Consider the following 57,671-nt stretch of genomic DNA (forward strand, 5'->3'; position numbering starts at 1 on the left):
TAAACCTAACGCCAACAGCCGTCCGACGGGTGACACCACCGGCTATCTGGCAAACCCGAAGGAGGTGTGAGATGGGAAGTGGATGGCATGAATGGCCGCTGATGATCTTCACGGTCTTCGGGCAGTGCGTGGCGGGTGGGTTTATCGTGCTCGCCCTGGCGCTGTTAAAAGGGAACCTGAACGCAGAGCAGCAGCAGCGTCTGGTGCTGAGCATGTTTGGCCTGTGGGTGCTGATGGGGATCGGTTTCATCGCCTCTACGCTACACCTGGGTTCACCGATGCGCGCGTTCAACTCGCTGAACCGCGTGGGGGCATCCTCGCTGAGTAACGAAATCGCCAGCGGGGCGATCTTCTTTGCCGTTGGCGGGATTGGCTGGCTGCTGGCAGCGCTGAAAAAGCTGCCTTCAGGGCTGCGTACCCTGTGGCTGATCGTCACTATGGTGCTGGGCGTGGTATTCGTTTGGATGATGGTTCGCGTGTACAACACCATCGACACCGTGCCGACCTGGTACAGCGTCTGGACGCCAATGAGCTTCTTCCTCACCATGTTCATCGGCGGGCCGCTGCTGGGCTTCCTGCTGCTGCGCGTGGCGGGCGTCGACGGCTGGGCGATGCGCCTGCTGCCAGCGGTTTCCCTGCTGGCGCTGGTGGTCAGTGCCGTTGTTGCCCTGATGCAGGGTGCTGAGCTGGCGACTATCCACAGCTCCATTCAGCAGGCGTCTGCGCTGGTGCCGGATTACGGCTCGCTGATGGCCTGGCGCGTCGTGCTGTTGGCCGCGGCGCTGGTGTGCTGGATTGCGCCTCAGCTCAAAGGGTATCAGCCCGCACTGCCGCTGCTGTCGCTGGCTTTTGTGCTGGTGCTGGCAGGTGAACTGATTGGCCGCGGCGTGTTCTACGGTCTGCATATGACGGTAGGTATGGCCATCGCCAGCTAAGGTTATTTTTAGTTATATAAAGCCGGGACTTAGCGCCCGGCTTTTCTTTTTCTCATCATGAAATTTTTCAACTGTCGTCTGGCTTTAATTTTCCCCTTAAATAAACAAAAACAAACAGATAATTATTATCGATAGCAGGCGTTGCATTAGCAGGATTAGTTTTTTAAATCGACAGGAGACATATCGTGCGCGCCCTCTGAATGGGTGGATTGACTTTGTTTTTGCCAGTGGCATGATGCGCACGAAATCTGAACTTCCTCACGGTTTTTAATCCATGACCACCTATACCCGGCCAGTGCTTCTGTTGCTCTGTGGCCTGCTTTTGTTGACCCTGGCGATCGCAGTGTTAAATACGCTGGTTCCCCTGTGGCTCGCCCATGAAAACTTACCTACCTGGCAGGTGGGTATGGTCAGCTCGTCCTTTTTTACCGGCAACCTGCTGGGGACGCTGGTGACGGGGAGTTTGATTAAGCGCTTTGGCTTTAACCGCAGCTATTATCTGGCATCGCTGATTTTTGCTGCCGGCTGCGCCGGGCTTGGCCTGATGGTGGGCTTCTGGAGCTGGATGCTGTGGCGCTTCATCGCGGGCGTGGGGTGCGCGATGATCTGGGTGGTGGTGGAAAGCGCGCTGATGTGCAGCGGCACATCCCGCAACCGCGGTCGCCTGCTGGCGGCCTATATGATGGTTTACTACGTGGGCACCGTGCTCGGCCAGCTGATGGTCAGTAAACTGCCAACCGATTTGATGAGCGTCCTGCCGTGGGTGACGGGAATGGTGCTGGCCGCGATTTTGCCGCTGCTGTTTACCCGTATCGTCAACCAGCAGAGCGAACATCAGGAAGCCGCGCACGTCTGGCCGATGCTGAGACTGCGCCAGGCGCGTCTTGGTGTGAACGGCTGCATTATCTCCGGGATTGTGCTGGGGTCGCTTTATGGTCTGATGCCGCTCTATTTGAACCATCAGGGCGTCAGCGATTCCGGGATTGGTTTCTGGATGGCGGTCATGGTCAGCGCCGGGATTGTCGGTCAATGGCCGATTGGTCGCCTGGCGGATCGCTTTGGCCGTCTGTTGGTGCTGCGCGTGCAGGTGTTTGTGGTGATCATGGGCTGCCTGGCGATGCTCAGCAACGCGGCGATGGCGCCTGCGCTGTTTATCCTCGGCGCGGCGGGCTTCACGCTCTATCCGGTGGCGATGGCCTGGGCCTGTGAGAAAGTGGAACACCATCAGCTGGTGGCGATGAACCAGGCGCTGCTGCTGAGCTACACCATCGGCAGCCTGCTGGGGCCAACTTTTACCGCCATGCTGATGCAGAATTATTCCGACAACCTGCTGTTTATCATGATTGCCAGCGTGTCGTTTATTTACCTGCTTATGCTGCTGCGTAAAGCGGGTGAACATCCAACCCCGGTAGCGCACGCCTGATGAAATAAAAGCCCGTCGATGACGGGCTTTTTTGTCTCTGTCACAACTCAGAGTTTTACGTATTGTGTGTTTACTGCGCCGGACGATAATTCGATCGAGTTCTATCACTAAAAGGCAGCAACTATGTCTACTCGTCGTTTTACCACTACAGCACTGGCGGTAGTGTTGTCCTTAACGTTCGCAGCTGCACCGGCGATGGCGAATCCAGGTAATGGAAACGGTCACGGAAATGGTAACGGTGGCGGACAGGGTAATAGCGGCAACCACGGCAACGGGAACGCCGGTAATCACGGTAATAAGCAAAACGGCAATCACGAGGATGCGGGGAAATCCCGGAAAAGCGTAAGCGATGATGTTGATGCGCGCGTAAGTTTCGATCGTGCCCGCCACCTGGCGTTAAACTACGGCTTAACGGGCTATGATTCCTTGCCGCCGGGCATCGCGAAGAACCTGGCGCGCGGCAAACCGCTGCCTCCGGGCATTGCGAAGAAAACCGTTCCCGCGAAAATGCTGGGCCAACTTCCGTCGTATCCTGGCTATGAATGGCGAGTGGTTGGCGATAATTTAGTCTTAATTGCATTAAGCACGGCTATCGTGACCACTATTATTAACGGCGTCTTTAAATAGATATAAAAAAAGCCCGGACTCGCCGGGCTTTTTTATTAGTACATGACTTTGTGTCCGTACTGCTCAAGAATGCCTTTGACGCGTTCCATTGTCTCTTTCTTCGGCGGCTTAACGCCATCGAGCTTATATTCTTCGCCCATCGCCACCCATTTGTGTTTACCCAGCTCGTGATAGGGCAGCAGCTCAATTTTTTCAACGTTGCCCATATCGCGGGTAAATTCACCCAGACGGTGCGCGGAATCGTCGTCATCTGACCAGCCAGGGACAACAACGTAGCGGATCCAGGTTTTAATGCCTTTACCGGAGATGTATTTGGCAAACTCCAGCGTGCGGTGGTTGGACACACCGACCAGATTCTGGTGGATTTCGTCGTTCATCTGTTTGAGATCGAGCATCACCAGGTCGGTTACTTCAAGCAGCTCATCAATGACCGGATCGTAACGACGAACAAAGCCGTTGGTATCGAGGCAGGTGTGAATGCCTTCTTTGCGGCAGGCGCGGAACCAGTCGCGCACAAACTCCGCCTGAAGAATGGCTTCACCGCCGGACGCGGTCACGCCGCCGCCGGACGCGTTCATAAAGTGGCGATAGGTCACCACTTCTTTCATTAAATCTTCAACGGTTACCTCTTTGCCGCCGTGCGTATCCCATGTGTCGCGGTTATGGCAATACAGGCAGCGCATCAGGCAGCCCTGGAAGAAGGTAATAAAACGGATCCCTGGGCCATCAACGGTGCCACAGGATTCAAAGGAGTGAATACGACCAATAATTGACATTGCGGTGATATCTCCAGCATCGGCCCGTCCGGGGCCTGTGTATGCACAGCTCAAAGCCGGCTGTGTTACGCCTAATGGGATAGGCTCTTAGTCTGTTTTGGCTGTTATCCATTAAGTATAGATAGCGGACAAAAGAGACTGTGGGGGAGGGGGTGCTAAAAAGGCCCCACTTGCGTGGAGCCTTTATTGTACGCTGTTTAACGCGTGATTTCAGTCAAATCCAATTACATGGACTGAGTGAAAGTACGGGTGATAACGTCCTGCTGCTGTTCTTTAGTCAGGGAGTTAAAACGTACTGCGTAGCCAGATACACGGATGGTCAGCTGAGGATATTTCTCAGGATGTTCCATCGCGTCGAGCAGCATTTCACGGTTCATTACGTTCACGTTCAGGTGCTGACCACCTTCGATGGACGCTTCGTGGTGGAAGTAACCATCCATCAGACCCGCGAGGTTAGTTTTACGCACTTCGTCGTCTTTACCCAGCGCATTTGGAACGATAGAGAAGGTGTAAGAGATACCATCTTTAGCGTAAGCAAACGGCAGTTTAGCAACGGAGGTCAGAGAGGCAACAGCACCTTTCTGGTCACGACCGTGCATTGGGTTAGCACCTGGGCCGAATGGCGCGCCAGCACGACGACCGTCTGGGGTGTTACCGGTTTTCTTACCATACACAACGTTAGAGGTGATGGTCAGAACAGACTGGGTCGGGATAGCGTTACGGTAAGTAGTCAGTTTCTGAATTTTCTTCATGAAACGTTCTACCAGGTCAACCGCCATGTCATCAACGCGAGCGTCGTTGTTACCAAACTGCGGGTATTCGCCTTCGATTTCGAAGTCGATAGCCAGACCGTCTTCGTCACGAATTGGTTTAACTTTCGCATATTTGATTGCAGACAGGGAGTCAGCAGCAACGGACAGACCTGCGATACCACACGCCATGGTGCGAACAACGTCACGGTCGTGCAGCGCCATCAGAGAGGCTTCGTAGCTGTACTTGTCGTGCATGTAGTGGATAACGTTCAGCGCAGTCACGTACTGCTTAGCCAGCCAGTCCATGAAGTGATCCATGCGGTCCATTACTTCGTCGAAGTTCAGAACATCGCCCTTGATCGGTTCAGATTTAGGACCAACCTGCATTTTCAGTTTTTCATCAACGCCGCCGTTGATTGCGTACAGCATGGTTTTCGCCAGGTTTGCACGCGCACCGAAGAACTGCATTTGTTTACCAACAACCATTGGGCTTACGCAGCAAGCGATAGCGTAGTCATCGTTGTTGAAGTCAGGACGCATCAGGTCATCGTTCTCGTACTGCAGAGAAGAGGTATCGATAGACACTTTAGCGGCGAATTTCTTGAAGTTCAGAGGCAGTTTTTCAGACCACAGAACGGTGATGTTCGGCTCCGGAGAAGGACCCATGGTGTACAGGGTGTTCAGGAAGCGGAAGCTGTTTTTGGTAACCAGAGTACGGCCATCAACGCCCATACCACCGATAGATTCGGTTGCCCAGATTGGGTCACCAGAGAACAGTTCATCATATTCAGGGGTACGCAGGAAGCGAACCATACGCAGTTTCATGACCAGGTGGTCAATCATTTCCTGAGCGTCTTGTTCAGTGATTTTGCCTGCTTTGATGTCGCGTTCGATGTAAGCATCCAGGAAGGTGGATACGCGACCGAAGGACATTGCTGCGCCGTTCTGAGATTTAACCGCGGCCAGGTAGCCGAAGTAAGTCCACTGGATAGCTTCCTGAGCGTTGGTAGCAGGACCAGAGATATCGCAGCCGTATTTAGCAGCCATCTCTTTGATCTGACCCAGCGCACGGTGCTGTTCAGCGATCTCTTCACGCAGACGGATAGTGGCTTCCAGGTTTACGCCGTTTTCCAGGTCAGACTGCAGGGAAACGAACTGTGCGTATTTGTCTTTCATCAGGAAGTCGATACCGTACAGCGCAACGCGACGGTAGTCACCGATGATACGGCCACGGCCATACGCATCTGGCAGACCAGTCAGAACGCCAGACTTACGGCAGTTCAGAATGTCTTTGGTGTAAACATCGAATACGCCCTGGTTGTGGGTCTTACGGTATTCGGTGAAGATTTTTTTCAGCATTGGGTCCAGCTCGCGGTTGTACGCTTTGCAGGAACCTTCAACCATTTTGATACCACCGAACGGGATAATCGCACGTTTCAGTGGCGCTTCAGTTTGCAGACCAACGATTTTCTCAAGGGCTTTGTTGATGTAGCCAGCATCGTGAGAAGTGATGGTGGATGCAACGGAGGTGTCAAAATCAACTGGCGCGTGAGTGCGGTTTTCCAGTTTAACGCCTTCCATTACGCTGTCCCACAGCTTGGTGGTTGCGTCAGTTGCGCCAGCCAGGAAGGATTCGTCACCTTCATACGGGGTATAGTTTTTCTGAATGAAGTCACGGACGTTTACTTCATTCTGCCAGTCACCTTTGGTAAAACCTTCCCAGGCTGTGGCTAACTTTTCATTAAGCTCGGACATGTAACACCTACCTTCTTAAGTGGATTTTTTATTTTCTGCCTGTGGTAATCAATGACGATCGCCGCCACGCAGATAAATGACCCAGTATGTCAACCCAACTAACAGACCCCCACCGATAATGTTCCCGATAGTGACGGGGATCAGGTTATCAGTAATGAAATTCATAATAGTCAGGTGAGAGAAACTTTCCGGGGTGGAACCAACTGCGGTCCAGAACTCCGGGCTCGCAAAATCGCGAATTACAATACCCATAGGGATCATAAACATGTTTGCGATACTGTGCTCAAAGCCGCTGGCAACAAACATCGCAACCGGCAGAACCATAATCATGGCTTTGTCCATCAGGCTACGACCAGAGTAGCTCATCCAGACCGCCAGGCAGACCATCAGGTTTGCGAGGATGCCGAGAGCAACAGCTTCGATAAATGTGTGGTGCATTTTGTGGTCAGCGGTTTGCAGGACGTTAAGCCCCCAGGCGCCGTTGGCGGTCATATACTCGCCAGATAACCACATCAACAAAACAAAGAGCAGACAGCCAATCAGGTTACCAACGTAGACGTTTAACCAGTTTCGTGCCAGTTGGCCCCAGGTAATTCTTCCGCTGGCTTTTGCGACAACAATCAGCACCGTTGAGGTGAAGAGGTCAGCGCCGCATATCACGCAAAGAATCAGACCCAGTGAGAAGCAGATACCGCCAATCAGTTTCGCGATGCCGAATGGCATTGCCGCTGTACCCGTTGTGGCAGTGATGTAGAAGACAAAAGCAATCGAGATGAACACGCCCGCGGTGATCGCCAGATAGAAGGTTTTCATCGGGTGCTTCGTTGCTTTATAGACACCCGCTTCTTCGGCAACTTTGGCCATCGCAGCTGGGAGTAATAGATCAAAAGGGTTGTCAGCTTTCACACTAACTCTCTCTTTATTAAGTCGGCGACGAGATACTAACAAAGCATTATAGAAGAGAAATTGATATAGATCATATCTCGCCTGGCTTATAGGCCCGCAATGCGTATGGTTTTACAGCAAAAGCGGAGTAAGTATTTGATTATCCGTGTAAAAATAAATTTTAAAAGTTATGAAAAGAGTTGAATATTTTCGATCGCTCTCCCTTAAAACAGTTAATTAAAATGGAGTATTTACCATAATTAGTAACAGTCAAGCGCAGGTAAGTAGAATAATATTTACCCGTAATTAACTTTATTATTACATTTAAAAATCATTACCGCAGAAATAAAAAAACGGGGCAATGAAATTGCCCCGTAATATAGCTCAGGCGATTAGAAGCGCCTACAGTTTGTCATGTTATATGCGCTTATTTTGACCAATAGGCGGCTTTGGCTTTCTGCAATTTCTCATAGGCTTTCAGCAGCGACTGATGTGCCGGGAAGGCTTTAAGATCGCTGTCTACAGCCTGCAGGCCGTAGAATGGCGCCTCGCCGCTCAGCGCCGCGCTGGCTGCTTCTACCGCTTCTGCGCCGTACATGCGTACAAAGGCGTTCAGGTATTGCAGCGGCTGACGATCTTCTTCCTGCGCCAGTAAAAGCAGGGTTTGCAGGCAGCGATAGTAGTTAGCGCGTTCTGCACTGAAGACCGACTGGTTAAATTCCATCGTCCATTCAGTCCAGGCCAGCGCCTGATCCAGATCGCCACCCGCCAGGGCCAGCATCGCTTTCAGCTCACCGATACGCAGGGTGTACCAGCCGTTGTCTTTCCCGGTCGCCAGACCCAGGAGCTCACGCACGCGGGTGAAATCGTCGTGGCCTTCGTCGTCGAGCTGGGCAATCAGATTCAGGTAATCTTCTTTTTCCCACTCGCTGCCGGGCAGTGAAAGCAGGGTGTCACGCAGATGTGCGCCCATGCTGTTATTCGCCAGCCACAGATCTTCTGCCGGGTAAATATCAGACATTCCCGGAACCAGAATACGGCAGGCATAGACGCTCAGGTGCTCGTAATCGGCGATATAGACTTCTTTATCTTCTGCTTTGAAGATGGCCATCAGCGTGGCGAACTCTTCTTCGGTCGTCCCGGCGAAGCTCCAGTCCACGAACGGATAGTCAGCGTCCTGCTTGAACATGTCCCAGGAGATCAAACCGCTGGAATCGATGAAGTGCGTTTCCAGGTTCGCGTGTTCAGCCACTTCTTCGTCGTCGAAGGTTGGTGGGGTGAAGACGTCGAGATCTTTCAGGCCGCGGCCCTGCAGCAGTTCGGTGACGGTACGCTCCAGCGCCACGCCAAAGTCAGGGTGTGCGCCAAATGAAGCGAAGCAGGTCCCGTTCGCCGGGTTGAACAGCACCACGCAGATAACCGGGTACTTGCCGCCCAGAGAGCCATCGTAGGCGAAGATTGGGAAACCTTCGGCTTCCAGCTTAGCGATGGATTCCACCACGCCAGGATAGCGAGCCAGCACGTCGGCCGGGATCTCAGGCAGGCTGATGGATTCGGCGATAATGCGGTTTTTAATGTGACGTTCGAATACTTCGGACAGACCCTGAACGCGCGCTTCGTTGCGGGTGTTACCGGCAGACATACCGTTAGACACGTACAGGTTACCCACGATGTTCATTGGGATGTATACGGTCTGCTCATCCGACTGGCGGGTAAACGGCAGGGCGCAGATACCGCGCTCTTCGTTACCGGACTGCAGGTCGATAAGCATACTGGCGGTCAGCTCGTTATCGGCATCGTAAAACGCGCGCAGGCGCGCATCAAGGATGCCTTCCGGCAGTTCGTCGTCTTCGGGCAGCGGGAACCATTTTTCATTCGGATAATGCACGAATGGGCCGTTGGCGATGGTATCGCCCAGCCAGAAGTCGGCGAAGAAATAGTTGGTCGACAGACGCTCAAAATACTCACCCAGCGCAGAGGCCAGCGCCGCCTTTTTGGTTGCACCTTTACCGTTGGTAAAGCACAGCGCGCAGTCTTTGTCGCGAATATGCACGGACCAGACGTGAGGCACCGGATTCAGCCAGGAGGCCTCTTCAATATTAAAGCCGAGGTCGGTCAGTTTCTGCTGGAAGCGAGCGATGGAATCTTCCAGAGCGGCGTCTTTGCCGGGGATAAACGTTTGAGTCATGGCGTTCACTTTTATCGTACGTAAAGCGCGCAATGATACGGGTTTTGCGTGACGGGTGCTATCTTCGGCGAAAATAAAAGGTTGGGCTATGCTTAGAGGCAGTAACCTACTGTTAAGGCATAGAAAAATGAAAGCGTTCGATCTTCACCGGATGGCGTTCGATAAGGTCCCACCGGAATTTTTAGGCGAAGTTGCCCTGCGCAGCCTTTATACCTTCGTACTGGTTTTTCTGTTTCTTAAAATCACCGGGCGCCGCGGCGTTCGGCAGATGTCCCTTTTTGAAGTGCTGATCATCCTGACGCTGGGGTCGGCGGCGGGAGACGTGGCCTTTTATGACGACGTACCGATGGTGCCGGTCTTCGTGGTGTTCGTCACGCTGGCCCTGATGTATCGGCTGGTGATGTGGCTGATGTCGAAAAGCGAAAAGCTGGAGGATCTCCTTGAAGGCAAACCGGTTGTGATTGTCGAAGACGGACAGCTGGCGTGGGAGAAGGTACAAAGCGCCAATATGACCGAATTTGAGTTCTTTATGGAGCTACGCCTGAACAACGTGGAACAGCTGGGGCAGGTGCGTCTGGCCATTATGGAAACCAACGGGCAGATCAGCGTCTATTACTATCACGATGATGACGTTAAGCCGGGCCTGTGCATTCTGCCGGACAGTTTCCTGGAGCGCTTTACGACCGTTCCCGACGCGGGAGAGTACGCCTGCGTTAGGTGCAGTCACGTCATTCCCATGCAGGCGGGGGATCACCGATTATGCCCGCGCTGCGCGAATCCAGAATGGACGAGGGTGAGCACGGCTAAACGCATTACCTGACAGCGGTTTTGTCGGTTTTGCGACAGCGAGATGGCAGATTGTATTGTGTGACGGGGAACACATTTAGCCGGTCATAAGTTTTAGACATTGCGGCGCGTGTCACTGAATGATAAAACCGATATCCACAGTTATAACTTATTGCTTTTAGCGTGGTGAGGGGAAATGGCTCAAGTCTTTAATTTCAGTTCAGGTCCGGCAATGTTACCGGCGGATGTACTCAAACAGGCTCAACAGGAACTTTGCGACTGGAACGGTCTGGGTACGTCGGTAATGGAAGTCAGCCACCGTGGTAAAGAGTTTATTCAGGTGGCGGAAGAAGCAGAAAAGGATTTTCGCGATCTGCTAAATATCCCCTCGAACTACAAAGTATTGTTCTGCCACGGCGGCGGGCGCGGTCAATTTGCTGGCGTGCCCCTGAATATCCTGGGCGACAAAACCACCGCTGACTACGTTGATGCCGGCTACTGGGCCGCAAGCGCGGTGAAAGAAGCGCATAAATACTGCACGCCAAACGTTATCGATGCCAAAGTCACGGTTGACGGCCTGCGTGCCGTGAAGCCGATGAGCGAATGGCAGCTTTCCGATAATGCCGCGTATCTGCACTACTGCCCGAACGAAACCATCGACGGCATCGCCATCGACGAAACGCCGAATTTCGGCAAAGACGTGATCGTTGCCGCCGACTTCTCCTCTACTATTCTGTCCGCGCCTTTGGACGTGAGCCGCTACGGCGTTATCTACGCAGGCGCGCAGAAAAATATCGGCCCGGCCGGTCTGACTATCGTTATCGTGCGTGAAGATTTGCTGGGTAAAGCCCATAAATCCTGCCCGTCGATTCTGGATTACACCGTGCTGAACGATAACGACTCCATGTTTAACACCCCGCCGACGTTTGCCTGGTATCTCTCCGGCCTGGTCTTCAAGTGGCTGAAGCAAAACGGCGGCGTGGCGCAGATGGACAAGGTTAATCAGCAAAAAGCTGAGCTGCTGTACGGCGTTATCGACAAGAGCGATTTCTATCGTAACGACGTGGCGAAAACCAACCGTTCCCGCATGAACGTGCCGTTCCAGCTCGCTGACAGCAATCTGGATAAAGTGTTCCTGGAAGAGTCGTTCGCCGCGGGCCTGCGCGCCCTGAAAGGCCACCGCGTGGTTGGCGGGATGCGCGCGTCTATTTATAACGCCATGCCGCTGGAAGGCGTTAAGGCACTGACCGATTTCATGATCGATTTCGAACGTCGTCACGGTTAATCGCGCTGTTTTTCACCCCCGCAGCTATGCTGCGGGGTTTTTATTATGTTGAGTTGAGAGTTAAGTTTCATGGAATCCCTGACGTTACAACCTATCGCGCGGGTAGATGGCACCATCAATCTGCCTGGTTCAAAAAGTGTCTCGAACCGCGCGCTGCTGCTGGCAGCTCTGGCTAATGGCACCACTGTTCTGACAAACCTGTTAGACAGCGATGATATTCGCCATATGCTCAATGCACTTAACGCGTTGGGAGTCCGTTATACGCTGTCTGACGATCGTACCCGCTGCGAAGTGACCGGAAATGGCGGCGCGCTGCGCGCTACTGAATCGCTCGAGCTGTTCCTCGGCAATGCCGGAACGGCGATGCGCCCGCTGGCGGCGGCGCTGTGCCTTGGCAGCAACAACATCGTTCTGACCGGCGAGCCGCGCATGAAAGAGCGTCCGATTGGTCATCTGGTGGATGCCCTTCGTCAGGGCGGCGCGCAGATTGATTATCTGGAGCAGGAAAACTACCCGCCGCTGCGCCTGCGCGGAGGCTTCACCGGCGGTGCCGTTGAGGTTGACGGCAGCGTATCAAGCCAGTTCTTGACGGCGCTGCTGATGACTGCGCCTCTGGCGCCGCAGGACACGGTTATCACCATCAAAGGTGAGCTGGTGTCCAAACCGTACATCGATATCACGCTGCACCTGATGAAAACCTTCGGTGTGGGCGTTGAAAACCAGTCCTACCAGCGCTTTGTCGTGCGCGGCGGGCAGCAGTATCAGTCGCCGGGCAACTATCTCGTCGAAGGCGATGCCTCTTCCGCGTCTTACTTCCTGGCCGCCGGCGCAATTAAGGGCGGCACGGTGAAAGTGACCGGCATTGGCCGTAACAGCGTGCAGGGCGATATCCGCTTTGCCGACGTACTGGAGAAAATGGGCGCGGTTGTGACCTGGGGAGATGATTTCATCTCCTGTACGCGCGGCGAGCTGAACGCCATCGATATGGACATGAACCATATCCCTGACGCGGCAATGACCATTGCCACGGCGGCGCTGTTCGCGAAGGGCACGACAACCCTGCGTAATATTTACAACTGGCGCGTGAAAGAGACTGACCGCCTGTTTGCGATGGCTACCGAGCTGCGTAAAGTTGGTGCCGAAGTGGAGGAGGGCGAAGATTACATTCGCGTGACGCCTCCGGCTAAACTGCAGTTCGCGGAAATTGGCACCTACAACGATCACCGCATGGCGATGTGTTTCTCGCTGGTGGCGCTGTCGGATACGCCGGTGACGATCCTCGATCCGAAATGCACCGCGAAAACCTTCCCGGACTATTTTGAGCAGCTGGCGCGCATCAGCACGCTTGCCTGACAGAACGCCTGCCGCATCTTCGGATGCGGCATTTCCTTACGCTTCCTGACGTTCATCCTCCCTGATTTCTTCTACACTCAGCTTCATTAATTCCGTAATTTGCACGCAAAGGTAACAGTTGCGCACGTTGGCGCGTATAATGCGCGGCGTTCATGTTAACGGTATGCCTTTATTAAGGAGAAAAAGATGACGGCAGTTGCCCCGGTAATCACCATTGATGGGCCAAGTGGCGCAGGGAAAGGTACTCTGTGCAAAGCGATGGCGGAAGCATTGCAATGGCATCTTTTAGACTCGGGAGCAATCTATCGCGTGCTGGCTCTGGCCGCACTGCATCACCACGTGGATGTGACCTCTGAAGAGGCGCTGGTACCGCTGGCTGCACATCTGGATGTACGCTTTGTCTCCACCGATGGCAACCTTGAGGTGATTCTGGAAGGGGAAGATGTGAGCGGCGAAATCCGCACTCAGGATGTGGCCAACGCGGCGTCCCAGGTTGCTGCTTTCCCGCGCGTTCGCGAGGCGCTGTTGCGTCGCCAGCGCGGTTTCCGTGAAGCGCCAGGCCTGATTGCCGACGGCCGCGATATGGGTACAGTGGTATTCCCTGACGCACCTGTTAAAATTTTCCTTGATGCGTCCTCTGAAGAACGCGCCCATCGCCGTATGCTTCAGTTGCAGGAAAAGGGCTTTAGTGTTAACTTTGATCGCCTTTTATCCGAGATAAAAGAGCGTGACGACCGCGATCGCAACCGCGCCGTCGCCCCACTTGTTCCGGCAGAAGATGCTTTAGTTCTGGATTCCACCAGTTTAACTATTGAGCAAGTGATTGAAAAAGCGCTACAATATGCGCGCCAAAAATTGGCACTCGCGTAATCGCGACAGATTTAGCAGTACCCCCGCTGCAATGGATTGACGGCGGGTATGTGAAACAACCCCATCCGGCACGGAGCCAGGTGGACGTTAATATTAACCTGAAGATTAAACATGACTGAATCTTTTGCTCAACTGTTTGAAGAATCCTTAAAAGAAATCGAAACCCGTCCGGGTTCCATCGTTCGTGGTGTTGTTGTTGCTATCGACAAAGACGTAGTACTGGTTGACGCCGGTCTGAAATCTGAGTCCGCCATCCCGGCAGAGCAGTTCAAAAACGCCCAGGGCGAGCTGGAAATCCAGGTTGGTGACGAAGTTGACGTTGCTCTGGATGCAGTAGAAGACGGCTTCGGTGAAACCCTGCTGTCCCGTGAGAAAGCTAAACGTCACGAAGCTTGGATCACGCTGGAAAAAGCTTACGAAGAAGCTGAAACTGTGGTTGGTGTTATCAACGGCAAAGTTAAAGGCGGCTTCACTGTTGAGCTGAATGGTATTCGTGCGTTCCTGCCAGGTTCACTGGTAGACGTTCGTCCAGTTCGTGACACCCTGCACCTCGAAGGCAAAGAGCTTGAGTTCAAAGTAATCAAGCTGGACCAGAAGCGTAACAACGTTGTTGTATCCCGTCGTGCCGTTATCGAATCCGAAAACAGCGCAGAACGCGATCAGCTGCTGGAAAACCTGCAGGAAGGCATGGAAGTCAAAGGTATCGTTAAGAACCTCACTGACTACGGCGCATTCGTTGACCTGGGCGGCGTTGATGGCCTGCTGCACATCACCGACATGGCGTGGAAACGCGTTAAGCACCCAAGCGAAATCGTGAACGTTGGCGACGAAATCACTGTTAAAGTGCTGAAGTTCGACCGCGAACGTACTCGTGTATCCCTCGGCCTGAAACAGCTGGGCGAAGATCCATGGGTAGCTATCGCTAAGCGTTACCCAGAAGGTACTAAACTGACTGGTCGCGTTACCAACCTGACCGACTACGGCTGCTTCGTTGAAATCGAAGAAGGCGTTGAAGGCCTGGTGCACGTTTCCGAAATGGACTGGACCAACAAAAACATTCACCCATCCAAAGTTGTTAACGTTGGTGATGTAGTGGAAGTGATGGTTCTGGATATCGACGAAGAACGTCGTCGTATCTCCCTGGGCCTGAAACAGTGCAAAAACAACCCATGGCAGCAGTTCGCGGAAACCCACAACAAGGGCGACCGTGTTGAAGGTAAAATCAAGTCTATCACTGACTTCGGTATCTTCATCGGCCTGGACGGCGGCATCGATGGCCTGGTTCACCTGTCTGACATCTCCTGGAACGTTGCAGGCGAAGAAGCAGTACGTGAATACAAAAAAGGCGACGAAATCGCTGCAGTTGTTCTGCAGGTTGACGCAGAGCGTGAGCGTATCTCCCTGGGCGTTAAACAGCTCGCAGAAGATCCGTTCAACAACTGGGTTGCACTGAACAAGAAAGGCGCAATCGTAAACGGTAAAGTGACTGCAGTTGATGCTAAAGGCGCAACCGTAGAGCTGGCTGACGGCGTTGAAGGTTACCTGCGCGCTTCTGAAGCTTCACGTGACCGCGTTGAAGATGCAACTCTGGTTCTGAGCGTTGGCGACGACGTTGAAGCTAAGTTCACCGGTGTTGACCGTAAGAACCGTGCAATCAGCCTGTCTGTTCGTGCTAAAGACGAAGCTGATGAGAAAGATGCAATCGCAACTGTTAACAAACAGGAAGATGCAAACTTCTCTAACAACGCAATGGCTGAAGCTTTCAAAGCAGCTAAAGGCGAGTAATATCAAGTTCTCAACATCATTTGAGCTGTAACGCATTTACAGCGAGAAGGATGAGGAGCAGACTTGACAGATTGCAGGATTCGTCCTGTAATCAATAACAAAGGGCGGCTACGGCCGCCCTTGTTTAATGAGCTGTTCAGCTAATTGGTTTGAAGGAACCGGAGGAATCATGACCAAGTCAGAATTGATTGAAAGACTTGCCAGTCAGCAACCGCACATCCCTGCCAAGGCAGTGGAAGATGCAGTAAAAGAGATGCTGGAGCATATGGCCACCACTCTTGCCCAGGGCGAGCGCATTGAAATCCGCGGTTTCGGTAGTTTCTCTCTGCACTATCGTGCTCCACGCACCGGGCGTAACCCGAAGACAGGCGATAAAGTTGAGCTGGAAGGTAAATATGTTCCGCACTTTAAGCCGGGTAAAGAGCTGCGCGATCGCGCCAATATTTACGGCAACTGAGTTTAGCCTTCGGGGTTAAACTGGGTTAAAAGAAAGCACCTTCGGGTGCTTTTTTTGTTTTTATCGCTTCTCTTCTGAAGATGCGCCGCAATTCTGGTTTCGCTTTCCTGCAAACCGTTAAAAATCTCTCAGCCCTCGCTGTGAATCTCACATTCTCTGCCTGACGTTCTCCCCGTGCGGCGACATACTGCCCGAAACAGGGAGGTTGCGATGGGAATACCGATAGTCAGTGCCTGCGCCATTCTGGCAATTGTTCCGCTGCTCTGGTTGCCTGCGCTGCCGGGTATTCATGTGGTCTGGATGATGACTGCCGCAGGTGCATTCTTCTCGACGCTGCGTCTGCGTGGGCTGCGCTTTACGGGGCTATGGCTGCTTTTTTTCTCCTGGGGCGTGCTGGACGCAATGGAATATGTCTGGCCGATGCAGCATCTCACGACCGGAGCGCAGCGCGCGGAGGTCGTTATCACGGAAACGGACGGCGCGACAACGCATAAGGGAAAGATTGTTGCTCTCAATGGCAAGCGCTGGAACGCATCAACAGGCGTGGCGCTGTATGGCAACTATTTGCCCCAGCCCGCCTGCGCAGGCCAGCGATGGGCAATGACGCTGCGCCTCAGGGCCGTCCACGGCGAGCTTAATGACGGAGGATTCGATTCGCAGCGCAACGCCTTTGCCCGACACCAGACGCTGACCGGCAGGTTTACCCACGCGGAAATGATCGATGGCTCCTGTACCCTGCGCTCACGCTACCTGTCGTCCTTGCAAAATACGCTCGCACCATATCAGTGGGGAGTAGTGATCCTCGGCTTGGGGATGGGAGAGCGTCTGGCGGTATCAAAGGAAATAAATAACCTGATGCGTGAAACCGGCACCCTGCATCTGATGGCAATTTCGGGCCTGCACATTGCGCTTGCGGCTTCGATATTCTGGCTACTGGCGCGAGGGGTGCAGCTTTGCCTACCCGCCCACAGGATTGACTGGCGCATGCCGCTCCTTGCAGGCCTGGGTTTCGCCGCCTTTTATGCCTGGCTGACGGGGCTGCAGCCGCCCGCGCTGCGCACGGTAATCTCGCTCGGCGTACTGGCGGCATTAAAGATAAGCGGCCGTCGGTGGTCGCCGTGGGAGGTATGGCTGTGCTGCGTGGCGGCGATCCTGATTGCGGATCCTATGGCGGTTCTCTCCCAGAGCCTGGCGCTTTCCGCGTTTGCCGTCGCCGCGCTGATTTTCTGGTATCAGTGGCTGCCGCTGCCACGCCTGAACCGCTGGGTCAGCCCGTTTGTGAACTTATTTTATTTGCAGGTTGGGATGCTTCTGCTGCTTTTGCCGCTACAGGTGCTGATTTTTCACGGGTTCAGCATGTCATCGCTGGTGGCTAACCTGTTTGCCGTTCCGCTGGTGACGTTTGTTTCGGTTCCTCTGATCCTGCTCGGCATGCTGCTGCACTTATTCCCATCGGGCGTGCTGGAAACCCTCGTCTGGCAGGCGGCGGATAAATCTCTGGCGGGGCTTTTCTGGCTGCTGATGCGGTTACCGGACGGCTGGCAAAATGTGGATGAGCGTTGGCAATATCTGACCTTGCTTCCCTGGCTGGCGATTATTGGCTGGCGCTTGCGCGTCTGGAATCCAATGCCTGCGGTATGTATGGCGGGGAGTCTGCTACTGACGTTTCCACTCTGGAGAGCGACGAAAGATGATGGCTGGACGCTGCATATGCTGGATGTCGGGCAAGGGCTGGCGATGGTGGTTGAACGTCAGGGCAGGGCGATGTTGTACGATTCCGGGCTGGCATGGACGGGGGGCGATAGCGCGCAGCAGATTATTATTCCCTGGCTGCGCTGGCATCATCTGACCCCGGACGGGCTTATTCTCAGCCATGAGCATCTCGATCATGCGGGAGGTCTGGCATCTTTACAAAAAAGTTGGCCTGCAATGCGGGTGCGCAGCCCGCTGGGGTGGGCAGGGCATCTTCCCTGCTTTCGCGGACAGCAGTGGCAATGGCAAGGCTTAACGTTTAGCGTTCACTGGCCGCCGCCGGAGCAATCGTTGACCGGGAATAACCGCTCCTGCGTAGTAAAAATTGATGACGGTGAGCAGAGCGTTTTACTGACGGGCGACATCGAAGCGAAGGCCGAACTGGCGATGGTAAGCCACCGCTGGCGGCATCTTAGGTCTACACTCATTCAGGTACCGCATCATGGCAGTAACACATCTTCATCGCTTCCGCTTGTACAACGGGCTGAGGGGAAAATCGCGCTGGCTTCTGCGGCCCGCTATAACGCATGGCGATTTCCATCGGGCAAAGTTGTCAGGCGGTACAGAAAAGAGGGCTATTTTTGGCTAGATACACCCCAATCAGGACAAATCTCTGTGACCTTTTCGCAACATAGCTGGCAAATCCGGCGCTTACGCGATCAATATTTACCACGTTGGTATCATCAGTGGTTTGGCGCGCCCGTAGATAACGGGTAGAATATGCGGCTATTTCACCAAATGCTGGTTTTTTGAATGCATAACGACAAAGATCTCTCCACGTGGCAAACCTTCCGCCGACTCTGGCCGATGATTGCACCCTTTAAAACAGGCTTGATCGTGGCGGGCGTAGCGTTAATCCTCAACGCAGCCAGCGATACTTTTATGCTATCGCTTCTCAAACCGTTACTGGATGACGGTTTTGGTAAAACGGATCGCTCAGTGTTGCTATGGATGCCTCTGGTGGTTATCGGACTGATGATCTTACGCGGTATCACCAGCTATATTTCCAGCTACTGCATCTCATGGGTATCGGGGAAAGTGGTGATGACCATGCGTCGTCGCCTCTTCAGCCACATGATGGGAATGCCGGTTTCATTCTTTGATAAGCAGTCTACGGGCACCTTGCTTTCGCGTATCACATACGACTCAGAGCAGGTGGCATCGTCGTCCTCAAGCGCGCTGATTACGGTGGTGCGTGAAGGCGCATCGATTATCGGCCTGTTTATCATGATGTTCTATTACAGCTGGCAGCTGTCGATCATCCTTATTGTTCTGGCGCCGATTGTCTCCATCGCTATTCGCGTGGTGTCCAAGCGTTTTCGTAATATCAGCAAAAACATGCAGAACACCATGGGGCAGGTGACGACCAGCGCTGAGCAGATGCTGAAAGGCCATAAAGAAGTGCTGATTTTCGGCGGCCAGGAAGTCGAAACCAAACGCTTCGATAAAGTCAGCAACAAGATGCGCCTGCAGGGGATGAAAATGGTTTCAGCCTCTTCCATCTCTGACCCGGTCATTCAGCTGATCGCTTCCCTGGCGCTGGCATTTGTCCTGTATGCGGCGAGCTTCCCAAGCGTAATGGAAACCCTGACTGCCGGTACTATCACCGTGGTCTTCTCGTCGATGATTGCGCTGATGCGTCCGCTGAAATCCCTGACTAACGTCAACGCACAGTTCCAGCGCGGCATGGCCGCTTGCCAGACGCTGTTCAGTATCCTCGATTCCGAGCAGGAAAAAGACGAAGGCAAACGCGTGATTGAACGCGCGAAAGGTGACGTTGAGTTCCGCGATGTGACCTTTACCTATCCTGGTCGCGAAACGCCTGCACTGCGCAACATCAACCTGAGCATTCCGGCGGGCAAAACGGTTGCTTTGGTGGGGCGTTCGGGCTCCGGTAAGTCAACAATCGCCAGCCTGATTACGCGTTTCTACGACATTGATGAAGGCGAGATCCTGTTAGACGGTCACGACCTGCGTGAGTACACGCTGCAATCGCTGCGTAACCAGGTTGCGCTGGTCTCCCAGAACGTCCATCTGTTTAACGACACCGTGGCGAACAACATTGCTTACGCCCGTAACGACGTGTACAGCCGTGAGCAGATCGAAAATGCGGCGCGCATGGCCTATGCGATGGACTTTATCAACAAGATGGATAACGGTCTTGATACGGTCATCGGTGAAAACGGCGTCCTGCTTTCCGGCGGCCAGCGTCAGCGTATCGCCATTGCCCGTGCGCTGCTGCGCGATAGCCCGATCCTCATCCTCGACGAAGCGACCTCTGCGCTGGATACCGAATCTGAACGTGCGATTCAGTCTGCGCTGGACGAACTGCAGAAGAACCGTACTTCACTGGTGATTGCACACCGTCTGTCGACGATCGAACAGGCGGATGAAATCGTCGTGGTTGAAGACGGTCTTATCGTTGAACGCGGTAGCCACGCAGATCTGCTGGCCCATCGCGGCGTTTACGCGCAGCTTCATAAGATGCAGTTTGGCGAATGATTGCCCGCATCTGGTCAGGTGAATCCCCGCTGTGGCGGCTGTTTTTGCCGCTCTCCTGGCTTTACGGCCTGGTGAGCGGGGCGATTCGCTTGCTTTACCGCCTGGGGCTGAAGCGCGCCTGGCGCGCCCCGGTTCCGGTGGTGGTGGTGGGTAACCTGACCGCGGGCGGCAATGGTAAAACGCCGGTCGTTATCTGGCTGGTTGAACAACTCCAGAAACAGGGCATACGTCCGGGCGTGGTATCACGCGGTTACGGTGGCAAAGCGGCGTCCTATCCGCTGCTGTTAAATTCCCAGACCACCACGGCCGAAGCCGGCGATGAACCGGTTCTGATTTACCAGCGTACCGGAGCGCCGGTTGCCGTTTCTCCCGTTCGCAGCGACGCCGTAAAAGCGCTGCTGGCGGAACATCCGGTTCAAATCATCATCACCGACGATGGTTTGCAGCACTACGCGCTGGCACGCGACAAAGAGATTGTGGTCATTGATGGCGTTCGCCGTTTTGGCAACGGCTGGTGGCTCCCCGCCGGGCCTATGCGCGAACGTGCTTCGCGCCTCAAATCCGTGGATGCCGTCATTGTGAACGGCGGCGTGGCGAAGCCGGGAGAAATCCCTATGCGGCTTCATCCCGGTCTGGCGGTGAATCTGCTGACCGGCGAGCGTCGGGACGTGGCGGCACTCCCGTCGCTGGTGGCGATGGCCGGCATCGGACACCCCCCGCGCTTCTTCGCGACCCTGGAACACTGCGGTGCCCGCCCTGAGAAGTGCATCCCGCTGGCCGACCATCAGGCGCTCACGCCCGAACAGGTTGAAGCCTTCACGACTGAGGGGCAGACGCTCATCATGACGGAAAAAGACGCGGTAAAATGCCGTGGCTTTGCGAAAGAAAACTGGTGGTATCTGCCGGTTGACGCTGAACTCAGCGGCGAGCAGCCGGAAAAATTGCTCAAAGAACTGATTGCGTTGGTGCATTAATCGCAAATGCGGTTCTGATGGCGCTTTGACTGACAGGAAAACGCATGTCTTTACCGCAACTCTCGCTCTCTGCCGCGCGTAACTTACACCTCGCCGCACAGGGGCTGCTGAAAAAGCCCCGCCGTCGCGCGCGGCCAGCCGATATCCTTTCTACCGTGCAGCGCATGTCGCTGCTGCAAATCGACACCATTAACATCGTGGCGCGCAGCCCTTATCTGGTGCTGTTCAGCCGTCTGGGCGAGTATCAGCCCCAGTGGCTGGACAACGCGCTGAGCCAGGGCGAGCTCATGGAGTACTGGGCGCATGAGGCCTGCTTTCTGCCGCGCAGCGATTTTTCGCTGGTGCGCCACCGCATGCTCTCCCCGGATAAGATGGGCTGGAAATACCGTCAGGAGTGGATGCAGGAGCACGCGGCTGAAATAGAGCAGCTCATCGCCCATATTCAGGAAAATGGCCCGGTGCGCTCGGCCGATTTTGAGCATCCAAAGAAGGGAAGTAGCGGCTGGTGGGAGTGGAAACCGCACAAGCGCCACCTTGAGGGGCTGTTCACGTCGGGCAAGGTGATGGTGGTGGAGCGGCGTAATTTTCAGCGCGTCTACGACCTGACGCATCGCGTAATGCCCCACTGGGACGACGAGCGCGATCTGCTCACCCAGGAGGCCGCCGAAGCCATGATGCTGGAGAACAGCGCCCGCAGCCTGGGAATATTCCGTCCGCAGTGGCTGGCGGATTACTATCGCCTACGTCAGCCCGCGCTGAAACCGCTTCTGGAACGCTGGCAGCACGCCCGGCGAGCTATCCCGGTTGAGGTCGACACCCTCGGGGAGATGTGGCTCCACGCCGACCTGCTCCCGCTGCTGCCTCAGGCTCAGGACGGAAAGCTTCAGGCGACGCACAGCGCCGTGCTTTCGCCGTTTGACCCGGTCGTGTGGGACCGAAAGCGTGCCGAGCAGCTGTTTAACTTCAGCTATCGGCTGGAGTGCTACACCCCGGCGCCAAAACGTCAGTACGGCTATTTTGTTTTACCTCTGCTGCACAAAGGGCAGCTGGTGGGGCGAATGGACGCAAAGATGCACCGCAAAACCGGCATTCTGGACGTCATCGCGCTCTATCTGGAAGAGGGAACAAAGGTAACGGCAAGCCTGGAGAAAGGGTTAACGTCGGCGATAACCGATTTTGCTCGCTGGCAGGGCGCGAACTGCGTGACGCTGGGCCGCGCGCCTGAAGGGCTGTTTACGCACTGTCGAAGTGGCTGGGAAACAGGCACTCCCTGAAAAAGGAATGTGTTAAGCTTTATCGATTACCCATACGGAGGAACTATGGATCACCGTTTACTCGAAATTATTGCCTGCCCGGTGTGCAACGGCAAACTCTACTACAGCCAGGATAAACAAGAGCTAATTTGCAAACTGGACAGTCTGGCTTTCCCGCTGCGTGAGGGTATTCCGGTGCTGCTGGAAAACGAAGCCCGTTCGCTGGTGGCAGAAGAGAGCAAACCATGAGTTTTGTTGTCATTATTCCCGCGCGCTATGCATCAACCCGCCTGCCGGGTAAACCGCTGGTGGATATCAACGGCAAGCCGATGATCGTCCACGTGCTCGATCGCGCGCGCGAGTCCGGCGCCGACCGCGTTATCGTTGCCACCGATCACCCTGAGGTTGCGCGCGCCGTTGAGGCCGCGGGTGGCGAAGTTTGCATGACCCGCGCCGATCATCAGTCCGGTACCGAGCGTCTCGCTGAGGTGGTGGAAAAGTGCGGTTTCAGTGACGATACCGTCATTGTAAACGTGCAGGGCGACGAGCCGATGATCCCGGCGGTCATTATTCGTCAGGTGGCGGAAAACCTGGCCCAGCGTCAGGTTGGCATGGCGACGCTTGCGGTGCCTGTTCATCATGCGGAAGAAGCCTTTAACCCGAATGCCGTGAAGGTTGTGATGGACGCTGAAGGCTACGCGCTCTATTTCTCCCGCGCGACCATTCCGTGGGATCGCGACCGCTTTGCCGCCTCCAGAGAAACCATTGGCGATACCTTCCTGCGCCACCTGGGGATCTACGGCTATCGTGCGGGGTTTATCCGTCGCTATGTGACCTGGGCGCCGAGCCCGCTGGAGCATATCGAAATGCTCGAGCAGCTCCGCGTGCTGTGGTACGGCGAGAAAATCCACGTTGCGGTTGCCCAGGAAGTGCCGGGCACGGGCGTTGATACCCCTGAAGATCTCGAACGCGTTCGCGCTGAACTGCGTTAATTCCCATCATCCCCTCGTTCGGGGGGATGTTTTACCGTCTGGTTTTTATTCCTTTTTCTTTTCCATAATTGATCTCATACGGGTGACAACCATCCCCCGCGCGCTCATTATAAAAGCAGTGGTTTTTATGGGGGTAATCTCAGATGGAACAGCTGCGTGCCGAACTTAGCCACCTGCTTGGCGAGCCATTAAGCCGGGTTGAGTGCGTGAATGAGAAGGCTGATACCGCACTATGGGCGTTGTATGACAGTAATGGAAACCCGATGCCGTTAATGGCCCGTAGCTTCACCTCACCCGGCGTCGCCCGACAGTTGGCCTGGAAAATATCGATGCTGGCGAGAGAGGGGACGGTGCGAATGCCGACGGTGTACGGCGTGATGACCCACGAAGAACACCCGGGCCCGGACGTGCTGCTGATTGAGCGGCTCCGCGGCGTATCGGTAGAAGCGCCCGCGCGCACTCCGGAGCGCTGGGAGCAGCTAAAAGATCAGATTGTGGAAGGGCTGCTGGCCTGGCACCGGCAGGACAGCGGGGGGCTGGTCGGCCCCGTCGACAGCACCCAGGATAATCTCTGGCCCCTCTGGTATCGCCAGCGGGTCGAAGTGCTGTGGGGCACGCTCAATCAGTTCAGCAATACCGGTTTAACCATGCAGGACAAGCGCATCTTGTTCCGCACCCGCGAATGCCTGCCCGCGCTGTTTGAAGGATTTAACGATAACTGCGTGCTGATACACGGCAACTTTACCCTGCGCAGTATGCTCAAAGATCCGCGCAGCGATCAGCTGCTGGCGATGGTGGGCCCAGGGATCATGCTCTGGGCACCGCGCGAGTACGAGCTGTTCAGATTAAGCGACAGCGCCCAGGCCGAAGGCCTGCTCTGGCACTATCTGCAGCGCGCCCCGGTTGCGGAAGCATTCCTGTGGCGGCGCTGGCTCTATCTGCTTTGGGATGAAGTGGCGCAACTGGTGAATACCGGCCGGTTCAACCGCGCCAACTTCGATCTCGCAACCAAATCACTCCTGCCCTGGCTCGCCTGACGAGCCTTTCAGCCACTGCCAGATGCGCCCGAGCGTTTCATACCCCACGCGATCGCTGTGCATCAACCAGACCGGGGACGGGATTGCCCGTTCCCACGGATTGAGCGGAGCGTGGATCGCAATCTGGTTAGCCGGCGCTGGCAGCGGATGCAGCCCTTGATTCTTAAAGAAAATCATCGCTCTTGGCAGGTGTGAAGCGGACGTCACCAGCAGGAACGGCGCTTCGCCAATCGCCTGTTTCACCGCCGCCGCTTCCTCTTCGGTATCTTTCGGGCTGTCGAGGGTGACAATCGACGCGCGCGGCACGCCCAGCGACTCCGCCACCCGGGCTCCCGCCTCCGCGGTGCTCACCGGGTTGGTTTTGGCCGCCGCGCCCGTGAAGATCAGTTTCGCGCCGGGATTCGCCAGCCACAGGCGGATGCCTTCGTTGAGCCGCGGCAGGCTGTTGTTGATTAGGTTCGAGCTGGGCGCCCAGTCGGGATCCCAGGTGTACCCGCCGCCCAGCACCACGATGTACTGAACTTTCCTATCGCCTTTCCAGGTCGGATAGGTTTTTTCAATAGGGCGCAATAATCCGTCAGCCACCGGCTGCAGGCTCAGCAGCAGCAGCGCCAGCCAGCCCACCGTGATAAGCGATTTACCACTTTTCTGAAAGCGGCTAAACCAGACCAGCGCCAGGCCCAGCGCGATCAGCATGAGCAGCAGGGGAAGGGGAAGCAGCATCCCTCCGAGATATTTTTTCAGCGTAAAAAGCATCCTTTCTGGTTCCTTTTTTAACCATACAGCAGGTGATTGCCTGTGATATTACACCAGAGAGGTTCATTCTCTGCTCGGGTGTGACAAAATAGCGGTTTTGCTGTTAGCGAGTGGAACTCTCCCAATGCGGGATCGCAATTTTGATGACATCGCGGAAAAGTTTTCGCGCAACATTTATGGCACCACCAAAGGCCAGCTGCGCCAGACGATCCTCTGGCAGGATCTGGACGTGATTCTGGACTCCTTCGGCGACCGTAAATTGCGCGTGCTTGATGCTGGCGGAGGCGAAGGCCAGACCGCCATCCTGATGGCTGAACGCGGTCATCACGTCACGCTTTGCGATCTTTCTGCTGAGATGGTCGCGAGGGCAAAACGCGCGGCGGAAGAGAAAGGTGTGAGCGACAACATGCATTTTATACAATGCGCCGCTCAGGATATTGCACAGCATTTGGAAACTCAGGTTGATCTGATATTGTTTCATGCTGTGCTCGAATGGGTCGCCGAGCCGCAAGACGTATTAAAAACACTGTGGTCGGTATTGTGCCCGGGCGGTGCGCTCTCGCTGATGTTCTACAATGCAAACGGTCTGTTGATGCGTAACGTGCTGGTGGGTAATTTCGGTTATGTCCAGCAGGGTATGTATAAAAAGAAACGACGCACGCTTTCGCCGGATTTCCCGCGCGATCCCCAGCAGGTTTACGGCTGGCTGGAGGAGATCGGCTGGAAAATTACCGGGAAAACGGGCGTCAGGGTGTTTCATGATTATCTGCGCGATAAACAAAAGCAGCATGACTGCTTAGACGCTTTAACTGAAATAGAAACGCGGTATTGCCGCCAGGAGCCGTATGTGAGCCTTGGCCGTTATATTCACGTCACTGCGTATAAACCGCAGATGCAAGGATAACCTATGAGTGAATTTTCCCAGACAGTCCCCGAACTGGTTGCCTGGGCCAGGAAAAACGATTTCTCCATTACGCTGCCGGTTGACCGGCTTTCGTTCCTGCTGGCGGTTGCCACGCTGAACGGCGAGCGTCTGGATGGGGAAATGAGCGAGGGTGAACTGGTGGATGCGTTCCGCCACGTCAGTGATGCGTTTGAGCAAACCAGCGAAACCATTAGCGTGCGTGCCAACAACGCGATTAACGACATGGTGCGTCAACGTCTGCTGAACCGCTTTACCAGCGAGCAGGCGGAAGGAAACGCCATCTATCGCCTGACGCCCCTGGGCATCGGGATCACCGACTACTACATTCGTCAGCGCGAATTCTCCACGCTGCGCCTCTCTATGCAGCTGTCCATTGTTGCGGGCGAGCTGAAGCGCGCGGCGGATGCGGCGGACGAAAACGGCGATGAGTTCCACTGGCACCGCAATGTCTACGCGCCGCTGAAATACTCGGTGGCGGAAATCTTCGACAGCATCGACCTGACCCAGCGTCTGATGGACGAGCAGCAGCAGCAGGTAAAAGATGATATCGCGCAGCTGCTGAACAAAGACTGGCGCGCGGCGATCTCCAGCTGCGAACTTTTGCTCTCCGAAACCTCCGGTACGCTGCGCGAGTTGCAGGATACGCTGGAAGCGGCGGGCGACAAGCTCCAGGCAAACCTGCTGCGCATCCAGGATGCAACGCTTGCCCATGACGATCTGCACTTTATCGACCGCCTGGTCTTCGATCTGCAAAGCAAGCTTGACCGCATTATCAGCTGGGGCCAGCAGTCGATTGACCTGTGGATCGGCTACGACCGTCACGTTCACAAATTTATCCGTACCGCGATCGATATGGATAAAAACCGCGTCTTCGCCCAGCGTCTGCGCCAGTCGGTACAAACCTATTTCGACGCGCCGTGGGCATTGACCTACGCCAACGCCGATCGTCTGCTCGATATGCGTGACGAAGAGATGGCGCTGCGCGACGAAGAGGTGACGGGTGAGCTTCCACCGGATCTTGAGTACGAAGAATTCAACGAAATTCGTGAACAACTTGCGGCGATGATCGAAGAACAGCTCGCGGTTTATAAAACCAGACAAGTGCCGCTGGATCTTGGTCTCGTGGTGCGCGACTATCTCGCCCAATATCCGCGGGCGCGTCATTTCGATATTGCACGCATTGTGGTCGATCAGGCGGTCCGCCTGGGCGTAGCACAAGCAGATTTCACCGGCCTGCCGCCGAAATGGCAGCCAATTAACGATTACGGAGCCAAGGTACAGGCGCATGTCATTGACAAATATTGAACAAGTGATGCCAGTGAAGCTGGCACAGGCGCTGGCGAATCCGTTGTTTCCGGCGCTGGACAGCCAGCTGCGTGCCGGTCGTCACATTGGCCTTGACGAGCTGGACAATCACGCCTTTTTGATGGACTTCCAGGAATATCTGGAAGAGTTTTACGCGCGCTATAACGTTGAGCTGATCCGCGCCCCGGAAGGGTTCTTCTATCTGCGCCCGCGCTCCACCACGCTTATCCCGCGTTCGGTGCTCTCCGAGCTGGACATGATGGTCGGCAAGATCCTCTGCTACCTCTATCTCAGCCCGGAACGTCTGGCTAACGAAGGGATCTTCACCCAGCAGGAGCTCTACGATGAGCTGCTGGCGCTGGCGGATGAAAGCAAGCTGTTGAAGCTGGTCAATAACCGTTCAACAGGCTCCGACCTTGACCGTCAGAAATTGCAGGAAAAAGTTCGCTCTTCCCTGAACCGTCTGCGTCGTCTGGGCATGGTCTGGTTTATGGGCCATGACAGCAGCAAATTCCGCATCACCGAATCAGTCTTCCGCTTTGGCGCCGACGTGCGCGCGGGTGACGATGCCCGTGAAGCGCAGCTGCGCATGATCCGCGACGGTGAAGCGATGCCGGTAGAAAACCATTTACAGCTCAATGACGAGCACGAAGAGAATCAGCCGGATAGCGGGGAGGAAGAGTAATGATTGAACGCGGTAAATTTCGCTCACTAACGCTGATTAACTGGAACGGCTTCTTTGCCCGAACCTTCGATCTGGATGAGCTGGTAACAACGCTCTCCGGCGGTAACGGTGCGGGTAAATCCACCACCATGGCGGCATTCGTTACGGCGCTGATCCCTGACCTGACGCTGCTGCACTTCCGTAACACCACCGAGGCGGGCGCCACGAGCGGCTCTCGCGATAAAGGTCTGCACGGTAAGCTGAAAGCCGGCGTCTGTTATTCCGTTCTCGACGTCATCAACTCCCGTCACCAGCGCGTGGTGGTGGGCGTGCGTTTGCAACAGGTTGCAGGCCGCGACCGCAAAGTGGATATCAAACCCTTTGCCATTCAGGGGCTGCCAACCTCTATGCAGCCAACCGCGCTGCTGACCGAAACCCTGAACGAGCGCCAGGCGCGCGTGCTGACGCTGCAGGAGCTGAAAGACAAGCTCGAAACCATCGAAGGCGTGCAGTTCAAGCAGTTTAACTCGATTACCGATTACCACTCCCTGATGTTCGATCTGGGCGTGGTGGCGCGTCGTCTGCGTACCGCGTCCGATCGCAGTAAATACTATCGTCTGATTGAAGCCTCCCTGTACGGCGGTATTTCCAGCGCCATTACCCGCTCGCTGCGCGACTACCTGCTGCCGGAAAACAGCGGCGTGCGTAAGGCTTTCCAGGACATGGAAGCGGCGCTGCGTGAAAACCGAATGACGCTGGAAGCGATTCGCGTCACCCAGTCTGACCGCGACCTGTTCAAGCATCTGATCAGCGAAGCCACCAACTATGTGGCGGCGGACTACATGCGTCACGCCAACGAGCGCCGTATTCATCTGGATCAGGCGCTTGAGTACCGTCGCGAGCTGTTTACCTCCCGTAAGCAGCTGGTGGCCGAACAGTATAAGCATGTCGAAATGGCGCGCGAGCTGGGCGAGCACAACGGGGCGGAAGGGGATCTGGAAGCCGATTATCAGGCCGCCAGCGACCACCTGAACCTGGTGCAAACCGCGCTGCGTCAGCAGGAAAAAATCGAGCGCTATGAAGCCGACCTCGATGAGCTGCAGATCCGCCTCGAAGAACAAAATGAAGTGGTGGCCGAAGCCGCCGACATGCAGGAAGAGAACGAAGCCCGCGCCGAAGCCGCCGAGCTGGAAGTGGATGAGCTGAAAAGCCAGCTCGCCGATTACCAGCAGGCGCTGGACGTGCAGCAGACCCGCGCTATCCAGTACAACCAGGCGCTGCAGGCGCTTCAGCGCGCGAAAGAGCTGTGCCACCTGCCGGACTTAACGCCAGAGAGCGCCGACGAGTGGCTGGATACGTTCCAGGCGAAAGAGCAGGAAGCCACCGAAAAACTGCTCTCTCTGGATCAGAAAATGAGCGTGGCGCAAACCGCGCACAGCCAGTTTGAGCAGGCGTATCAGCTCGTCGTGGCCATTAACGGCCCGGTTGCGCGTAGCGAAGCCTGGCAAACGGCCCGCGAGCTGCTGCGTGATGGCGTAAACCAGCGCCATCTGGCCGAGCAGGTTCAGCCGCTGCGTATGCGTCTGAACGAGCTGGAACAGCGTCTGCGCGAGCAGCAGGAAGCCGAGCGTCTGCTGGCGGAATTCTGCAAGCGTCAGGGCAAACGGGTCGATATTGACGATCTTGAAGCGCTGCATCAGGAGCTGGAAGCGCGTATTGCCGCACTTTCTGACTCCGTTTCCAGCGCCAGCGAACAGCGCATGAACCTGCGTCAGGAGATGGAGCAGCTCCAGTCCCGCTCGCAGACGCTGCTACAGCGCGCGCCAATCTGGCTTGCCGCGCAGAGCAGCCTGAGCCAGCTCAGCGAGCAGTGCGGCGAAGAGTTTACGTCCAGCCAGGACGTCACCGAATACCTGCAGCAGCTGCTCGAGCGCGAGCGCGAAGCAATTGTTGAGCGCGACGAAGTGGGCGCGCGTAAACGTGAAGTTGACGAAGAGATTGAACGTTTGAGCCAGCCGGGCGGTGCGGAAGATGCGCGCCTGAATACCCTGGCGGAACGTTTCGGCGGCGTGCTGCTGTCCGAAATTTACGACGATGTTGGTCTGGACGACGCGCCGTACTTCTCCGCGCTTTACGGCCCGTCCCGTAACGCAATTGTGGTGCCGGATCTGTCTCTGATTTCCGAGCAGCTTGCCGGTCTGGAAGATTGCCCGGAAGATCTCTATCTGATCGAAGGGGATCCGCAGTCATTCGATGACAGCGTGTTCAGCGTTGATGAGCTGGAAAAAGCGGTGGTGGTGAAAATCGCCGACCGCCAGTGGCGCTACTCGCGCTTCCCTGAACTGCCGCTGTTTGGCCGCGCGGCGCGTGAAAACCGCATCGAAAGCCTGCATGCCGAGCGTGAAACGCTCTCTGAGCGCTTTGCCACGCTGTCGTTTGACGTACAGAAAACCCAGCGTCTGCATCAGGCCTTTAGCCGCTTTATCGGCAGCCATCTGGCGGTAGCCTTCGAAGCCGATCCGGAAGCGGAAATTCGCAAGCTCAACACCCGTCGCGGCGAGCTGGAGCGTGCGATCGCCAATCATGAAAATGATAACCAGCAAAGCCGCGTGCAGTTTGAACAGGCGAAAGAGGGCGTTGCCGCGCTTAACCGCATTCTGCCGCGCCTGAACCTGCTGGCGGACGATACGCTGGCCGACCGCGTGGATGAAATTCAGGAGCGCCTGGACGAAGCGCAGGAAGCCGCGCGCTTTGTGCAGCAGTACGGCAACCAGCTGGCGAAGCTGGAGCCGGTGGTTTCAGTGCTGCAAAGCGATCCGGAGCAGTTTGAACAGTTAAAAGAGGACTACGCCTGGTCTCAGCAGGTGCAGCGCGAAGCGCGTCAGCAGGCATTCGCCCTGACGGAAGTTGTGCAGCGCCGTGCCCACTTCGGCTATTCCGATTCGGCTGAAATGCTGAGCGGTAACAGCGATCTCAACGAGAAACTGCGCCAGCGTCTTGAGCAGGCAGAAGCGGAACGTACCCGCGCCCGTGAAGCCATGCGTAGCCACGCCGCTCAGCTGAGCCAGTACAGCCAGGTGATGGCATCCCTGAAAAGTTCGTTCGATACCAAGAAAGAGCTGTTAAACGACCTGCATAAAGAGCTGCAGGACATCGGTGTGCGTGCCGACAGCGGCGCGGAAGAGCGCGCGCGCATTCGCCGCGACGAGCTGCATAGCCAGCTCAGCAACAACCGCGCGCGCCGCAATCAGCTGGAAAAAGCGCTGACCTTCTGCGAGGCGGAGATGGATAACCTGACCCGTCGCCTGCGCAAGCTGGAGCGCGATTACCATGAAATGCGCGAGCAGGTTGTTACTGCAAAAGCGGGCTGGTGTGCGGTAATGCGGATGGTGAAAGACAACGGCGTTGAGCGTCGCCTGCACCGTCGCGAACTGGCCTATCTCTCCGGCGATGAGCTGCGGTCCATGTCGGATAAGGCATTGGGTGCGCTGCGTCTGGCGGTGGCGGATAACGAACATCTGCGCGACGTGCTGCGCATGTCGGAAGATCCAAAGCGTCCGGAACGTAAAATTCAGTTCTTCGTGGCGGTTTATCAGCACTTACGCGAGCGTATTCGTCAGGACATCATCCGTACCGACGATCCGGTTGAAGCCATCGAACAGATGGAAATTGAGCTGAGCCGCCTGACGGAAGAGCTGACCTCCCGCGAGCAGAAGCTGGCGATCAGTTCCCGAAGCGTGGCGAACATCATTCGTAAGACGATCCAGCGCGAGCAGAACCGTATTCGCCAGCTTAACCAGGGCCTGCAGAGCGTCTCCTTCGGCCAGGTGAACAGCGTGCGTCTGAACGTGAACGTGCGTGAAGCGCATTCCACGCTGCTGGATGTGCTGTCTGAGCAGCACGAGCAGCATCAGGATCTGTTCAATAGCAACCGCCTGACCTTCTCGGAAGCGCTAGCGAAACTGTACCAGCGCCTGAATCCGCAGATCGATATGGGCCAGCGCACGCCGCAAACCATCGGTGAAGAGCTGCTGGATTACCGTAACTATCTGGAAATGGAAGTTGAGGTTAACCGTGGTTCTGACGGCTGGCTGCGTGCGGAATCCGGCGCGCTGTCGACGGGTGAAGCGATCGGTACCGGTATGTCGATTCTGGTGATGGTTGTCCAGAGCTGGGAAGATGAAGCGCGCCGCCTGCGCGGCAAAGACATCTCCCCATGCCGCCTGCTGTTCCTCGATGAGGCGGCGCGTCTGGATGCCCGCTCAATCGCGACGCTGTTTGAGCTGTGCGATCGTCTTGATATGCAGCTGATTATCGCGGCGCCTGAAAACATCAGTCCGGAAAAAGGCACGACCTACAAGCTGGTGCGTAAAGTCTTCCAGAACAGTGAACACGTGCACGTTGTCGGACTGCGTGGCTTTGCGCCGCAGCCGCCGGAGTCATTACCGGGAACCGCCGACGCGTCTTAACGCGTTTTGTTACCAAAAGCGGCGCTGGAGCGCCGCTTTTTTTATTCACTTAACTTGTGCTTACGGCTGCGTTATCTTTAAACTTCTTTACATAAGGACAGGCAACAGGTTTTATGCCTTCCTATACTAAAGAGAAGCCCCAATGTGATGGGCATGTCGTAAGAAAACAGGGGGCAAGGGATGTTGCTAAAGAAAAATCGTGGTCGTCAGCTGTCTGCGCTGAGTTTGTGCCTGACAGTGATGTTTGCTCCGCTGTTCAGCGCGCAGGCCGATGAGCCTGAAATCGTTCCGGTTGACAGTTCCGCCAGTGTGGGGAATCAGCCAACGTCATTATCACAACCGCTGGAGCAGTCTCCCGCGACGGCCATTATGGCGGGTATTCGACCGCTGCCGGAGGGCATCAATATTGAGTCGCTCCAGCAGCAGCTCCTTACCGGTCTGCCTTCCGGCTATAAGCCTGCGTATCTCAATCAACTCACGCTCCTCTACGCTGCGCGCGACATGAAGCCCATGTGGGAAAATCGCGATGCGGTGCGCGCATTCCAGCAGCAGCTGGCAGAGGTGGCGATTGCCGGTTTCCAGCCGCAGTTTACCGCCTGGGTTGAGCTGCTGACCGATCCGTCAGTCACCGGGCAGGCCCGCGACGTGGTGCTGTCCGATGCCATGATGGGCTACCTGCAGTTTGTGGCGGGTATTCCGGTCAACGGCAATCGCTGGCTGTACAGCGACAAACCTTACAAGCTGGCGACGCCCGCGCTGTCGGTGATCAACCAGTGGCAGCTGTCGCTGGATAACGGCGAGCTGCCGCGCTTTGTCGCGAGCCTGGCGCCGGCGCATCCGCAGTACGCGACGATGCATCAGTCCCTGCTGACCCTGGTGGCGGATTCCCGTCCGTGGCCGCAGCTGCGCGGGACGGGGTCGCTGCGTCCGGGGCAGTGGAGCAGCGATGTTCCGGCCCTGCGTGAAATCCTCAAACGCTCCGGCGCGATGGAAAGCGGGCCGAAAATTGCCCTGCCGGGGGACGAGCCGCAGAGCGCGGTGGTCAGCCCTTCCGCACCGGTTAAAGAGAAGAAACCGCAGGCCAGCGACAAACCCGCGGCCTACGATCGCGAGCTGGTGGCGGCCGTTAAGCAGTTCCAGGCCGCACAAGGGCTGGGCGCTGATGGGGTGATAGGGCAGTCAACGCGTGACTGGCTGAATGTCTCTCCTGCGCAGCGCGCGGGGGTGCTGGCGCTAAATATCCAGCGTCTGCGTCTGCTGCCGGGCACGCTCTCCACCGGCATTATGGTCAATATCCCGGCGTATTCGCTGGTCTATTACCAGAACGGAAGCGAGGTGCTGGCGTCCCGCGTGATTGTGGGTCGTCCGGATCGTAAAACGCCGATGATGAGCAGCGCGCTGAATAACGTGGTGGTAAACCCGCCGTGGAACGTGCCGCCAACGCTCGCCCGCAAGGATATTCTGCCGAAGCTGTGGAACGATCCGGGCTATCTGGAGCGTCATGGCTATACCGTGATGCGCGGCTGGAACAGTAAAGAGGCGATTGACCCTTACATGGTCGACTGGTCTACGATCACGGCGTCGAACCTGCCGTTCCGCTTCCAGCAGGCGCCGGGTGCGCATAACTCGCTGGGGCGTTACAAGTTCAACATGCCGAGTTCGGATGCCATTTATCTGCACGATACGCCAAACCACAACCTGTTCCAGAAAGATACCCGCGCGCTGAGTTCCGGCTGCGTTCGCGTCAATAAAGCGTCGGAACTGGCGAATATGTTGCTGCAGGATGCGGGCTGGAACGATACGCGGATTTCGGATGCTCTCAAGCAGGGGGACACGCGCTACGTGAATATTCGACACAATATTCCGGTCAATCTTTACTATCTGACCGCGTTTGTTGGCGAAGACGGGCGTACCCAATATCGTACAGATATTTACAATTACGATCTCATCGCGCGATCGAGCGCACAAATTTTGCCAAAAGCTGAACAATTAATCAGGTAAATGAAGCAGTTCTGGGAAAACGATTGTCGTAAGTTAGGGTGAATATGCGGCTGTGAGGCTACAGGCCGCATATTTCCTGGGGTTGGGCGCCTTGACGCAGGTGGCTTTGCCAGTTATGGTGCCCTTCGTGCGCTAAGCATATTTACGATAAACATTGACCTGTAGACCTGATTATCATGGACAAATTTGACGCTAATCGCCGCAAACTGCTGGCGTTAGGTGGTGTCGCGCTCGGCGCGGCGGCCATCTTGCCTACGCCAGCATTTGCCACCCTCTCGACACCTCGTCCGCGTATTTTAACGCTCAACAATCTTCACACCGGTGAGTCGCTTAAGGCGGAGTTTTTCGATGGCAGAGGCTATATTCAGGATGAATTAGCAAAACTAAACCACTTTTTCCGTGATTTCCGCGCGAATAAAATAAAAGCCATCGATCCTGGATTATTCGATCAGCTTTTCCGCCTCCAGGGCCTGCTTGGAACCAGCAAGCCCGTGCAGCTTATTTCTGGCTATCGTTCCCTTGATACCAATAATGAACTGCGCGCCCATAGCCGTGGTGTAGCGAAAAAAAGCTATCACACCAAAGGACAGGCAATGGATTTCCATATTGAAGGTGTTTCGTTAGCCAATATTCGCAAAGCTGCGTTATCTATGCGTGCAGGTGGTGTAGGATATTACCCCAGCAGCAACTTTGTACATATTGATACCGGGCCGGTTCGGCACTGGTAATAACGAAATACAGGAGCAGTATGAACTATCGTATTATTCCGGTTACCGCGTTCTCCCAGAACTGTTCGCTTATCTGGTGTGAGCAAACCAAACTGGCCGCGCTTGTCGATCCCGGTGGTGACGCCGAGAAAATCAAGCAAGAAGTCGCAGCGTCCGGCGTGACGCTGATGCAAATTTTGCTTACCCATGGGCATCTCGACCATGTGGGGGCTGCGGCAGAGCTGGCGCAACACTATGGCGTGCCGGTGATTGGCCCGGAAAAAGAAGATGAGTTCTGGCTGCAAGGGTTACCTGCCCAAAGCCGCATGTTTGGTCTTGATGAGTGTCAACCGCTGACGCCCGATCGCTGGCTGAACGAAGGGGATAGCGTTACCGTAGGGAATGTGACTTTACAGGTGTTGCATTGTCCTGGGCATACGCCAGGCCATATCGTCTTCTTTGATGATAAGTCGCAGCTGCTGATTTCCGGCGATGTGATTTTCAAAGGCGGCGTAGGACGCAGCGATTTCCCGCGCGGCGACCACGGTCAGCTGATTCAGTCGATTAAACAGAAATTATTGCCGCTGGGTGATGACGTGACGTTTATTCCTGGACATGGCCCGATGTCGACGCTGGGTTATGAGCGTTTACACAACCCGTTCCTTCAGGATGAAATGCCCGTCTGGTAAATCCGATTAAATAAAAAAGCCTGCGTTAAGCAGGCTTTTTTGTATTCCGCGTTGATTACAGCACGGCGACGATAGCTTCACACAGCGGCGCCATGTTGTCCGGCGTCATGCCCGCAACGTTAACGCGACCGGAAGCAACCGCATACACACCAAACTCTTCACGCAGACGCAGAACCTGCTCTTTGGTCAGGCCGCTGAAGGAGAACATACCGTTCTGTTTGATGATGAAGCTGAAATCGCGATCGGCACCTTTCTCTGCAAGGGTGTTCACGAACAGCAGACGCATACGCTGAATGCGCTGGCGCATATCGTTCAGCTCTTGTTCCCAGATAGCGCGCAGCGCATCGTTGCTGAGGATGGTCGCAACAACGGAAGCACCGTGAGCCGGCGGGTTAGAGTAGTTAGCGCGGATAACGGATTTCATCTGGCTGAATGCGCGGTCAACGGTTTGTTCGTCAGCGGCAACCAGAGTACAGGCGCCTACACGCTCGTTGTACAGGCCAAAGTTCTTGGAATAGGAGCTGGCAACAATCAGTTCCTGGTGCACGGCTGCGAACGCGCGCAGGCCTTCAGCATCTTCTTCCAGACCACGCGCGAAGCCCTGATAAGCAAAGTCAAACAGCGGCAGCCAGCCTTTTTCAACGGACAGCTTAGCCAGCTGTTCCCACTGCTCCAGAGTTGGATCGATCCCGGTTGGGTTGTGGCAGCAGCCGTGGAACAGCACCACGTCGCCAGCCTGCGCTTCGTTCAGGCTCGCCAGCAGGCCGTCGAAGTCAAGAGAGTGGTTTGCAGCGTCATAGTAGGCGTATTCACGCACTTCCAGACCCGCAGAGTTAAAGACGCTTTTGTGGTTCGGCCAGCTAGGGTTGCTCACCCACACGCGCTTAACGGAGGTGTTTTTCGCCAGGAAATCCGCCGCTACGCGCAGCGCGCCGGTACCGCCAGGGGTCTGCGCCGTGCGGGCACGTTTATCGCTAACGATCGCGTTGCCTTTTCCGAACAGCAGTTCCTGAGTGCAACGACCAAATTCAGGGATACCATCAATACCGAGGTAATTCTTGGTGGTTTCGTTTTCCAGCAGATACTGTTCCGCTTTTTTAACGCTGGTCAGTACCGGGGTTTTGCCGGTTTCATCTTTATATACACCAATACCCAGGTTGATTTTGCCAGGGCGGTCGTCGGCACGAAACAGATCGGCCAGGCCCAGAATCGGGTCGGCAGGAGCGGCGGTAATGTTCTCAAACATGACGAAGTTCCATTGTGATTACAGAAGTGAAATCCGCTATCAGGTTAACGGTAGATTTACAAAATGCCAACCGTTTGCGACGAAAAGCGTGCGGCTTTTCAAAAGTCGCCATTTTTTGCTTTCAGGCATAAAAAAACAGGGCCGAAGCCCTGTTTCTCAAGCATATAACAAAGTGGTGTACTGATTAGAACTGGTAAACGATACCAACCGCTGCCTGATCGTCGGTCGCCAGACCAGCAGATTCAGAGTAGGAGTTGTCGTCCAGCAGGTTGAATTTGTACGCAGCGTACACGTTCATGTTCTTGTTGAAGTAGTACCAGGTACCCACTTCGATGTATTTCACCAGGTCAGCATCGCCACCGTTGAAGGTGCCACGAGCGATCAGGTCTTTACCTTTAGACTGGACGTAGCCCAGGGATGGACGCAGACCGAAGTCGAACTGGTACTGAACAACGGCTTCGATGTTCTGAGTTTTGTTTGCGAAGTTGTTGTCAGCTTCACGAGTCATGTTGGTAGTTTCAGCGTACTGAACCGCTGCGTAGATGTTGTTAGCATCGTACTTAGCAGCAGTAGACCATGCTTCTGCACGATCGCCGCCTGCGCTTGCCCAGTCAGCAGAGGTGCCAGCTGCAACCTGCTCGTTGGTACGGTCAGCAGTTTCATAACCTGCTGCCAGCGCGAAGCCTTCACCCAGTTCGTACTGAACAGAGGAGCTGAAGCCGTCGCCGTTACCTTTAGCGCCGTTACCGCCGCGGCCAACGTTGATCAGCTGACCGTTGTCGGAGTAGGTGGCTGCAACTGCGTTGCTGCGCTCGTTTTTACCCTGATACTGCAGGGCGAAGCTCAGGCCATCAACCAGGCCGAAGAAGTTTTTGTTACGGTAGGTCAGCAGGCCAGAAGCACGACCGTTCATGAAGTTGTCAGTTGCAACCCATGAGTCGCCGCCCCACTCAACCAGCATATCGGTATATGCCGCTGCGTCGTAAATTGCGCCGTAGTTACGGCCGTAGTCCAGGGAGCCTGCGTCACCGAAGTTCAGACCAGCAAATGCCAGACGGGTTTTAGTACCCTGAGAACCTTCAGCGTTGGACGCGTCCATGTTGTATTCCCACTGACCGTAACCAGTGATCTGGTCATTGATCTGGGTTTCACCTTTGAAACCAATACGGGCATAGGTGGTGTCTTCATTGCTGGTGTCACCGTTGGTGGTCCAGATGTGCTCACCTACAGCTTTACCGTAGAAGTCCAGCTTGTTAGCGTTTTTGTTATAGATTTCTGCAGCGTTAGCTGCACCAGCTACCAGCAGAGCAGGGATAACCACTGCCAGAATATTGCGCTTCATCATTATTTATTACCCTCATAGGTTTTTTTATGACACTCGCCACTGCCGTCAATAAATTCTGTCAATAAATATTTCCGGAACTATTGATGAGAGTTTGGTGTCTTTATGTATCTGACAGGCATCTTTCCATTCATAGAACCGTTTCGCTAGCGTGAAAATGCTACAATTCTCAAGATTGAGTAACAAAAAGAAATAATGTGTAAGCAAATATGTAATTTGAGGAACTTTGTGAAGCACCTCAAATTTCAGAACGGGTTGGCGAAAATAAAGCCAGCTTGATTCCTATATATATGAATTGCTTATATTTATTTTAGATAAAGGCAATTCGTATAAACAGAAGTTAAACGACTCATTTTTTCTTATGACTGTGAGAGGACTTCTGGATGGCTAAAAATTGGTTGAAAATTGTGCTAATGCTTAAGAAGTGTATTAAGCGCAATAAGACTGTGGTCTATTTTTTGTTCACAGATGTTTCGTGGAAATAAAACGTAACAGGTAGGTGTTTCAGCGGGGTTGTAGTTTAAAGTTGCTTACTTCTGGCTGACGAAAACTGACAATACAGAATAAAATAATGGCCAGCAGCTGCTGGCCATTTTTATTAACGCGGGATTAGAAGCTTGCGTTACGCGGAGTACGCGGGAATGGAATCACGTCACGCACGTTCTGAACGCCGGTCACGTAAGCGATCAGACGCTCAAAGCCCAGGCCGAAACCGGAGTGTGGCACGGTGCCGTAGCGACGCAGGTCGCGATACCAGCTGTAGTCAGCCGGGTTCAGGCCCATCTCTTCCATACGGGCATCCAGCACGTCCAGACGCTCTTCACGCTGAGAGCCACCGATGATTTCACCGATGCCCGGCGCCAGCACGTCCATCGCCGCAACGGTTTTACCGTCTTCGTTAAGGCGCATGTAGAAGGCCTTAATGTCTTTCGGATAGTTTTTCACTACCACCGGCGCTTTGAAGTGCTTCTCTGCCAGGTAACGTTCATGCTCGGAGGAGAGATCGACGCCCCAGTAAACCGGGTTCTCGAACTTTTCACCGCATTTTTCAAGGATGGCAACCGCGTCGGTGTAATCCACCTGCGCGAAGTCCGCCGAAACAAAACGCTCCAGACGCGCAATCGCATCGTTATCAACACGCTCTGCGAAGAATTTCATGTCGTCAGCGCGTTCTTCCAGAACCGCCTTGAACACGTACTTCAGCATCGCTTCTGCCAGACCCGCAACGTCGTTCAGATCGGCAAACGCCACTTCCGGCTCCAGCATCCAGAATTCCGCCAGGTGACGGCTGGTGTTGGAGTTTTCCGCGCGGAAGGTTGGGCCGAAGGTGTAGATCTTGGACAGCGCACAGGCGTAAGTTTCGCCGTTGAGCTGGCCGGACACCGTCAGGAAGGCTTCTTTACCGAAGAAGTCTTTGTCGAAATCGACTTTGCCTTCCGGCGTGCGCGGCAGGTTTTCCAGATCCAGCGTGGAGACGCGGAACATCTCACCGGCGCCTTCGGTATCGGAGGCGGTGATCAGCGGGGTAGACACCCAGAAGTAACCCTGCTCGTCGAAGAAGCGATGCAGCGCCTGTGCCAGCGTATGACGAACGCGAGCCACCGCACCAATCAGGTTGGTGCGCGGACGCAGGTGCGCCACTTCACGCAGGTACTCGATGCTGTGGCGTTTTGCCGCCATCGGGTAGGTGTCAGGATCTTCAACCCAGCCGGTCACTTCAATGGCGGATGCCTGGATTTCAAAGCTCTGGCCCTGGCCTGGAGAGGCAACGACCACGCCGGTAACAATAACGGAGCAGCCGGTCGTCAGGTGCAGAACGTCATCATTGTAATTGGGCAGAGAATTATTAATGACGGCCTGTACAGGATCAAAGCAGGAACCGTCATAGACGGCGAGGAAGGAGATGCCAGCTTTAGAATCTCGGCGGGTACGCACCCATCCGCGCACGGTGACTTCTTGGTCAACGGCGACACGGCCCTGGAGTACGTCGGCTACAGGCACAACGCTCATAATATTCTCTCTGTTAATAGTCGGAAAAATAGGTACTTGTTCACCCTTAATACGGGGGATATCTATGTTACCTGGCATCTGCCATCAGACAAGCAGATTTCGCAGTGAAAAGAGAAGAAATCGGAAATAAATAAGAAGAAGGGAGCCGAAAGGCTCCCTTTTGCGGTTAACTGGCTTTTTTCACCTGAGGCAGGTCGAAGGCTTTGCGTAAGGCGCGCACGAAGGCTTTGTCGTGGCAGATGGTTTTGCCCGGGCTGTCGGACAGTTTCGCCACCGGCTTACCGTTACATTCCACCAGTTTTATGACGATGTTCAGAGGTTTTACCTGGGGAATATCGCAGGTTAAGCGGGTGCCAATACCGAAGCTGAGATTCACGCGGGACGAGAAATGGCGGTAAAGGTCGACCGCTTTCGGCAGGTCGAGGTTGTCAGAGAAGACCAGCACCTTGCTCATGGGGTCGATGCCCAGCTTTTGATAATGCGCGATGGCTTTCTCACCCCATTCAACCGGATCCCCGGAGTCGTGGCGCAGACCCTGATAGCGTTCGGCAAATTCAGGCCCAAAGTCGCGCAGGAAAGCATCCATGGTGATGCAGTCGGTCAGGGCAATACCCAGCCGGTCGGGATACTCTTCCAGCCACGCCGCCAGCGCGGCGCGCTGGCTGGTTGCCAGATCGGGGCTGATCTGCTGATGCGCCTGGAACCACTCGTGCGCCTGGGTGCCCATCGGCGTTAAGTCGAGGCGGCGGGCCAGATCGTAATTACTGGTGCCCACGAACCAGGACTCCTGCTGCAGACGTTGCACGATAGCCTGCTGCACCTCGCGGGAGAAGCGGCGGCGGGTGCCGAAGTCCATCAGGCGGAAGCGGGACATATCCAGATTGTCCGTCAGCTGCGCGAACTCAACCAGCTTGTTTTCCAGCGTAGCCACCGCCTGCGACACGCCCACTTCCGGAGAACGGTAGCGGTGAGCCAGCTCGCTGATCACCGCCAGAAGCGGCACTTCCCACATGATCACTTCGCGCCACGGCCCTTCAAGACGGATATTCAGCTTGCCGTTATCATTGGTGACGGTGACCTGCTGCGGGTTGTAGCGGAAGTCGCGCAGCCAGTCGAGGTAGTCGGCTTTGAAGAAGGGAAGACCTGAAAGCCACTGGTATTCGTCGTCTGTCAGCGCCAGATGCTGCATAGCATCGACCTGTTCGCGAATGGAATCTGCGTAGATGCCCAGCAAGTCGTCGCCCCGGCAGCGAAACTCCGCCGCAACGTGGACGTCATAATAGTGGTGGAAAACGGCTTGCTGCATATGCAGTTTATACGCATCGGTATCCAGCAACGTATGCAGAACAGGGGAAGCGAATTGAGTCATAGGTGCGCAGTAGCATCCTCTCACGGGAGCGTTTAGTACAATAAACAACTCCGGAGTATACCTTGTTTAGTGATTTATTGAACCCCGATCACAACATAAGCCGCATTTATGGTCGAGAGCATTTCGTGCCCCATGTTATATAAATGTAGCGAAAAAGGGTTTTGTCCCTGAAAAGATGAACATTCTGCATAGCGCGTTTTACACAACAGGAATATATTGAAACGTTACTCGACAAACGATGCATAAGGTTTTCTATGACACAACAGCCACAAGCCAAATACCGCCACGACTACCGTGCGCCGGATTACCTGATTAGCGATATCGATCTGACTTTTGACCTTGATGCCAGTAAAACCGTTGTTACCGCGGTGAGCCAGGTCACGCGCCAAAGTGCTACGGCAGTCCCGTTGCGTCTTGATGGTGAAGACCTGACGCTGGTATCCCTGCATATCAACGATGAAGCCTGGACTGACTATAAAGAAGAAGGCAACCAGCTGGTCATCGACAACCTGCCGGAACGCTTTACGCTGCGCATCGTAAACGAAATCAGCCCTGCGTCGAACACGGCGCTGGAAGGACTCTACCAGTCCGGCGTTGCGCTCTGTACCCAGTGTGAAGCGGAAGGCTTCCGCCACATCACCTGGTATCTTGACCGCCCGGACGTGCTGGCGCGCTTTACCACCAAAATCATCGCCGACAAAACGCTCTATCCGTATCTGCTCTCCAACGGGAACCGTACCGGCGAAGGCGAGCTGGAAAATGGCCGTCACTGGGTGCAGTGGCAGGATCCGTTCCCGAAGCCGTGCTACCTGTTTGCGCTGGTGGCGGGGGACTTCGACGTGCTGCGCGACACCTTCAAAACCCGTTCCGGTCGCGACGTGGCGCTGGAGCTGTTCGTTGACCGCGGCAACCTCGACCGCGCGCCGTGGGCGATGACCTCGCTCATTAACTCCATGAAGTGGGATGAGGAGCGCTTTGGCCTCGAATACGATCTCGACATCTATATGATTGTCGCCGTCGACTTCTTCAATATGGGCGCGATGGAGAATAAAGGCCTCAACATCTTTAACTCCAAATACGTGCTGGCGCGTACCGATACCGCCACCGATAAAGACTACCTCGATATCGAGCGCGTTATCGGTCACGAATATTTCCACAACTGGACCGGTAACCGCGTTACCTGCCGCGACTGGTTCCAGCTGAGCCTGAAGGAGGGTCTAACCGTCTTCCGCGATCAGGAGTTCAGCTCCGATCTGGGTTCACGCGCGGTGAACCGCATCAACAACGTGCGCACCATGCGCGGCCTGCAGTTTGCCGAAGATGCCAGCCCGATGGCGCACCCGATCCGCCCGGACAAGGTGATTGAGATGAACAACTTCTACACCCTGACGGTGTATGAGAAGGGTTCTGAAATCATCCGCATGATCCATACGCTGCTCGGGGAAGAGAACTTCCAGAAAGGGATGCAGCTGTACTTCGAGCGTCATGACGGCAGCGCCGCCACCTGCGACGACTTCGTGCAGGCGATGGAGGACGCGTCGAACGTTGACCTGTCCCACTTCCGCCGCTGGTACAGCCAGGCCGGTACGCCGATTGTCTCCGTCAAAGACGATTACAACCCGGAAACCGAGCAGTACACCCTGACCATCAGCCAGCGCACGCCGCCAACGGCAGAGCAGGAAGAGAAATACCCGCTGCACATCCCGTTCAGCATTGAGCTCTACGACAACGAAGGGAAAGCGATCCCGCTGCAGAAGGGCGGTCATCCGGTGCATCACGTGCTGAATGTGACCCAGCCAGAGCAGACCTTTATCTTCGATAACGTCTACTTCCAGCCGGTTCCTGCGCTGCTGTGTGAATTCTCCGCGCCGGTGAAGCTGGAGTATAAGTGGAGCGATCAGCAGCTGACCTTCCTGATGCGCCACGCGCGCAACGATTTCTCCCGCTGGGATGCCGCCCAGAGCCTGCTGGCCACCTACATCAAGCTGAACGTGAACCGCCACCAGCAGGGCCAGCCGCTGTCGCTGCCCGTGCATGTGGCTGACGCGTTCCGCGCGGTGCTGCTGGACGAGCATATCGATCCGGCGCTGGCGGCGGAAATCCTGACCCTGCCGTCCGCGGGTGAAATTGCCGAGCTGTTCGACATCATCGACCCAATCGCGATTGTGGCGGTGCGTGAAGCGCTGACCCGCACGCTGGCCACCGAGCTGGCGGACGAGTTCCTGGCGATTTACAACGCCAACAAGCTGGATGAATACTGTGTGGAACACGCGGACATCGGCAAGCGCTCTCTGCGTAACACCTGCCTGCGCTATCTGGCCTTCGGTGAGGTAGAGCTGGCGGATACCCTGGTGAGCAAGCAGTATCACGAAGCCGACAACATGACCGACGCGCTGGCAGCCCTTGCCGCAAGCGTTGCCGCCGAGCTGCCGTGCCGCGATGCGCTGATGCAGGAGTACGACGACAAGTGGCATCAGGACGGTCTGGTGATGGACAAGTGGTTCATTCTGCAATCCACCAGCCCGTCGGCCGACGTGCTGAACACCGTGCGCAGCCTGCTGAAGCACCGCTCGTTCACCATGAGCAACCCGAACCGCGTGCGTTCGCTGATTGGCGCGTTTGCCAGCAGCAACCCGGCGGCGTTCCATGCGGAAGACGGCAGCGGCTATCAGTTTATGGTGGAAATGCTCACCGAGCTGAACAGCCGTAACCCGCAGGTGGCATCGCGCCTGATCGAGCCGCTGATCCGCCTGAAGCGCTACGATGCGAAGCGCCAGGCGAAAATGCGCGCCGCGCTTGAGCAGCTAAAAGGGCTGGAGAACCTGTCCGGCGATCTGTACGAGAAGATTGCTAAAGCTTTAGCGTAATAAAAAAATTGCCCGGTAGCGCTTCGCTTACCGGGCCTACATAGGGTGTTCTCCCTCTCCCTGTGGGAGAGGGCCGGGGTGAGGGCATCAGGCATTCGCTTTAATACGCTGCTGCTCCGCCACCCCGCGCTTCATCACCCGATCCAGCACCTCCGCCTCCAGCTCCGCCAGCCTTGCCGAACCAATCCGGCGCGGACGTGGAATATCCACCGTCAAATCCAGCCCGATTTTTCCTTCTTCTATCAGCAGCACCCGGTCGGCCATCGCCACCGCTTCGCTCACGTCGTGCGTCACCAGCAGCACCGTAAACCCGTGCTCCTGCCAGAGGGATTCGATCAAATCCTGCATCTCAATGCGCGTCAGGGCATCCAGCGCCCCGAGCGGCTCATCGAGCAGCAGCAGGCCGGGGCGGTGGATTAACGCCCGCGCCAGCGCCACGCGCTGCTTCTGCCCGCCGGACAGCGCCGCGGGCCACTCGCCGGCGCGATTTTCCAGCCCTACGGCGGCCAGCGCCTGCTTTGCGTTATCCCGCCAGCTGCCCTTCAGGCCGAGACCAACGTTATCAATCACCGATTTCCACGGCAGCAGGCGCGCGTCCTGGAACATCATGCGGGTGTCGTCCTGGATGTCGGCAAGCGGGGTATTGCCGGCGAGGATCTCCCCGCCGTTAGGGGCTTCAAGCCCGGCTAAGAGCCGCAGCAGCGTGCTCTTGCCGCCGCCGCTGCGTCCGACAACGGCAACAAATTGCCCTGCCGGAATGTGCAAATCCAGCGCGTTAAGAATGGTGTTTTCACCGTAGCGTTTGGTGACGCCGCTCAGCAGCAGCGGCGTTCCCTGATTCAGTCGGGCGGTATTCATGCTTTTGCCTCCTGAGTTGAATAGGCCGGGTTCCAGCGCAGCCAGCTGCGTTCAAGCCACTGGGCGCTGACGTCGGCAAGCTTGCCGAGCAGGGCATAAAGGATGATGGCAACCACCACCACGTCGGTTTGCAGGAATTCACGGGCGTTCATCGCCAGATAGCCGATACCGGAGTTGGCGGAAATGGTTTCTGCCACAATCAGCGTCAGCCACATCAGGCCCAGGGCAAAACGCACGCCGACCATAATAGAGGGCAGGGCGCCGGGCAGGATCACGTGAACGAACAGCGCAAAGCCGGACAAGCCGTAGCTGCGCGCCATCTCCACCAGCCCGCGATCGATGTTGCGGATCCCGTGCCAGGTGTTGATGTAAATCGGGAACAGCGTGCCGAGCGCCACGAGGAAGATTTTGGCGCTTTCGTCGATGCCAAACCACAAAATCACCAGCGGGATCAGCGCCAGATGCGGCACGTTGCGCAGCATCTGAATGGAGGTATCCAGCAGCCGTTCGCCCCAGCGGGACAGGCCGCTGATCAGGCCCAGCACCAGGCCGATGCTGCCGCCAATCGAAAAGCCAATCACCGCGCGCCAGGAGCTGATAGCCAGATGCTGCCACAGTTCACCGCTGACGCTCAGCGACCAGAAGGCTTCAACAACGCCCTCCGGAGAGGGCAAAATACGGCTCGACAGCCAGCCGGTTGACGACGCTATCTGCCAGATAACAACAATACCGACAGGCACAAACCAGGGGGCGGCACGCAGCAGCCATTTTTGTGAAGTGGCAGACATAGCGGCTCCTTAGCTCTGTGCGGCTTTTCGCGGAATAAACTCGTTGGCGACCGCCTCACCCTGCAGCTGAAGCGTGCGAGGCTGCGGGATTTCCGGGATCGCCACGTCGAGGTGCGGGAACAGCAGCTCGCCAACCTTGTAAGCCTCTTCCAGATGCGGGTAGCCGGAAAGAATAAAGCTGTCGATGCCCAGATCGGCATATTCGTTAATTCGGGCGGCAACGGTCGGGCCATCGCCCACCAGTGCCGTACCCGCACCGCCGCGCACCAGCCCCACGCCTGCCCACAGGTTCGGGCTGATCTCCAGCTTCTCGCGCTTGCCGTTATGCAGGGAGGCCATCCGGTGCTGCCCCACGGAGTCCGTTTTGGCAAACGCGGCCTGCGCCTTAGCAATGGTCTCGTCGTCCAGATGCGAGATCAGACGGTCGGCGGCCTGCCAGGCTTCGGCATTGGTTTCGCGCACGATAACGTGCAGACGAATGCCGAACCGCACCTTACGACCGTGAGCGGCCGCCTTCGCGCGCACCTGGGCAATTTTCTCTTTTACCAGCTCCGGCGGCTCGCCCCAGGTCAGGTAAAGATCAACCTGTTCTGCCGCCAGATCCTGCGCCACGTCCGAAGAGCCGCCGAAATAGAGCGGCGGGCGCGGCTGCTGAACCGGCGGGAAGTAGAGCTTCGCATCGCGAACGTGAATATGCTTGCCCTCGAAGGTGACGGTTTCACCTTCCAGCAAGCGCCGCCAGACGCGGGTAAATTCCGCCGACGCCTCATAGCGTTCCGTGTGATCCAAAAAGACGCCGTCGCCTGCCAGCTCCTGCGGATCGCTGCCCGTAACCAGGTTAAACAGGGCGCGACCGTTGGACAGCCTGTCCAGCGTCGCCGCCTGACGCGCCGCGACGGTCGGTGAAACGACGCTCGGGCGCAGCGCCACCAGGAATTTCAGGCGCTGGGTCACCGGGATCATCGAGGCCGCCACCAGCCAGGCATCTTCGCAGGAGCGTCCGGTGGGGATCAGCACGCCGGTAAAGCCAATGCGGTCAGCGGCCTGGGCTATTTGCTGTAAATAGCCGTGGTCAACCGGGCGCGAGCCTTCTTCCGTGCCAAGATAGTGACCATCACCGTGGGTGGGTAAAAACCAGAATAGATTCAGACTCATGATTTCTTTCCTTCAATGCCGGTAGGTTGCCAGATGCGTTCGCGAATGTTCACCTGTTTTGGAACCAGGTGGTTCTGATAGAAGAGGTCAGCGGTTTGTTGCTGGAGCGCCGCGACATGCTCGTTCAGCGGGCTAATCGTGGTCGGTGGACGGTGATCGAGATAGCTGGCGATCACCGGCTCCGGCAGCCCCATGGTTTTCGCCAGCAGGGTAATGCTCTCCGCGCGCTTGCTCTGAGTCAGCGCATCGGCCTGGGTAAAGGTATCAAGCACGCCCTGAATAAAGGCGCCGTTTTTCTCGGCATACGGGCGGGCGGCGAGGTAGAACGAGCCGGTCTGCTTCAGCGTGGAGCCGTCTTTCAGCACCCGCACGCCGCCCTGAAGCAGCGCGGCGGAATAGTACGGATCCCAGATAGCCCACGCGTCGACGTTGCCCTGCTGGAATGCGGCACGCGCATCGGCAGGCGTCAGATAGACGGGCTCAATATCGGTGAACTTCAGCCCGGCTTCCTGCAGTGCGCGTAGCAGCAGGTTGTGCGAGCTGGAGCCTTTCTGGAATGCGACCTTGTGCCCTTTAAGCTCAGCCACGCTCTTAATCGCGCTGTTTTCAGGAACGAGGATCACTTCCGCTTTAGGCTTCGCAGGCTCCACGCCGACATACAGCAGATCCGCTCCGGCGGCCTGGGCAAAAATCGGCGGGATATCCCCGGTGCTGCCGAGATCGATACTGCCAACGTTAAGCGCCTCCAGCATCTGCGGTCCGGCGGGGAACTCAACCCAGGAGAATTTGGTGTCCGGGAAGCGTTTTTCTAAAAGCTGGTGGCTTTTCGCCAGCACCATGCTGACGCTGCCTTTCTGATAGCCAATTCGCAGGCTTTCCGGCGCGGCGTCCGCGGCATGCGCCAGGGAGGAGAGGGCCATCAGCCCCGCCAGTCCGATGCGGGTTAAGGTTTTAAACATGGGCAACTCCTTGCGGCTGGCTGAATGCGGGAACCTGCACATCGCGGCGGTGCAGCGCCTGCCAGAAGGTTTCCAGCGCGCTGTCAAGGCGGGTTTGCAGGTTTGGCGTAAAGTGGGGCTTGTGCTGATAGTCGATTACCTGCGAGTCGTCGGCGAAAACGCCGTGCAGGATCTCCTGGGCTTTTAGGGCGCTCAGCACCGGCTTCAGGGCGTAATCCACCGCTAATAAATGCGCAACCGTGCCGCCCGTCGCCAGAGGCAACACCACTTTTCCATCCAGCGCGCGTTCCGGCAGCAGGTCGAGCAGGGTTTTTAATGCGCCAGAAAACGAGGCTTTATAGATGGGCGTGGCGACAATCAGGCCGTCCGCCTCTTTAAGCTGTTCCGTCAGGGTTTTGAGCGCCGGGCTGTCGAAGCGGGCATAGAGCAGGTCTTCCGGCTCGAAGTTGTGCAGATTCCAGTGGCACACTTCTACGTTCAGGGCGTTCAGCTTTTCGCGTGCATATTCCAGCAGCGCGCTGGAACGAGAAGGGAAACGTGGACTTCCGGCCAGAGTGATGACGCGCATGTTTTCTCCTTATAACTAATTGTTTGCTTTTATCTAACATTCATAACAATTTTCTGGAGTGTGACACCGCGCGGTTATTCCACTAAATGATTTATCCGCAATTTAAAAGCCATAAACTGCATAAGAAGTGGCCTAAAAGGAAAACGATTGCGTTTTGCGCCGCTTTTTTTGCCGCAGGTCAATTCCCTTTCCGCCCCGGATCGAAGATAATCCCCTCCCGGTTTGCACACCGGGAATCCAGGAGAGTTCATGTACTACCCCTTCGTTCGTAAAGCCCTTTTCCAGCTCGATCCTGAGCGCGCTCATGAATTTACATTCCAGCAGTTACGTCGCATAACAGGTACGCCACTGGAAGCACTGGTGCGCCAGAACGTTCCAGAAAAACCTGTGCAGTGCATGGGCCTGACCTTCAAGAACCCGCTGGGTCTGGCGGCCGGGCTGGACAAAAACGGCGAGTGCATTGATGCCCTGGGCGCGATGGGGTTTGGCTCCATCGAAATCGGAACGGTTACGCCGCGTCCGCAGCCGGGAAATGATAAGCCGCGCCTGTTCCGTCTGGTTGAGGCCGAAGGTTTGATCAACCGCATGGGCTTTAATAACCACGGCGTAGATAACCTGATTGAGAACGTCAAAAAAGCGCATTTCGACGGTGTATTAGGCATTAATATTGGCAAGAATAAAGACACGCCGGTCGAGCAGGGTAAAGATGACTATCTGATTTGTATGGAAAAAGTCTACGCCTATGCCGGTTATATTGCGGTGAACATCTCTTCACCGAATACCCCGGGACTGCGTTCTCTGCAATATGGCGAAGCGCTGGACGATCTCCTTAGCGCCATTAAAAATAAGCAAAATGCGCTGCAAGCGATCCACCATAAATATGTTCCCGTGGCGGTTAAGATCGCCCCGGATCTTTCTGTCGAAGAATTGATCCAGGTTGCCGATAGTTTAGTTCGCCATAATATTGATGGTGTTATTGCCACCAATACCACGCTCGATCGTTCTTTGGTTCAGGGAATGAAAAACTGTGACGAAGCCGGAGGTTTAAGCGGCCGTCCGGTACAATTAAAGAGCACCGAAATTATTCGTGCGCTGTCCGCTGAATTAAACGGCCGTCTGCCGATTATTGGCGTCGGCGGCATCGACTCCGTCATCGCGGCGCGCGAGAAGATGGCGGCGGGGGCTTCACTGGTGCAAATTTATTCCGGCTTTATTTTTAAAGGCCCGCCATTGATAAAAGAAATCGTCACGCATATCTAATCTTTTACTTCATATCGGACAACCAGGGCTTTATTTATAGTTCTGGTTGTTTTATATTCCGTCATTGTTGCTTATTTAGACATTATGGTCTTTTATTATTGATGTTATAAACGAAGCGGCAATCAGGACATTTTTAGAACAGGACGTTTGGGGGACGGGAGAGAAAAATGCGAATTAAACCTGACGATAACTGGCGCTGGTATTTTTGCGACGAGCACGATCGCATGATGCTCGATTTAGCCAATGGTATGTTGTTTCGTTCTCGTTTTGCTCGCCGAATGCTGACCCCCGATGCGTTCGCGCCTTCCGGTTTTTGCGTTGATGACGCCGCGCTTTATTTCTCCTTCGAAGAGAAATGCCGCGATCTGGATCTCTCCAAAGAACAGCGTGCCGAGCTGGTGCTGAACGCGCTGGTCGCCATCCGTTTCCTGAAACCGCAAATGCCAAAAAGCTGGCATTTTCTGGCGCACGGCCTGAACTGGACGCCAAACACGGGCGATGCCGCCAGCGTGAATCTGAGCGATACCACCGAAGAGGTGAGTTTGCTGGTGGTGGAGCCGGGTGAAAATGCGGCGCTTTGCCTGCTGGCCCAGCCCGGCGTGACGATTGCCGGGCGGATGATGCAGTTAGGTGATGCCATTAAGGTGATGAACGACAGGCTGAAACCCCAGCTGCGCGTCGATACCTTCAGCCTCGAACAGGCCGTTTAAGCCTCCAGCTGTACCGATGTTTTTGGAACGCAGCTGCAGCATAAAATCGTGCCGTCTTCTCCAACTGCTGATTTCTTCAGCGCACTGACTTCGCCGTCCACCAGCTTAATTCGACAACATCCGCAGATGCCCGCGCGACAGGAATAAGGTACGCGAATGCCCGCCTGCTCCAGCTGCTCGAGTAAAACCTGCTGGTTGTTACCGCGAATAATCTTGCCTTCCCAGTGAATATCAACGGTTGATGATGCCGCCATTTCGACGTCAACAAACTCCTCTTCCTGGCCTGAACCGTATACTTTGGCTGGCCCACGCGCGAGCACTTCTACCTCGTCGCCTACGCGAATCACGCCGCTGGAGCGCGGGATCAGGTTCTGGCCGAAATCCACGTCGCCGTTGTCCTGCGCCGTGCGGAAGGATTGCAGGGTTTTCAGCGGTTCGCCGGAAGGGTGCTTCTGGCCTTTTTCAGGGCTGACGGTGGTAAAGATGCAGCGGCTGCACGGTTTAACGACGTCGAAAATCACGCTGCCGATGCGGATAACTTTCCAGGTATCCTCTTCCCAGGCCTCGGCGCCGGTAACCACCAGGTTCGGGCGGAACTGCTCCATCTGCACGCTGGCCTTGCAGCGTTTTTGTAAATCACGCAGGGAGGCTTCGTTGGTCAGCAGGAACGGGAAGCCGTCGGCGAAAGAGAGCGGTACACCATCGTGGCGCTTCACGCGGCGCGTCAGCTCAGGCCCGACCCAGCGAAGCTGCACGTCGCGGGAGAAAAACGGGCTGAGCCAGCGGTTGATTTCATCCGGGGCAACGCGCGCGGTAAAATGATTTCCCCACACTTCGGTCGGGGCATCGACGGGGGCGAAATCGCTGAATCGAATGACTACACTTGAACCGTCAGGTGCGGTCAGATGCAGGCCGTCATGCAGCGGGGAAGGGGTAAAGCGAACCATTTGCGGGAACTGACGTGCAGTAATAAATGTACCGTCAGGCTCGGTGACTATAAAAATACGATCGAAGGCAAATCCGCTCATGTCGGCCAGCGCGTGAGAAACGCCAATGCCCCGCATCGATTTCACCGGATGAATAAAAAGCCTGGATAAGGTCGCCACTGCACAGTCCCTCAATTGAAAATAAGCCTTCAACTTTATGACATACACGCCATATTAGCTATAATGCGCGACAATTTTCTAAGTGTAAAAGTGACGATATGAATTCTCTGTTTGCCAGTACGGCCCGTGGGCTGGAAGAGCTGTTAAAAACTGAACTGGAAGCCCTGGGCGCGCAAGAGTGCCAGGTGGTTCAGGGTGGTGTCCATTTTGAGGGCGACACGCGGCTTATTTACCAGAGCCTGATGTGGAGCCGCCTGGCGTCGCGCATCATGCTGCCGATGAAAGAGTGCAAGGTCTACAGCGATCTTGACCTCTATACCGGCGTACAGATGATCGACTGGACAGAGATCTTCACGCCGAACGCCACCTTCGCCGTTCATTTCAACGGCGTTAACGATGAGATCCGCAACAGCCAGTACGGCGCCCTGCGCGTAAAAGACGCCATCGTGGACTGCTTCACGCGTAAGAACAAAGAGCGCCCGAACGTCGATCGCGAAAACCCGGATCTGCGTATTAACGTCTGGCTCAATGGCGATACCGCCAGTATCTCCCTCGATCTGAGCGGCGCGGGCCTGCATCTGCGCGGCTACCGCGACCGCACCGGCATGGCGCCAATCAAAGAAAACCTGGCGGCGGCGATTGTTATGCGTTCCGGCTGGCAGCCGGGCACGCCGATGCTCGATCCGATGTGTGGTTCCGGTACGCTGCTTATCGAAGCGGCAATGCTGGCAACCGACCGCGCGCCTGGCCTGCATCGCGGCCAGTGGGGCTTCAGCGGCTGGGCGCAGCACGATGACGCCATCTGGAAAGAGGTGAAAGCCGAAGCGCAGACCCGCGCGCGTAAAGGCCTGGCGGAGTACACCTCCCACTTCTACGGTTCCGATAGCGATCCGCGTGTCATTGAACGCGCGCGCAGCAACGCCCGCCGCGCGGGTATTGGCGAGCTCATCACCTTCGAGGTGAAGGACGTTGCCAACCTGACCAACCCGCTGCCGAAAGGCCCGTACGGTACCGTTATCAGCAACCCGCCGTACGGCGAACGTCTGGACAGCGAACCGGCGCTGATTGCCCTGCACAGCCTGCTGGGCCGCAATATGAAAGACTACTTCGGCGGCTGGAATCTCTCCCTGTTCAGCGCCTCGCCGGAGCTGCTGAGCTGCCTGCAGCTGCGCGCCGATCGTCAGTTCAAGGCCAAGAACGGCCCGCTGGACTGCGTGCAGAAAAACTACCACCTGGCCGAAAAAACGGCCGACAGCAGGCCGTCCGGCGTGGCGGAAGATTACGCCAACCGCCTGCGTAAGAACCTTAAAAAGTTCGAAAAATGGGCGAAGCAGGAAGGTATCGAATGCTACCGCCTGTACGACGCCGACCTGCCGGAGTACAACGTGGCGGTTGACCGTTACGCCGACTGGGTTGTGGTGCAGGAGTATGCCCCGCCGAAGACCGTGGACGCGCAAAAAGCGCGCCAGCGTATGCTGGACGTGATTGCCGCCACCATCGGCGTGCTGGGCATTTCCCCGAATAAGCTGGTGCTGAAAACCCGCGAACGTCAGAAGGGCAAAAATCAGTATCAGAAGATGAGCGAGAAGGGCGACTTCATTGAGGTGGGCGAATACAACGCGCGCCTGTGGGTTAACCTGACCGACTATCTCGACACCGGCCTGTTCCTTGACCACCGCATCGCCCGCCGCATGCTGGGCCAGATGAGCAAAGGCAAGGACTTCCTCAACCTGTTCTCCTACACCGGCAGCGCCAGCGTACACGCGGGGCTGGGCGGGGCGCGCAGCACCACCACCGTGGATATGTCGCGTACCTATCTGGAGTGGGCGGAGCGTAACCTGCGCCTGAACGGGTTAACCGGGCGTCAGCACCGCCTGATGCAGGCGGACGTGCTGGGCTGGCTGCGCGACACCGACGAGCAGTTCGACCTGATCTTTATCGATCCGCCAACCTTCTCTAACTCCAAGCGCATGGAGGATAGCTTTGACGTTCAACGCGATCACCTGCGCCTGATGACCGACCTGAAACGCCTGCTGCGTAAAGGCGGCACCATTATGTTCTCGAACAACAAACGCGGCTTCCGCATGGATCATGAGGGTTTAGCAGCTCTGGGACTGAAAGCACAAGAAATCAGCCAAAAAACGCTGTCTCAGGACTTCGCCCGTAACCGTCAAATCCACAACTGCTGGCTCATCACCGCGGTCTGAAAGGAAAAATAAATGTCATTAATTAGTATGCACGGTGCATGGCTGTCGTTCAGCGATTCACCGCTTCTCGACAATGCTGAACTGCACATCGAAGATAACGAGCGCGTCTGTCTGGTTGGCCGCAACGGTGCGGGCAAGTCGACGCTGATGAAGATCCTCAATCGCGAGCAGGGCCTGGACGACGGGCGTATTGTTTACGAACAGGATCTGATCGTGTCGCGTCTGCAGCAGGATCCTCCGCGCAACGTGGCCGGCACCGTGTACGACTTCGTCGCCGAAGGGATCTCTGAGCAGGCGGAATATCTCAAAAGCTATCACGAGATTTCGCACCTGGTGATGACCGATCCGAGCGACAAAAACCTCAATGAGATGGCGCGTCTTCAGGAGCTGCTGGATCACCACGGCCTGTGGCAGCTGGAAAACCGCATCACGGAAGTGCTGGATCAGCTCGGCCTGGACGCGGACATGGAGCTGGCTTCGCTTTCCGGCGGCTGGCTGCGTAAAGCGGCACTCGGACGTGCGCTGGTCAGCGGCCCGAAAGTGCTGCTGCTCGACGAACCGACGAACCACCTGGATATCGAGGCCATCGACTGGCTGGAAGGGTTCCTGAAAACCTTCAGCGGCACCATTATCTTTATCTCCCACGACCGTTCGTTTATCCGCAATATGGCGACGCGCATTGTCGACCTCGATCGCGGCAAGCTGGTCACCTATCCGGGCGATTACGACACCTACCTGCTGGAAAAAGAAGAAAACCTGCGCGTTGAAGAGCTGCAAAACGCCGAGTTTGACCGCAAGCTGGCGCAGGAAGAGGTGTGGATCCGTCAGGGCATTAAAGCGCGTCGTACCCGTAACGAAGGTCGCGTGCGCGCGCTGAAGGCGATGCGCCGTGAACGCAGCGAGCGCCGCGAAGTGATGGGCAGCGCCAAAATGCAGGTGGAAGAAGCCTCCCGCTCCGGCAAAATCGTCTTCGAGATGGAAAACGTCAACTATCAGGTTGATGGCAAGGTGCTGGTTAATGATTTCTCCGCTCAGGTTCAGCGCGGCGACAAAATCGCCCTGATTGGCCCGAACGGCTGCGGTAAAACCACGCTGCTGAAGCTGATGCTCGGCCAGCTGCAGGCCGACAGCGGGCGTATCCACTGCGGTACCAAGCTGGAAGTGGCCTACTTTGACCAGCACCGTGCGGAGCTGGATCCGGACAGAACGGTGATGGACAACCTCGCCGAAGGCAAGCAGGAGGTGATGGTCAACGGCAAGCCGCGCCACGTGCTGGGCTATTTGCAGGACTTCCTGTTCCACCCGAAACGTGCGATGACGCCGGTTCGCGCGCTGTCCGGCGGCGAGCGCAACCGCCTGCTGCTGGCGCGACTTTTCCTGAAACCCAGCAACTTGCTGATTCTCGATGAACCGACGAACGATTTGGATGTCGAAACGCTCGAATTGCTGGAAGAGCTGATTGATGGCTACCAGGGGACCGTGATGTTAGTCAGCCACGATCGTCAGTTCGTGGATAACACCGTTACCGAGTGCTGGATTTTCGAAGGCGAAGGACGAATTGGTCAGTACGTAGGCGGTTATCACGACGCCCGCGGCCAGCAGTCTCAGTCACTGATGCAAAAGCAGGCGAAGTCCAAAATAGTACCGGAAACTGCTGTCGCAAAAGCAGAAACAGTTAAAAAATCCCCTGCTAAAATGAGCTATAACCTGCAGCGCGAACTGGAAGGGCTGCCTCAGCGTCTGGAAGAACTGGAAGCGTCCCTTGAGGCGCTGCAAATTCAGGTTGCTGATGCGTCATTCTTTACGCAACCTCACGACTATACTCAGAAAGTATTGGCTGAACTCTCCCAGGCCGAGCAGGCGCTGGAAGAAGCTTTTGAGCGCTGGGAGTACCTCGAGTCTCTGAAAAACGGCGCATAAACAGGGATTAACTATGTGTGACCAGCACCATGCCGACAGGCATATTTTATGCTCTCAATGCGATATGCTCGTTGCGCTGCCTGTGTTGGGTCACGGACACAAAGCAATGTGTCCGCGCTGCGGCGCAACGCTGACAACAGAGTGGGACGCGCCGAGGCAGCGTCCTACTGCTTATGCTATTGCCGCTCTGTTTATGCTGCTGCTCTCGAATCTCTTCCCCTTCATCTATATGAAGGTGGGAGGGATGACCAGCCAGGTCGACCTTCTCGAAATCCCCGGCGTGATGTTCTCGGAAGACTACGCCAGCCTCGGCACCTTCTTTCTTCTGTTTGTACAGATCGTTCCGGCGTTCTGCCTGATCGTGATTCTGCTGCTGGTCAACCGCGTGCGGATGCCCACGGCCCTGAAAATCAAGCTCGCGCGCGTGCTTTTCCAGCTTAAAAGCTGGGGAATGGCCGAGATTTTCCTCGCGGGGATCCTGGTCAGCTTCGTTAAGTTGATGGCCTACGGCGACGTTGGCATCGGCAGCAGCTTTATTCCCTGGTGCCTTTACTGCGTCCTGCAGCTGCGAGCGTTTCAGTGCGTCGACAGGCGCTGGGCGTGGGACGACATCGCTCCCGCGCCGGTGATCTCTCAGCCGGTCAAGGTGGGTGTGCCGGGGATCCGTCAGGGGCTACGCTCGTGCTCATGCTGTACGGCGGTGCTGCCTGCGGATCTCGAGGTATGCCCTCGCTGCGAAACCAAAGGCCACGTGCGGCGTAAAAACAGCCTGCAGTGGACAATGGCGCTGCTGGTCACCTCCATCATGCTGTATCTGCCCGCCAATATCCTGCCCATCATGATCACCGATTTGCTTGGTGACAAAATGCCGTCAACAATCCTGGCGGGGGTTATTTTGCTGTGGGGCGAGGGATCCTATCCCGTCGCCGGGGTGATATTTATCGCCAGCATCATGGTGCCGACGTTAAAAATGATCGCGATTGCCTGGCTCTGCTGGGATGCCAAAGGCAACGGCAAACGCGACAGCGAGCGTATGCACCTGATTTATGAAGTTGTTGAGTTTGTCGGACGCTGGTCAATGATTGACGTGTTCGTTATTGCCGTTTTATCCGCGCTGGTGAGGATGGGGGGATTGATGAGTATCTACCCCGCTATGGGAGCGCTGATGTTTGCGTTGGTCGTTATTATGACCATGTTTGCGGCCATGACCTTCGACCCTCGTTTATCGTGGGATCGTGAGCCCGAGTCAAGCCATGAGGAAGAGTAAGAGCATGGAAAATAAGAGTGGAGAGGCTAAAGTGCAGAAGGTCAAGAACTGGTCGCCGGTGTGGATTTTCCCCATCGTGACCGCGCTGATCGGTGCATGGATACTGTTTTACCATTACAGCCATCAGGGGCCAGAA

The 57,671-nt window shown here is 55.9% G+C and carries 45 protein-coding genes and 1 pseudogene (1 of these 46 running past the window's edge); 31 read left to right on the forward strand and 15 right to left on the reverse strand.

Annotation, left to right across the window (positions count from 1 at the left end):
• The 4 genes and pseudogenes from AB6V08_RS13555 to AB6V08_RS13570 form a co-directional block, all read left to right on the forward strand.
• Positions 1 to 70: pseudogene (locus tag AB6V08_RS13555) on the forward strand (dimethyl sulfoxide reductase subunit B); the annotation flags it as partial.
• Position 71: 1 nt separating this feature from the next.
• A complete protein-coding gene (locus AB6V08_RS13560) occupies positions 72 to 935 on the forward strand; it encodes a dimethyl sulfoxide reductase anchor subunit family protein (RefSeq protein ID WP_368543382.1) in 864 nt (287 codons plus the stop codon).
• A gap of 274 nt (positions 936 to 1,209) precedes the next feature.
• Positions 1,210 to 2,358: an MFS transporter gene (locus AB6V08_RS13565; protein WP_368543383.1), complete on the forward strand. Its 1,149-nt coding sequence runs from the start codon at positions 1,210 to 1,212 to the stop codon at positions 2,356 to 2,358.
• A 123-nt stretch (positions 2,359 to 2,481) separates the two neighbouring features.
• Positions 2,482 to 2,985 carry an anti-virulence regulator CigR family protein gene (locus tag AB6V08_RS13570; RefSeq protein ID WP_368543384.1) on the forward strand — a complete coding sequence of 168 codons (504 nt, stop codon included), beginning with the start codon at positions 2,482 to 2,484 and terminating at the stop codon, positions 2,983 to 2,985.
• Positions 2,986 to 3,020: 35 nt separating this feature from the next.
• On the opposite strand, the gene pflA is transcribed toward AB6V08_RS13570, so the two are convergent.
• From pflA to ycaO, 4 genes are all read right to left on the reverse strand, one after another.
• Positions 3,021 to 3,761 (reverse strand): pyruvate formate lyase 1-activating protein, encoded by a 741-nt coding sequence (gene pflA / locus AB6V08_RS13575; RefSeq protein ID WP_137848949.1) that lies wholly within the window; start codon positions 3,759 to 3,761, stop codon positions 3,021 to 3,023.
• 224 nt (positions 3,762 to 3,985) lie between these two features.
• Positions 3,986 to 6,268: a formate C-acetyltransferase gene (gene pflB, locus AB6V08_RS13580; protein WP_368543385.1), complete on the reverse strand. Its 2,283-nt coding sequence runs from the start codon at positions 6,266 to 6,268 to the stop codon at positions 3,986 to 3,988.
• A gap of 48 nt (positions 6,269 to 6,316) precedes the next feature.
• A complete protein-coding gene (focA, locus tag AB6V08_RS13585) occupies positions 6,317 to 7,174 on the reverse strand; it encodes a formate transporter FocA (protein WP_368543386.1) in 858 nt (285 codons plus the stop codon).
• A 406-nt stretch (positions 7,175 to 7,580) separates the two neighbouring features.
• Positions 7,581 to 9,341: a 30S ribosomal protein S12 methylthiotransferase accessory factor YcaO gene (gene ycaO, locus AB6V08_RS13590; protein ID WP_368543387.1), complete on the reverse strand. Its 1,761-nt coding sequence runs from the start codon at positions 9,339 to 9,341 to the stop codon at positions 7,581 to 7,583.
• Positions 9,342 to 9,468: 127 nt separating this feature from the next.
• Between ycaO and AB6V08_RS13595 the strand changes: the two genes are divergently transcribed.
• The 13 genes from AB6V08_RS13595 (at position 9,469) to AB6V08_RS13655 (ending at position 24,387) form a co-directional block, all read left to right on the forward strand.
• Positions 9,469 to 10,161, forward strand: a complete 693-nt coding sequence (locus AB6V08_RS13595) for a DUF421 domain-containing protein (protein WP_368543388.1) — start codon at positions 9,469 to 9,471, stop codon at positions 10,159 to 10,161.
• 162 nt (positions 10,162 to 10,323) lie between these two features.
• A complete protein-coding gene (gene serC, locus AB6V08_RS13600) occupies positions 10,324 to 11,412 on the forward strand; it encodes a 3-phosphoserine/phosphohydroxythreonine transaminase (RefSeq protein ID WP_368543389.1) in 1,089 nt (362 codons plus the stop codon).
• 69 nt (positions 11,413 to 11,481) lie between these two features.
• Positions 11,482 to 12,765 carry a 3-phosphoshikimate 1-carboxyvinyltransferase gene (gene aroA / locus AB6V08_RS13605; protein WP_368543390.1) on the forward strand — a complete coding sequence of 428 codons (1,284 nt, stop codon included), beginning with the start codon at positions 11,482 to 11,484 and terminating at the stop codon, positions 12,763 to 12,765.
• 186 nt (positions 12,766 to 12,951) lie between these two features.
• Positions 12,952 to 13,635, forward strand: a complete 684-nt coding sequence (gene cmk / locus AB6V08_RS13610; RefSeq protein WP_368543391.1) for a (d)CMP kinase — start codon at positions 12,952 to 12,954, stop codon at positions 13,633 to 13,635.
• Positions 13,636 to 13,746: 111 nt separating this feature from the next.
• Complete coding sequence (gene rpsA, locus AB6V08_RS13615) at positions 13,747 to 15,420, forward strand: 30S ribosomal protein S1 (RefSeq protein ID WP_003858235.1); 1,674 nt, start codon at positions 13,747 to 13,749, stop codon at positions 15,418 to 15,420.
• Between the two features lie 169 nt (positions 15,421 to 15,589).
• Complete coding sequence (gene ihfB / locus AB6V08_RS13620; RefSeq protein WP_003858233.1) at positions 15,590 to 15,877, forward strand: integration host factor subunit beta; 288 nt, start codon at positions 15,590 to 15,592, stop codon at positions 15,875 to 15,877.
• A 210-nt stretch (positions 15,878 to 16,087) separates the two neighbouring features.
• Positions 16,088 to 18,346: a ComEC family protein gene (locus AB6V08_RS13625; protein ID WP_368543392.1), complete on the forward strand. Its 2,259-nt coding sequence runs from the start codon at positions 16,088 to 16,090 to the stop codon at positions 18,344 to 18,346.
• A gap of 36 nt (positions 18,347 to 18,382) precedes the next feature.
• A complete protein-coding gene (gene msbA / locus AB6V08_RS13630) occupies positions 18,383 to 20,131 on the forward strand; it encodes a lipid A ABC transporter ATP-binding protein/permease MsbA (protein ID WP_368543393.1) in 1,749 nt (582 codons plus the stop codon).
• Positions 20,128 to 21,105, forward strand: coding sequence for a tetraacyldisaccharide 4'-kinase (gene lpxK / locus AB6V08_RS13635; protein ID WP_368543394.1), 978 nt, complete (start codon positions 20,128 to 20,130; stop codon positions 21,103 to 21,105). The genes msbA and lpxK overlap by 4 nt, the downstream gene beginning before the upstream one ends.
• A gap of 44 nt (positions 21,106 to 21,149) precedes the next feature.
• On the forward strand, positions 21,150 to 22,379 hold the full coding sequence (locus tag AB6V08_RS13640) for a winged helix-turn-helix domain-containing protein (protein WP_368543395.1): 1,230 nt from the start codon (positions 21,150 to 21,152) through the stop codon (positions 22,377 to 22,379).
• 45 nt (positions 22,380 to 22,424) lie between these two features.
• On the forward strand, positions 22,425 to 22,607 hold the full coding sequence (gene ycaR / locus AB6V08_RS13645; RefSeq protein ID WP_334402333.1) for a protein YcaR: 183 nt from the start codon (positions 22,425 to 22,427) through the stop codon (positions 22,605 to 22,607).
• Entirely contained in the window at positions 22,604 to 23,350 is a 747-nt protein-coding gene (kdsB, locus tag AB6V08_RS13650) for a 3-deoxy-manno-octulosonate cytidylyltransferase (RefSeq protein WP_368543396.1), read from the forward strand. Before ycaR ends, kdsB begins: the two co-directional genes overlap by 4 nt.
• 143 nt (positions 23,351 to 23,493) lie before the next feature.
• Positions 23,494 to 24,387 (forward strand): YcbJ family phosphotransferase, encoded by an 894-nt coding sequence (locus AB6V08_RS13655; RefSeq protein WP_368543397.1) that lies wholly within the window; start codon positions 23,494 to 23,496, stop codon positions 24,385 to 24,387.
• Here the strand turns inward: AB6V08_RS13655 and elyC are convergent.
• On the reverse strand, positions 24,364 to 25,143 hold the full coding sequence (gene elyC / locus AB6V08_RS13660; protein WP_368543398.1) for an envelope biogenesis factor ElyC: 780 nt from the start codon (positions 25,141 to 25,143) through the stop codon (positions 24,364 to 24,366). The two genes, AB6V08_RS13655 and elyC, sit on opposite strands and share 24 nt — an antisense overlap.
• 124 nt (positions 25,144 to 25,267) lie before the next feature.
• Between elyC and cmoM the strand changes: the two genes are divergently transcribed.
• The 7 genes from cmoM (at position 25,268) to AB6V08_RS13695 (ending at position 35,903) form a co-directional block, all read left to right on the forward strand.
• On the forward strand, positions 25,268 to 26,047 hold the full coding sequence (cmoM, locus tag AB6V08_RS13665; RefSeq protein ID WP_368543399.1) for a tRNA uridine 5-oxyacetic acid(34) methyltransferase CmoM: 780 nt from the start codon (positions 25,268 to 25,270) through the stop codon (positions 26,045 to 26,047).
• A gap of 3 nt (positions 26,048 to 26,050) precedes the next feature.
• Positions 26,051 to 27,373 carry a chromosome partition protein MukF gene (mukF, locus tag AB6V08_RS13670; RefSeq protein WP_368543400.1) on the forward strand — a complete coding sequence of 441 codons (1,323 nt, stop codon included), beginning with the start codon at positions 26,051 to 26,053 and terminating at the stop codon, positions 27,371 to 27,373.
• Positions 27,354 to 28,058 (forward strand): chromosome partition protein MukE, encoded by a 705-nt coding sequence (mukE, locus tag AB6V08_RS13675; RefSeq protein WP_215723012.1) that lies wholly within the window; start codon positions 27,354 to 27,356, stop codon positions 28,056 to 28,058. The genes mukF and mukE overlap by 20 nt, the downstream gene beginning before the upstream one ends.
• Complete coding sequence (mukB, locus tag AB6V08_RS13680; protein ID WP_368543401.1) at positions 28,058 to 32,506, forward strand: chromosome partition protein MukB; 4,449 nt, start codon at positions 28,058 to 28,060, stop codon at positions 32,504 to 32,506. Before mukE ends, mukB begins: the two co-directional genes overlap by 1 nt.
• A 180-nt stretch (positions 32,507 to 32,686) precedes the next feature.
• Complete coding sequence (gene ldtD / locus AB6V08_RS13685) at positions 32,687 to 34,507, forward strand: L,D-transpeptidase (RefSeq protein WP_368543402.1); 1,821 nt, start codon at positions 32,687 to 32,689, stop codon at positions 34,505 to 34,507.
• 176 nt (positions 34,508 to 34,683) lie between these two features.
• Positions 34,684 to 35,235 carry a DUF882 domain-containing protein gene (locus tag AB6V08_RS13690; protein ID WP_234673963.1) on the forward strand — a complete coding sequence of 184 codons (552 nt, stop codon included), beginning with the start codon at positions 34,684 to 34,686 and terminating at the stop codon, positions 35,233 to 35,235.
• A gap of 20 nt (positions 35,236 to 35,255) precedes the next feature.
• Positions 35,256 to 35,903, forward strand: a complete 648-nt coding sequence (locus tag AB6V08_RS13695; RefSeq protein ID WP_368543403.1) for an MBL fold metallo-hydrolase — start codon at positions 35,256 to 35,258, stop codon at positions 35,901 to 35,903.
• Positions 35,904 to 35,958: 55 nt separating this feature from the next.
• Here the strand turns inward: AB6V08_RS13695 and aspC are convergent, their stop codons facing one another.
• From aspC to pncB, 4 genes are all read right to left on the reverse strand, one after another.
• Complete coding sequence (aspC, locus tag AB6V08_RS13700) at positions 35,959 to 37,149, reverse strand: aspartate transaminase (protein WP_368543404.1); 1,191 nt, start codon at positions 37,147 to 37,149, stop codon at positions 35,959 to 35,961.
• Positions 37,150 to 37,333: 184 nt separating this feature from the next.
• On the reverse strand, positions 37,334 to 38,494 hold the full coding sequence (locus AB6V08_RS13705; RefSeq protein WP_368543405.1) for a porin: 1,161 nt from the start codon (positions 38,492 to 38,494) through the stop codon (positions 37,334 to 37,336).
• A 606-nt stretch (positions 38,495 to 39,100) separates the two neighbouring features.
• Positions 39,101 to 40,501: an asparagine--tRNA ligase gene (gene asnS, locus AB6V08_RS13710; protein WP_368543406.1), complete on the reverse strand. Its 1,401-nt coding sequence runs from the start codon at positions 40,499 to 40,501 to the stop codon at positions 39,101 to 39,103.
• A 166-nt stretch (positions 40,502 to 40,667) separates the two neighbouring features.
• Complete coding sequence (gene pncB, locus AB6V08_RS13715) at positions 40,668 to 41,870, reverse strand: nicotinate phosphoribosyltransferase (protein WP_368543407.1); 1,203 nt, start codon at positions 41,868 to 41,870, stop codon at positions 40,668 to 40,670.
• Positions 41,871 to 42,124: 254 nt separating this feature from the next.
• On the opposite strand from pncB, the gene pepN reads away from it, so the two are divergent.
• Positions 42,125 to 44,737: an aminopeptidase N gene (pepN, locus tag AB6V08_RS13720; RefSeq protein ID WP_368543408.1), complete on the forward strand. Its 2,613-nt coding sequence runs from the start codon at positions 42,125 to 42,127 to the stop codon at positions 44,735 to 44,737.
• An 87-nt stretch (positions 44,738 to 44,824) separates the two neighbouring features.
• On the opposite strand, the gene ssuB is transcribed toward pepN, so the two are convergent.
• The 5 genes from ssuB to ssuE are packed head-to-tail and all read right to left on the reverse strand — an operon-like array spanning position 44,825 to position 49,065.
• A complete protein-coding gene (ssuB, locus tag AB6V08_RS13725) occupies positions 44,825 to 45,595 on the reverse strand; it encodes an aliphatic sulfonates ABC transporter ATP-binding protein (protein ID WP_368543409.1) in 771 nt (256 codons plus the stop codon).
• Positions 45,592 to 46,383 carry an aliphatic sulfonate ABC transporter permease SsuC gene (gene ssuC, locus AB6V08_RS13730; RefSeq protein ID WP_368543410.1) on the reverse strand — a complete coding sequence of 264 codons (792 nt, stop codon included), beginning with the start codon at positions 46,381 to 46,383 and terminating at the stop codon, positions 45,592 to 45,594. Before ssuC ends, ssuB begins: the two co-directional genes overlap by 4 nt.
• A 9-nt stretch (positions 46,384 to 46,392) precedes the next feature.
• Complete coding sequence (gene ssuD, locus AB6V08_RS13735; RefSeq protein WP_368543411.1) at positions 46,393 to 47,538, reverse strand: FMNH2-dependent alkanesulfonate monooxygenase; 1,146 nt, start codon at positions 47,536 to 47,538, stop codon at positions 46,393 to 46,395.
• Positions 47,535 to 48,497 (reverse strand): sulfonate ABC transporter substrate-binding protein, encoded by a 963-nt coding sequence (locus AB6V08_RS13740; protein ID WP_368543412.1) that lies wholly within the window; start codon positions 48,495 to 48,497, stop codon positions 47,535 to 47,537. The genes ssuD and AB6V08_RS13740 overlap by 4 nt, the downstream gene beginning before the upstream one ends.
• Positions 48,490 to 49,065, reverse strand: coding sequence for an NADPH-dependent FMN reductase (gene ssuE, locus AB6V08_RS13745; protein ID WP_368543413.1), 576 nt, complete (start codon positions 49,063 to 49,065; stop codon positions 48,490 to 48,492). Before ssuE ends, AB6V08_RS13740 begins: the two co-directional genes overlap by 8 nt.
• Before the next feature lie 249 nt (positions 49,066 to 49,314).
• Between ssuE and pyrD the strand changes: the two genes are divergently transcribed.
• Together pyrD and zapC are read left to right on the forward strand one after the other, a co-directional pair.
• Complete coding sequence (gene pyrD, locus AB6V08_RS13750; RefSeq protein WP_368543414.1) at positions 49,315 to 50,325, forward strand: quinone-dependent dihydroorotate dehydrogenase; 1,011 nt, start codon at positions 49,315 to 49,317, stop codon at positions 50,323 to 50,325.
• A 167-nt stretch (positions 50,326 to 50,492) separates the two neighbouring features.
• Positions 50,493 to 51,035, forward strand: coding sequence for a cell division protein ZapC (zapC, locus tag AB6V08_RS13755; RefSeq protein ID WP_368543415.1), 543 nt, complete (start codon positions 50,493 to 50,495; stop codon positions 51,033 to 51,035).
• Here zapC and AB6V08_RS13760 read toward each other — a convergent pair.
• Complete coding sequence (locus AB6V08_RS13760; RefSeq protein ID WP_368543416.1) at positions 51,032 to 52,141, reverse strand: YcbX family protein; 1,110 nt, start codon at positions 52,139 to 52,141, stop codon at positions 51,032 to 51,034. The genes zapC and AB6V08_RS13760 overlap by 4 nt on opposite strands.
• Before the next feature lie 98 nt (positions 52,142 to 52,239).
• Here AB6V08_RS13760 and rlmKL point away from each other — a divergent pair, with 98 nt between their 5' ends.
• The 4 genes in view from rlmKL to pqiB are tightly spaced (at most 13 nt apart) and all read left to right on the forward strand, a layout consistent with a single transcriptional unit that may run on beyond the window.
• A complete protein-coding gene (gene rlmKL / locus AB6V08_RS13765; RefSeq protein ID WP_368543417.1) occupies positions 52,240 to 54,348 on the forward strand; it encodes a bifunctional 23S rRNA (guanine(2069)-N(7))-methyltransferase RlmK/23S rRNA (guanine(2445)-N(2))-methyltransferase RlmL in 2,109 nt (702 codons plus the stop codon).
• Positions 54,349 to 54,360: 12 nt separating this feature from the next.
• Complete coding sequence (locus AB6V08_RS13770) at positions 54,361 to 56,268, forward strand: ABC transporter ATP-binding protein (protein WP_368543418.1); 1,908 nt, start codon at positions 54,361 to 54,363, stop codon at positions 56,266 to 56,268.
• A 13-nt stretch (positions 56,269 to 56,281) separates the two neighbouring features.
• Entirely contained in the window at positions 56,282 to 57,535 is a 1,254-nt protein-coding gene (gene pqiA, locus AB6V08_RS13775) for a membrane integrity-associated transporter subunit PqiA (RefSeq protein WP_368543419.1), read from the forward strand.
• A 4-nt stretch (positions 57,536 to 57,539) separates the two neighbouring features.
• Positions 57,540 to 57,671 carry the start of an intermembrane transport protein PqiB gene (gene pqiB, locus AB6V08_RS13780; RefSeq protein WP_368543420.1) on the forward strand. It continues 1,509 nt past the right edge of the window, so the window shows 132 of its 1,641 coding nt (coding positions 1–132); its start codon is at positions 57,540 to 57,542; its stop codon lies off the right edge, out of view.

The organism is Enterobacter soli, assembly GCF_964208575.1.
Classification (GTDB): Bacteria; Pseudomonadota; Gammaproteobacteria; order Enterobacterales; family Enterobacteriaceae; genus Enterobacter; species Enterobacter soli_A.

Bases quoted from the DNA above. Each gene is read 5' to 3' on its own strand.
- pflA (WP_137848949.1), bottom strand. From the start codon at position 3,761: ATGTCAATTATTGGTCGTATTCACTCCTTTGAATCCTGTGGCACCGTT.
- mukB (WP_368543401.1), top strand. From the start codon at position 28,058: ATGATTGAACGCGGTAAATTTCGCTCACTAACGCTGATTAACTGGAAC.
- ihfB (WP_003858233.1), top strand. From the start codon at position 15,590: ATGACCAAGTCAGAATTGATTGAAAGACTTGCCAGTCAGCAACCGCAC.
- ssuE (WP_368543413.1), bottom strand. From the start codon at position 49,065: ATGCGCGTCATCACTCTGGCCGGAAGTCCACGTTTCCCTTCTCGTTCC.
- zapC (WP_368543415.1), top strand. From the start codon at position 50,493: ATGCGAATTAAACCTGACGATAACTGGCGCTGGTATTTTTGCGACGAG.
- AB6V08_RS13565 (WP_368543383.1), top strand. From the start codon at position 1,210: ATGACCACCTATACCCGGCCAGTGCTTCTGTTGCTCTGTGGCCTGCTT.
- AB6V08_RS13770 (WP_368543418.1), top strand. From the start codon at position 54,361: ATGTCATTAATTAGTATGCACGGTGCATGGCTGTCGTTCAGCGATTCA.
- elyC (WP_368543398.1), bottom strand. From the start codon at position 25,143: ATGCTTTTTACGCTGAAAAAATATCTCGGAGGGATGCTGCTTCCCCTT.
- pflB (WP_368543385.1), bottom strand. From the start codon at position 6,268: ATGTCCGAGCTTAATGAAAAGTTAGCCACAGCCTGGGAAGGTTTTACC.
- ldtD (WP_368543402.1), top strand. From the start codon at position 32,687: ATGTTGCTAAAGAAAAATCGTGGTCGTCAGCTGTCTGCGCTGAGTTTG.
- lpxK (WP_368543394.1), top strand. From the start codon at position 20,128: ATGATTGCCCGCATCTGGTCAGGTGAATCCCCGCTGTGGCGGCTGTTT.
- pqiA (WP_368543419.1), top strand. From the start codon at position 56,282: ATGTGTGACCAGCACCATGCCGACAGGCATATTTTATGCTCTCAATGC.
- ssuD (WP_368543411.1), bottom strand. From the start codon at position 47,538: ATGAGTCTGAATCTATTCTGGTTTTTACCCACCCACGGTGATGGTCAC.
- serC (WP_368543389.1), top strand. From the start codon at position 10,324: ATGGCTCAAGTCTTTAATTTCAGTTCAGGTCCGGCAATGTTACCGGCG.
- pepN (WP_368543408.1), top strand. From the start codon at position 42,125: ATGACACAACAGCCACAAGCCAAATACCGCCACGACTACCGTGCGCCG.
- msbA (WP_368543393.1), top strand. From the start codon at position 18,383: ATGCATAACGACAAAGATCTCTCCACGTGGCAAACCTTCCGCCGACTC.
- pyrD (WP_368543414.1), top strand. From the start codon at position 49,315: ATGTACTACCCCTTCGTTCGTAAAGCCCTTTTCCAGCTCGATCCTGAG.
- ssuB (WP_368543409.1), bottom strand. From the start codon at position 45,595: ATGAATACCGCCCGACTGAATCAGGGAACGCCGCTGCTGCTGAGCGGC.
- ssuC (WP_368543410.1), bottom strand. From the start codon at position 46,383: ATGTCTGCCACTTCACAAAAATGGCTGCTGCGTGCCGCCCCCTGGTTT.
- rlmKL (WP_368543417.1), top strand. From the start codon at position 52,240: ATGAATTCTCTGTTTGCCAGTACGGCCCGTGGGCTGGAAGAGCTGTTA.
- aspC (WP_368543404.1), bottom strand. From the start codon at position 37,149: ATGTTTGAGAACATTACCGCCGCTCCTGCCGACCCGATTCTGGGCCTG.
- AB6V08_RS13625 (WP_368543392.1), top strand. From the start codon at position 16,088: ATGGGAATACCGATAGTCAGTGCCTGCGCCATTCTGGCAATTGTTCCG.
- kdsB (WP_368543396.1), top strand. From the start codon at position 22,604: ATGAGTTTTGTTGTCATTATTCCCGCGCGCTATGCATCAACCCGCCTG.
- asnS (WP_368543406.1), bottom strand. From the start codon at position 40,501: ATGAGCGTTGTGCCTGTAGCCGACGTACTCCAGGGCCGTGTCGCCGTT.
- AB6V08_RS13705 (WP_368543405.1), bottom strand. From the start codon at position 38,494: ATGATGAAGCGCAATATTCTGGCAGTGGTTATCCCTGCTCTGCTGGTA.
- cmk (WP_368543391.1), top strand. From the start codon at position 12,952: ATGACGGCAGTTGCCCCGGTAATCACCATTGATGGGCCAAGTGGCGCA.
- mukE (WP_215723012.1), top strand. From the start codon at position 27,354: ATGTCATTGACAAATATTGAACAAGTGATGCCAGTGAAGCTGGCACAG.
- ycaO (WP_368543387.1), bottom strand. From the start codon at position 9,341: ATGACTCAAACGTTTATCCCCGGCAAAGACGCCGCTCTGGAAGATTCC.
- AB6V08_RS13595 (WP_368543388.1), top strand. From the start codon at position 9,469: ATGAAAGCGTTCGATCTTCACCGGATGGCGTTCGATAAGGTCCCACCG.
- AB6V08_RS13560 (WP_368543382.1), top strand. From the start codon at position 72: ATGGGAAGTGGATGGCATGAATGGCCGCTGATGATCTTCACGGTCTTC.
- AB6V08_RS13570 (WP_368543384.1), top strand. From the start codon at position 2,482: ATGTCTACTCGTCGTTTTACCACTACAGCACTGGCGGTAGTGTTGTCC.
- cmoM (WP_368543399.1), top strand. From the start codon at position 25,268: ATGCGGGATCGCAATTTTGATGACATCGCGGAAAAGTTTTCGCGCAAC.
- mukF (WP_368543400.1), top strand. From the start codon at position 26,051: ATGAGTGAATTTTCCCAGACAGTCCCCGAACTGGTTGCCTGGGCCAGG.
- AB6V08_RS13690 (WP_234673963.1), top strand. From the start codon at position 34,684: ATGGACAAATTTGACGCTAATCGCCGCAAACTGCTGGCGTTAGGTGGT.
- AB6V08_RS13695 (WP_368543403.1), top strand. From the start codon at position 35,256: ATGAACTATCGTATTATTCCGGTTACCGCGTTCTCCCAGAACTGTTCG.
- ycaR (WP_334402333.1), top strand. From the start codon at position 22,425: ATGGATCACCGTTTACTCGAAATTATTGCCTGCCCGGTGTGCAACGGC.
- AB6V08_RS13740 (WP_368543412.1), bottom strand. From the start codon at position 48,497: ATGTTTAAAACCTTAACCCGCATCGGACTGGCGGGGCTGATGGCCCTC.
- AB6V08_RS13655 (WP_368543397.1), top strand. From the start codon at position 23,494: ATGGAACAGCTGCGTGCCGAACTTAGCCACCTGCTTGGCGAGCCATTA.
- pncB (WP_368543407.1), bottom strand. From the start codon at position 41,870: ATGACTCAATTCGCTTCCCCTGTTCTGCATACGTTGCTGGATACCGAT.
- aroA (WP_368543390.1), top strand. From the start codon at position 11,482: ATGGAATCCCTGACGTTACAACCTATCGCGCGGGTAGATGGCACCATC.
- rpsA (WP_003858235.1), top strand. From the start codon at position 13,747: ATGACTGAATCTTTTGCTCAACTGTTTGAAGAATCCTTAAAAGAAATC.
- AB6V08_RS13640 (WP_368543395.1), top strand. From the start codon at position 21,150: ATGTCTTTACCGCAACTCTCGCTCTCTGCCGCGCGTAACTTACACCTC.